Origin of the sequence: Pyxidicoccus trucidator, assembly GCF_010894435.1 — a bacterium.
Taxonomy (GTDB): Bacteria; Myxococcota; Myxococcia; order Myxococcales; family Myxococcaceae; genus Myxococcus; species Myxococcus trucidator.
Genome location: NZ_JAAIXZ010000008.1, coordinates 287,735 through 343,024 on the forward strand (window position 1 = coordinate 287,735; position 55,290 = coordinate 343,024).

56 protein-coding genes (1 of these 56 running past the window's edge) are annotated in these 55,290 nt (G+C 70.9%); 39 read left to right on the top strand and 17 right to left on the bottom strand.

All coding sequences use genetic code 11. From position 1 onward, the window contains the following. Nucleotides 1-504, top strand: partial view of a GNAT family N-acetyltransferase gene (locus G4D85_RS23535; protein WP_164015730.1) — the 3' portion only. 60 nt of this gene lie to the left of the window's left edge; only the last 504 of its 564 coding nucleotides appear in the window; the start codon falls outside the window, past its left edge; the stop codon is at nt 502-504. Between the two features lie 30 nt (nt 505-534). On the opposite strand, the gene G4D85_RS23540 is transcribed toward G4D85_RS23535, so the two are convergent. Beyond that, nucleotides 535-1,149 (bottom strand): glutathione S-transferase family protein, encoded by a 615-nt coding sequence (locus G4D85_RS23540; RefSeq protein WP_164015732.1) that lies wholly within the window; start codon nt 1,147-1,149, stop codon nt 535-537. A 103-nt stretch (nt 1,150-1,252) separates the two neighbouring features. Between G4D85_RS23540 and G4D85_RS23545 the strand changes: the two genes are divergently transcribed. Continuing rightward, nucleotides 1,253-2,167 (top strand): LysR family transcriptional regulator, encoded by a 915-nt coding sequence (locus G4D85_RS23545; protein ID WP_164015735.1) that lies wholly within the window; start codon nt 1,253-1,255, stop codon nt 2,165-2,167. An 87-nt stretch (nt 2,168-2,254) separates the two neighbouring features. On the opposite strand, the gene G4D85_RS23550 is transcribed toward G4D85_RS23545, so the two are convergent. Next, nucleotides 2,255-3,703: a TIGR02996 domain-containing protein gene (locus G4D85_RS23550; RefSeq protein ID WP_164015737.1), complete on the bottom strand. Its 1,449-nt coding sequence runs from the start codon at nt 3,701-3,703 to the stop codon at nt 2,255-2,257. 365 nt (nt 3,704-4,068) lie between these two features. On the opposite strand from G4D85_RS23550, the gene G4D85_RS23555 reads away from it, so the two are divergent. Beyond that, nucleotides 4,069-4,419, top strand: coding sequence for a hypothetical protein (locus G4D85_RS23555; protein ID WP_164015740.1), 351 nt, complete (start codon nt 4,069-4,071; stop codon nt 4,417-4,419). Nucleotides 4,420-4,501: 82 nt separating this feature from the next. Here the strand turns inward: G4D85_RS23555 and G4D85_RS23560 are convergent, their stop codons facing one another. Both G4D85_RS23560 and G4D85_RS23565 read right to left on the bottom strand, forming a co-directional pair. Next, nucleotides 4,502-6,145 (bottom strand): long-chain-fatty-acid--CoA ligase, encoded by a 1,644-nt coding sequence (locus tag G4D85_RS23560; protein ID WP_164016098.1) that lies wholly within the window; start codon nt 6,143-6,145, stop codon nt 4,502-4,504. A gap of 92 nt (nt 6,146-6,237) precedes the next feature. Further along, a complete protein-coding gene (locus G4D85_RS23565; RefSeq protein WP_164015743.1) occupies nt 6,238-7,275 on the bottom strand; it encodes a 6-phosphofructokinase in 1,038 nt (345 codons plus the stop codon). 367 nt (nt 7,276-7,642) lie between these two features. On the opposite strand from G4D85_RS23565, the gene nagB reads away from it, so the two are divergent. From nagB to G4D85_RS23640, 15 genes are read left to right on the top strand one after another with little or no spacing between them, the layout of a single operon-like run. Continuing rightward, nucleotides 7,643-8,374, top strand: coding sequence for a glucosamine-6-phosphate deaminase (gene nagB / locus G4D85_RS23570; protein WP_164015746.1), 732 nt, complete (start codon nt 7,643-7,645; stop codon nt 8,372-8,374). 48 nt (nt 8,375-8,422) lie between these two features. Continuing rightward, nucleotides 8,423-9,382 carry a hypothetical protein gene (locus tag G4D85_RS23575; protein WP_164015748.1) on the top strand — a complete coding sequence of 320 codons (960 nt, stop codon included), beginning with the start codon at nt 8,423-8,425 and terminating at the stop codon, nt 9,380-9,382. 17 nt (nt 9,383-9,399) lie between these two features. Then, on the top strand, nt 9,400-10,545 hold the full coding sequence (locus tag G4D85_RS23580) for a hypothetical protein (RefSeq protein WP_164015751.1): 1,146 nt from the start codon (nt 9,400-9,402) through the stop codon (nt 10,543-10,545). Between the two features lie 37 nt (nt 10,546-10,582). Further along, nucleotides 10,583-11,026, top strand: a complete 444-nt coding sequence (locus tag G4D85_RS23585) for a hypothetical protein (protein WP_205525668.1) — start codon at nt 10,583-10,585, stop codon at nt 11,024-11,026. 11 nt (nt 11,027-11,037) lie between these two features. Next, nucleotides 11,038-11,268, top strand: coding sequence for a hypothetical protein (locus G4D85_RS23590; protein ID WP_164015753.1), 231 nt, complete (start codon nt 11,038-11,040; stop codon nt 11,266-11,268). A gap of 2 nt (nt 11,269-11,270) precedes the next feature. After that, nucleotides 11,271-11,768, top strand: coding sequence for a hypothetical protein (locus G4D85_RS23595; RefSeq protein WP_164015756.1), 498 nt, complete (start codon nt 11,271-11,273; stop codon nt 11,766-11,768). Between the two features lie 4 nt (nt 11,769-11,772). Continuing rightward, entirely contained in the window at nt 11,773-12,390 is a 618-nt protein-coding gene (locus G4D85_RS23600) for a hypothetical protein (protein WP_164015759.1), read from the top strand. Beyond that, a complete protein-coding gene (locus G4D85_RS23605; protein ID WP_164015762.1) occupies nt 12,387-14,348 on the top strand; it encodes a hypothetical protein in 1,962 nt (653 codons plus the stop codon). The genes G4D85_RS23600 and G4D85_RS23605 overlap by 4 nt, the downstream gene beginning before the upstream one ends. Further along, a complete protein-coding gene (locus G4D85_RS23610) occupies nt 14,345-14,686 on the top strand; it encodes a hypothetical protein (protein WP_164015765.1) in 342 nt (113 codons plus the stop codon). Before G4D85_RS23605 ends, G4D85_RS23610 begins: the two co-directional genes overlap by 4 nt. Before the next feature lie 18 nt (nt 14,687-14,704). Next, the gene (locus G4D85_RS23615) at nt 14,705-15,187 is read left to right on the top strand and encodes a GPW/gp25 family protein (protein WP_164015768.1); all 483 of its coding nucleotides are present in this window, start codon (nt 14,705-14,707) and stop codon (nt 15,185-15,187) included. Further along, complete coding sequence (locus tag G4D85_RS23620; protein ID WP_164015771.1) at nt 15,180-16,634, top strand: baseplate J/gp47 family protein; 1,455 nt, start codon at nt 15,180-15,182, stop codon at nt 16,632-16,634. The genes G4D85_RS23615 and G4D85_RS23620 overlap by 8 nt, the downstream gene beginning before the upstream one ends. A 7-nt stretch (nt 16,635-16,641) precedes the next feature. Then, nucleotides 16,642-18,960 carry a hypothetical protein gene (locus tag G4D85_RS23625; protein WP_164015773.1) on the top strand — a complete coding sequence of 773 codons (2,319 nt, stop codon included), beginning with the start codon at nt 16,642-16,644 and terminating at the stop codon, nt 18,958-18,960. Nucleotides 18,961-18,971: 11 nt separating this feature from the next. Further along, a complete protein-coding gene (locus G4D85_RS48925; RefSeq protein WP_205525669.1) occupies nt 18,972-19,790 on the top strand; it encodes a hypothetical protein in 819 nt (272 codons plus the stop codon). Beyond that, nucleotides 19,790-20,467, top strand: a complete 678-nt coding sequence (locus tag G4D85_RS23635; protein ID WP_164015775.1) for a hypothetical protein — start codon at nt 19,790-19,792, stop codon at nt 20,465-20,467. Before G4D85_RS48925 ends, G4D85_RS23635 begins: the two co-directional genes overlap by 1 nt. Further along, a complete protein-coding gene (locus tag G4D85_RS23640; RefSeq protein WP_164015777.1) occupies nt 20,464-21,381 on the top strand; it encodes an ATP-grasp domain-containing protein in 918 nt (305 codons plus the stop codon). Before G4D85_RS23635 ends, G4D85_RS23640 begins: the two co-directional genes overlap by 4 nt. Here the strand turns inward: G4D85_RS23640 and G4D85_RS23645 are convergent. Next, a complete protein-coding gene (locus G4D85_RS23645) occupies nt 21,372-22,082 on the bottom strand; it encodes a hypothetical protein (protein ID WP_164015778.1) in 711 nt (236 codons plus the stop codon). The genes G4D85_RS23640 and G4D85_RS23645 overlap by 10 nt on opposite strands. A gap of 17 nt (nt 22,083-22,099) precedes the next feature. Between G4D85_RS23645 and G4D85_RS23650 the strand changes: the two genes are divergently transcribed. Continuing rightward, nucleotides 22,100-22,909: a phytanoyl-CoA dioxygenase family protein gene (locus G4D85_RS23650; RefSeq protein ID WP_164015781.1), complete on the top strand. Its 810-nt coding sequence runs from the start codon at nt 22,100-22,102 to the stop codon at nt 22,907-22,909. Between the two features lie 75 nt (nt 22,910-22,984). On the opposite strand, the gene G4D85_RS23655 is transcribed toward G4D85_RS23650, so the two are convergent. Next, nucleotides 22,985-23,563, bottom strand: a complete 579-nt coding sequence (locus G4D85_RS23655) for an imm11 family protein (RefSeq protein WP_164015783.1) — start codon at nt 23,561-23,563, stop codon at nt 22,985-22,987. A 403-nt stretch (nt 23,564-23,966) separates the two neighbouring features. On the opposite strand from G4D85_RS23655, the gene G4D85_RS23660 reads away from it, so the two are divergent. Continuing rightward, a complete protein-coding gene (locus tag G4D85_RS23660; protein ID WP_164015785.1) occupies nt 23,967-25,919 on the top strand; it encodes a serine/threonine protein kinase in 1,953 nt (650 codons plus the stop codon). 93 nt (nt 25,920-26,012) lie between these two features. Further along, a complete protein-coding gene (locus G4D85_RS23665; protein ID WP_164015787.1) occupies nt 26,013-26,933 on the top strand; it encodes a DUF2381 family protein in 921 nt (306 codons plus the stop codon). 15 nt (nt 26,934-26,948) lie between these two features. Here G4D85_RS23665 and G4D85_RS23670 read toward each other — a convergent pair whose 3' ends face one another. The 5 genes from G4D85_RS23670 to G4D85_RS23690 form a co-directional block, all read right to left on the bottom strand. Next, complete coding sequence (locus G4D85_RS23670; RefSeq protein ID WP_164015790.1) at nt 26,949-27,527, bottom strand: imm11 family protein; 579 nt, start codon at nt 27,525-27,527, stop codon at nt 26,949-26,951. 5 nt (nt 27,528-27,532) lie between these two features. Then, nucleotides 27,533-28,663, bottom strand: coding sequence for a PAAR-like domain-containing protein (locus tag G4D85_RS50345; RefSeq protein ID WP_164015792.1), 1,131 nt, complete (start codon nt 28,661-28,663; stop codon nt 27,533-27,535). Nucleotides 28,664-28,829: 166 nt separating this feature from the next. Next, nucleotides 28,830-30,428: a vWA domain-containing protein gene (locus G4D85_RS23680; protein ID WP_164015794.1), complete on the bottom strand. Its 1,599-nt coding sequence runs from the start codon at nt 30,426-30,428 to the stop codon at nt 28,830-28,832. Nucleotides 30,429-30,614: 186 nt separating this feature from the next. Next, nucleotides 30,615-31,400 carry a lytic transglycosylase domain-containing protein gene (locus G4D85_RS23685; protein WP_164015796.1) on the bottom strand — a complete coding sequence of 262 codons (786 nt, stop codon included), beginning with the start codon at nt 31,398-31,400 and terminating at the stop codon, nt 30,615-30,617. 9 nt (nt 31,401-31,409) lie between these two features. Then, entirely contained in the window at nt 31,410-32,150 is a 741-nt protein-coding gene (locus G4D85_RS23690; RefSeq protein WP_164015797.1) for a TetR/AcrR family transcriptional regulator, read from the bottom strand. Nucleotides 32,151-32,247: 97 nt separating this feature from the next. On the opposite strand from G4D85_RS23690, the gene G4D85_RS23695 reads away from it, so the two are divergent. Beyond that, nucleotides 32,248-32,793, top strand: a complete 546-nt coding sequence (locus tag G4D85_RS23695; protein ID WP_164015800.1) for a hypothetical protein — start codon at nt 32,248-32,250, stop codon at nt 32,791-32,793. 98 nt (nt 32,794-32,891) lie between these two features. On the opposite strand, the gene G4D85_RS23700 is transcribed toward G4D85_RS23695, so the two are convergent. Further along, nucleotides 32,892-33,437 carry a hypothetical protein gene (locus tag G4D85_RS23700; RefSeq protein WP_164015802.1) on the bottom strand — a complete coding sequence of 182 codons (546 nt, stop codon included), beginning with the start codon at nt 33,435-33,437 and terminating at the stop codon, nt 32,892-32,894. 17 nt (nt 33,438-33,454) lie between these two features. Next, nucleotides 33,455-34,093 carry a hypothetical protein gene (locus G4D85_RS23705; RefSeq protein ID WP_164015804.1) on the bottom strand — a complete coding sequence of 213 codons (639 nt, stop codon included), beginning with the start codon at nt 34,091-34,093 and terminating at the stop codon, nt 33,455-33,457. Nucleotides 34,094-34,499: 406 nt separating this feature from the next. On the opposite strand from G4D85_RS23705, the gene G4D85_RS50350 reads away from it, so the two are divergent. The 17 genes from G4D85_RS50350 (at nt 34,500) to G4D85_RS23790 (ending at nt 51,265) form a co-directional block, all read left to right on the top strand. Beyond that, the gene (locus G4D85_RS50350) at nt 34,500-35,846 is read left to right on the top strand and encodes a Tox-REase-5 domain-containing protein (RefSeq protein ID WP_275900311.1); all 1,347 of its coding nucleotides are present in this window, start codon (nt 34,500-34,502) and stop codon (nt 35,844-35,846) included. Between the two features lie 17 nt (nt 35,847-35,863). Continuing rightward, nucleotides 35,864-36,595: an immunity 52 family protein gene (locus G4D85_RS23715; protein ID WP_164015808.1), complete on the top strand. Its 732-nt coding sequence runs from the start codon at nt 35,864-35,866 to the stop codon at nt 36,593-36,595. Between the two features lie 348 nt (nt 36,596-36,943). Continuing rightward, on the top strand, nt 36,944-37,669 hold the full coding sequence (locus G4D85_RS23720) for a hypothetical protein (RefSeq protein ID WP_164015809.1): 726 nt from the start codon (nt 36,944-36,946) through the stop codon (nt 37,667-37,669). 40 nt (nt 37,670-37,709) lie between these two features. Further along, nucleotides 37,710-38,384, top strand: coding sequence for a hypothetical protein (locus G4D85_RS23725; RefSeq protein ID WP_164015811.1), 675 nt, complete (start codon nt 37,710-37,712; stop codon nt 38,382-38,384). Continuing rightward, nucleotides 38,381-39,694, top strand: a complete 1,314-nt coding sequence (locus tag G4D85_RS23730; RefSeq protein WP_164015813.1) for a nitrilase-related carbon-nitrogen hydrolase — start codon at nt 38,381-38,383, stop codon at nt 39,692-39,694. Before G4D85_RS23725 ends, G4D85_RS23730 begins: the two co-directional genes overlap by 4 nt. Nucleotides 39,695-39,923: 229 nt before the next feature. Continuing rightward, on the top strand, nt 39,924-40,607 hold the full coding sequence (locus tag G4D85_RS23735) for a carboxypeptidase-like regulatory domain-containing protein (RefSeq protein WP_240359453.1): 684 nt from the start codon (nt 39,924-39,926) through the stop codon (nt 40,605-40,607). 1 nt (nt 40,608) lies between these two features. Beyond that, a complete protein-coding gene (locus tag G4D85_RS23740) occupies nt 40,609-41,790 on the top strand; it encodes a phage tail sheath family protein (RefSeq protein ID WP_164015815.1) in 1,182 nt (393 codons plus the stop codon). Then, on the top strand, nt 41,783-42,271 hold the full coding sequence (locus G4D85_RS23745) for a phage tail protein (RefSeq protein WP_164015817.1): 489 nt from the start codon (nt 41,783-41,785) through the stop codon (nt 42,269-42,271). Before G4D85_RS23740 ends, G4D85_RS23745 begins: the two co-directional genes overlap by 8 nt. Next, nucleotides 42,264-43,547, top strand: a complete 1,284-nt coding sequence (locus G4D85_RS23750) for a hypothetical protein (protein WP_164015819.1) — start codon at nt 42,264-42,266, stop codon at nt 43,545-43,547. The genes G4D85_RS23745 and G4D85_RS23750 overlap by 8 nt, the downstream gene beginning before the upstream one ends. Then, entirely contained in the window at nt 43,547-44,290 is a 744-nt protein-coding gene (locus tag G4D85_RS50355) for a CIS tube protein (protein WP_164015821.1), read from the top strand. Before G4D85_RS23750 ends, G4D85_RS50355 begins: the two co-directional genes overlap by 1 nt. 5 nt (nt 44,291-44,295) lie before the next feature. After that, nucleotides 44,296-45,804 carry a phage baseplate assembly protein V gene (locus G4D85_RS23760; protein ID WP_205525670.1) on the top strand — a complete coding sequence of 503 codons (1,509 nt, stop codon included), beginning with the start codon at nt 44,296-44,298 and terminating at the stop codon, nt 45,802-45,804. After that, a complete protein-coding gene (locus G4D85_RS23765; protein ID WP_164015825.1) occupies nt 45,805-46,146 on the top strand; it encodes a hypothetical protein in 342 nt (113 codons plus the stop codon). Next, on the top strand, nt 46,143-46,571 hold the full coding sequence (locus tag G4D85_RS23770; RefSeq protein WP_164015827.1) for a GPW/gp25 family protein: 429 nt from the start codon (nt 46,143-46,145) through the stop codon (nt 46,569-46,571). The genes G4D85_RS23765 and G4D85_RS23770 overlap by 4 nt, the downstream gene beginning before the upstream one ends. Then, a complete protein-coding gene (locus tag G4D85_RS23775; protein ID WP_164015829.1) occupies nt 46,568-49,159 on the top strand; it encodes a putative baseplate assembly protein in 2,592 nt (863 codons plus the stop codon). The genes G4D85_RS23770 and G4D85_RS23775 overlap by 4 nt, the downstream gene beginning before the upstream one ends. Beyond that, nucleotides 49,146-49,661, top strand: coding sequence for a phage tail protein (locus G4D85_RS23780; RefSeq protein WP_164015833.1), 516 nt, complete (start codon nt 49,146-49,148; stop codon nt 49,659-49,661). Before G4D85_RS23775 ends, G4D85_RS23780 begins: the two co-directional genes overlap by 14 nt. Then, nucleotides 49,661-50,764, top strand: coding sequence for a COG1361 family protein (locus G4D85_RS23785; protein ID WP_164015835.1), 1,104 nt, complete (start codon nt 49,661-49,663; stop codon nt 50,762-50,764). The genes G4D85_RS23780 and G4D85_RS23785 overlap by 1 nt, the downstream gene beginning before the upstream one ends. 9 nt (nt 50,765-50,773) lie before the next feature. Further along, nucleotides 50,774-51,265 (top strand): hypothetical protein, encoded by a 492-nt coding sequence (locus tag G4D85_RS23790; protein ID WP_164015837.1) that lies wholly within the window; start codon nt 50,774-50,776, stop codon nt 51,263-51,265. Nucleotides 51,266-51,286: 21 nt separating this feature from the next. Here G4D85_RS23790 and G4D85_RS23795 read toward each other — a convergent pair whose 3' ends face one another. The 4 genes from G4D85_RS23795 to G4D85_RS23810 all read right to left on the bottom strand — a co-directional run bounded on the left by G4D85_RS23795 (nt 51,287) and on the right by G4D85_RS23810 (nt 55,223). After that, nucleotides 51,287-51,775, bottom strand: coding sequence for an STAS/SEC14 domain-containing protein (locus G4D85_RS23795; RefSeq protein WP_164015839.1), 489 nt, complete (start codon nt 51,773-51,775; stop codon nt 51,287-51,289). Between the two features lie 105 nt (nt 51,776-51,880). Next, complete coding sequence (locus G4D85_RS23800) at nt 51,881-52,522, bottom strand: M23 family metallopeptidase (RefSeq protein WP_240359454.1); 642 nt, start codon at nt 52,520-52,522, stop codon at nt 51,881-51,883. A gap of 8 nt (nt 52,523-52,530) precedes the next feature. After that, entirely contained in the window at nt 52,531-53,397 is an 867-nt protein-coding gene (locus tag G4D85_RS23805) for a TolB family protein (RefSeq protein WP_164015842.1), read from the bottom strand. A 176-nt stretch (nt 53,398-53,573) separates the two neighbouring features. Further along, nucleotides 53,574-55,223: a cell wall anchor protein gene (locus G4D85_RS23810; protein WP_240359455.1), complete on the bottom strand. Its 1,650-nt coding sequence runs from the start codon at nt 55,221-55,223 to the stop codon at nt 53,574-53,576. Between the last annotated feature and the right edge of the window lie 67 nt (nt 55,224-55,290).

A 55,290-nucleotide genomic window follows, 5' to 3' on the forward strand; every position in this document is an offset into this window, starting at 1 on the left:
GCGGAGGACCTGGACGCGCTGGTGGCCTACCGCGGTGACCCCGAGGTGGCGCGGTATCAGAGCTGGAGCGACTACGACGCGCAGCGCGGACGCCAGCTCATCGAGATGATGCAGGGCCGCCAGCCCGGCGAGGTGGGCTGGTTCCAGTTCGCCATCGCGCTGAAGGACACGGACGCGCTGGTGGGGGACTGCGCGCTGCGGGTGGACGAGTACGACACGCGCCTGGGCGAGATTGGCTTCACGCTGTCCCGGAAGTACCAGGGACAGGGCCTGGGCACGGAGGCCGTGCGGGCGTTGCTGGGCTATGCGTTTGGCACGCTGCGCATGCACCGGGTCATCGGCGTGACGGACGCGAAGAACACCGCCGCCGCCAGGGTGCTGGAGCACGTGGGCATGCGGCGCGAGGGGCACTTCATCGAGAACGTCTTCTTCAAGGGCGCGTGGGGCGATGAGTTCCAGTACGCGCTGCTCGGCCGGGAGTGGGCGCGAGCCGCTCAGCGGTGACTCAGGTCGGGGGCCTGCCGCCCCCGGGCCTCACCCCGAGACGGCCTTCCGCACAGCCGGACGTTGAGTGTGGCGCTTGACGTACTCCACCAGCCTGGGCTGCCCGTCGAGCAGCCTGAGCGTGTTTGCCAGGTGGAGGATGGACGCCATCACCACATCGGCGGCGGTGAACGCCCCTCCAACGAGGAACTCTCGACCGCTGAGGCCCTCGTTGATGACGTCGAGCACGGCCCCGAGGCGGGTCCTGTGCTTCGCGAGCGCTTCCTCCGAGTGCGCGTCGGCCTTCTTCTCCTCGGACAACTGCGCGTGCCGGTAGAACTCCATCACCACGGGTTCGAGGCTCATCTCGGCGAAGGTCATCCATTGGTAATACGGGCCGCGCTCCGCGGAGCCTGGCAGCGGCGCCAGGTGCTTTTCCGGGAACCGGTCGGCCAGATGGAGGCAGATGGCCAGGGACTCGAGCAGCGTGACGTCCCCATCCACCAGGGCGGGGACTTCGCCCAGCGGATGCACCGCCAGGTAGGCAGGGGTGCTGTTCTCCTGCCGAGCAAGGTCGAGCTTGACCAGCTCGTAGGGCACTCCGAGCTCCTCCAGCAGCCATCGGGCACGGGTCGCTCGGGTTCGAGGGGCAAAGTAGAGCTTCATGTGTGCGCTCCTGAGGGTGGCGGGAGGCGGCACCATGCGGCGGCCAGGGGGCCCGGACAATCCGGCTCCAGGCGAACTCATTGTCAGGCTATGCTTGACGGTCATGATTTCCCCCGCCGACATGATGCTCTTCGCCGCCGTCGTTCGTGAGGAGAGCTTCACCCGGGCAGCGCGCCAGCTCGGCATCACCAAGCAGACCATCAGCGAGCGCATCAGCAAGCTGGAGGAGCGGCTCGGGGTGCGGCTCCTGGAGCGAACGACGCGGCGCCTGCGGGTCACCGGGCCCGGGGCGACGTACTACGAGCGCTGCGCCGCCATCGCCGCGCAGATCGACGAGGCGAACAGTGAAGTGCAGCAGCGGCAGGCGGAGCCAGTCGGCCTGCTGCGGGTCTCCTCGCCGGTGCTCTACGGGCGGCGCTACCTGACACCCGTGATTTCGGAGTACCTCGCCCGCCATCCCCGGGCGCGGGTGGAGCTGGTGCTGGCAGACCGCCATGTCCACCTCCTCGAAGAGGGGCTGGATGTCGCGATTCACATCGGCCCGCTCGATGACTCATCGCTCGTGGCGCGAAAGCTCGGCGAGGGTCCGGTCCATTTCGTGGCGAGCCCCCGCTTCCTGTCGAAGTACGGCACGCCGAGCGCCAGGGAGCTCCGCTCCGCGCGCTGCATTGGCTTCAGTGCGTTCGAGCTGTGGAAGGCGGAGGGGGTGACGTCTCGAATCGAGCCGGTCCTGACCGTGAATGACCTCGAGCTCGCATGCGAGGCGGCAATCGCCGGGGTCGGCATTGCACGCGTCCCGGCCATCCTCTGCCGGGACGCAGTCCGTGATGGCCGACTGAAGGTCCTCTTCGGGCCCCGGCCCGCGATGCTGCGGGCCATCCACGTCGTCTACCCGAGCCGGCTGAATCTTCCGGCAAAGGTCCGGCTCTTCGTGGATGCACTGGCAACGCTGTCCGAGCCGATGTTGCCGCTGCACAGCGGCTCGCGGCGAAAGCGGCGGAGCGAGTCCACGACGTAGCTGGGTGCAACACCTGCTTCAAGGGCGCCTGGGGCGATGGGTTCCAGTACGCGCTGCTCGGACGGGAATGGGCTCGGGATGGCGGCGTCAGCCAGGGGGCATGTTCCACTCGACGCGCTCGTAGGCGAGCGTGGCCCCCCTCATCTGGCGCACGAGGTCCTCGTCGAGGCGGTACCGCGAGTGGATGCGGAGCGCCCGGGTGCCGAAGCACGTCATCTGGCTCAAGACCCGCATGAGGCGCACCGCACCCGTATCGTTCACCACGGTGGCCTCGACAGGCACTTCCGCCGAGGGCACCGCCGTGAGCGACCAGCTATCCGGGCTCAAGACATCGAAACGCTCCAGGCGCGGGGCCAGCGGAGAGTCTGCGCACAGCAGCACTTCATCCCCCCGCTGGCTGCACACGAGCTCGAGGTGGACCAGGTGCGGCAACGAAGCCAGTGAGCGGAACAGCCCCTCCGGCTCGCGATGGGGGCCGACGCACAGCTCGAGCCTGCGCACCGGCAGCGGATATTGGCCCAGTCTGCTGGCCATGTCGGGAGGCACCTGCCACAGCACCGTGACGCCGCTCAGGTGTGGGTGCGCGAGCCAGTCCGCGGCCTCGTCGGCCCCCGTCCAGCACCAATCCATCTCCCGCATGGTGCGCCAGAAGGGCCCGGGTGGCGGCAGGCGCTGCCAGGGCTGCACCATCATCCGGACGGCATGCGGGAAGCCGCGCTCGAACCAGGTATCCCCCGGCACGACGCCGGGGCCCAGCATGCCCTCCCACGTGGCCCGGTGCTCCTTGAGCACCTCTTCGATACGCGTTTCGTCAGGCCGAGGAGCGCACTGCAGGGAGATGAGCTCTCCCTGCGGGTCCCCCAGCTCGAGCAGGTGGTCCGCCAGCACCAGCCGTGCACCGTCATCGTCCGGGGAGTCGAGGACGCGGGCCAGGAGTGCCTCCCGAAGCCCTCTGCTCCAGGCCAGGATTTCCGCACGCCTCGCGATGGCCTCCTCCAACTCCCCACACAGGGCGGAGGCCTCCGCCTCCAGCGTCGGTACAGGCTGCTCGGCGAGGAACTCGATGACGGTTTCGAGCTTGAACTCAAGCGGGCTTCCACGAGGCAAGCTCGCGTGCACCGCACGCAGTGGGTCGAGGGTGCGCGGGTCCTTCACATGGCCCAGGACATTGAGGAGCCGGCGGCCGACCCCCGGCACCTGGGCGATGGGCAGTGCCGCGAGCTGCAGCAGCGCGGGGATGAGCCGGGGGTCGGCGGGCCCGCCCAGGAGCGCGTCGAGCGCGCGGGCCACGCTCCGTGCGTCCTCGGGGCCCGCATTCTTCGCGAGCGCTTCGAATTTTCGCGACTGGCCGAGCCGGCCCACGTGCGGGGCGTCTCCGGCGTCGGCCAGCTCGGATAGCTGCTCGGCGAGTAGGGCGATACGCTCGGCGTGCGTCTTCTCCCAGGCCTCCAGTAGCCGCTGGAGCACCTCCGCGTACGCATGGCGCTCGAAGGCCTCCCTCGCGCGCTCAAGCAGCCCGGCCACGGTGTCGCTCACGCCCGGCAGTCTACCCTGAGAGCCACTCCACCTTCTCGTAGGCGAACGCCCTCCGCGTCTGACGCCGCTCCGGTTGCAGTCAGAGTTCCTGGCCGCCTCGTTGAAGCCTGCTCGGCCGGGAGTGGGCGAAACGCTGAGCATTCAACGATTCACCTTCCGGGAGCATCCGTGGGCCATGGAAGGTTTCAGCGTCGGCGGTGACATGCCGATGTGGCCGTATCGATACTGAGATGCTGTAACAACTGACCACACAACCGTATAGCCACAATCCACGAAGTGGCTCTCCACGATAGCGAAGGCCCCGCGAATGGTTGCACATAGGCTGCGGAGTCCGGCCGGTGGGCTCCATCACCCTGGAGAACAACATGAAGACGCTATCGTTGGTTGTGGCGGCGGGGCTGGCGCTGGGGCTGCTCGCGGGTTGCGGTCCGGAGGACGCCCAGCCCGTCGAGGCGGAGGCAACGCAGGGGCCTCGTTACGTCGCCACCCGTGCGGACGGGAGCCTCGTGACGATTCGGGATGCCACGGGAGAGAACCTGGTGAGCGCCCAGGCCATCGACGGTGAGCGGACCGTCAACGCCGACGGCTGCTGGGTGACGCTCCAGTGGTGCTCGGAGCCGGGCACCGGGGATGCCGTCTGCACCCAGAATGGCCAGTGCACGCTCCAGCAGTTCGTCAGCGCCTGCCTGTCGCTGATTGACGACATCTGCGGGTAGCCGTCACCGCCGCCACTGAGCGGGAGGCTCACGCAGTGGAGCCCGGCCCCGGGAGTTTCGAGGGCCGGGCTCGGAGACGGCGCTACCCCGCCGAGCTCGCCACGGGGTTCTTCACCAGGTGCTCGCCGTGCTCCTCGCGGAGCTTCGTCTTGAGGAACTTGCCCGTGGACGTGCGCGGAATCTGCTGCAGGAACAGGTAGTCATCCGGCATCCAGAACTTCGTGAATTGCTTCGCCAGGTGGGCCGCCAGCTCCTCCTTCGTGGCCGTCTGCCCCGGCTTCAGCACCACCGCCGCCAGCGGGCGCTCGTCCCACTTCGGGTGCCTGCCGGCGAACACCGCCGCCTCCAGCACCGCCGGGTGCGCCATCAGCGCGTTCTCCAGCGCCACCGACGAAATCCACTCGCCGCCCGACTTGATGACGTCCTTGCTCCGGTCGCAGATGCGCACGTAGCCGTCCTTGTCGAGCGTCACCACGTCGCCCGTCTTGAACCAGCCGTCCGCCGTGAAGCGGTCCGGGCCCTCGCCGCCGAAGTACGAGGCCGCCACCCACGGCCCCCGCACCTCCAGCTCGCCCATCGTCTCCCCGTCCCACGGGAGCTGCTTCCCCTCGTCGCTCGTCACCCGCGTCTCCACGAAGGGCAGCGCGAAGCCCTGCGACGCCCGCGCTCCGAGCTGCGCGTCCGGGCTCGCGCTCCTCAGCTCGCCCTTCAGCTTCGCCATCGTCCCCACGGGGCTCATCTCCGTCATGCCCCAGGCGTGCACCACCTCCAGCCCGTGCCGCTGCTTGAAGCCGTCAATCAGCGACGGCGGCGCCGCCGAGCCTCCAATCAACATGGAGCGGATGGAACTCAAGTCCCACTGCTTCGGCGCCGCGTCCAGCATCGCCAGGATGCCCAGCCAGATGGTGGGCACGCCGCCCGCCACCGTCACCTTCGTCTCCGCCATCAGCTCCACCAGCGACTGCGGGTCCAGGTGCGGCCCCGGAAACACCAGCTTCGCCCCCGTGAGGATGGCGTCGAAGGGCAGGCCCCACGCCGCCGCGTGGAACATGGGCACCACCGGCAGCACCGTGTCCGCCTCGCGCATGCCCGTCGCATCCGGCAGACAACACACCAGCGTGTGCGTGACGATGGAGCGGTGGCTGTACAGCACGCCCTTCGGGTTGCCCGTCGTCCCCGACGTGTAGCAGAGCATCGCCGCCGTGTTCTCATCCAGCTTCGGAAAGTCGAACGCGTCCGACTCCGCCGCCAGCAGCTTCTCGTAGTCCAGCTTCCCCTCCGGCGCCGGCCCGGCGTCCGGCACCACGATGACGTGGCGGATTCCGGGCACCGCGTCCGCGAACTTCTCGAACAGCGGCAGCAGCGAGCGGTCCACCACCAGCACCGTGTCCTCCGCGTGCCGGGCGATGTAGCCCAAATCGTTCGGGTGCAGGCGCAGGTTCAGCGTGTGCACCACCGCGCCCATGGCGGGCACGCCGAAGTACAGCTCCAGGTGCCGGTAGTGGTTCCAGCTCAGCGTGGCCACCCTGTCGTCAGCCTTCACCCCCAGCCGCGTCAGCGCGTTCGCCAGCCGGCACGTGCGCTTGTAGAAGTCCGCGTACGTGTAGCGGTGCAGCGACTTGTCGGGGTTGCGGCTGACAATCTCCGAGCGCGGGTAGTACGTGCGCGCGCGCTCGAGCAGGTGGGTCAGCGTGAGCGGGAAGTCCATCATCCGTCCGGCGAGCATCGGCACCATCCCTGTGTCGTGAGGGGAAGGGCACCGATGCTACCGGAACGACGGGCCCCTGTTTCAGGGGCGCCGCCTCATACCGCGCGGCGTCAGCCGAAGAACACCTGCGCCACCTCGAAGAACTCCTTGGGCACCTTCTTCAGCTCGCGGGTGGCGTCCGCCAGGTCCACGGAGATGATGTCGTTGCCCTTGAGCGCGGCCATCTTCCCGAACTCGCCCCGGGCCACCATGTCGCAGGCGTGGACGCCGTAGCGCGTGGCCAGCACCCGGTCATGCGGCGTGGGCGCGCCGCCGCGCTGGATGTGGCCCAGCACCGACACGCGCGTCTCGAAGCCGGTGCGCCGCTCGATTTCCTGCGCGACGATGTTGCCCACGCCGCCCAGGCGCGGCCGGCCCGCCTCGTCCAGCGCCCCGGTGGTGACCAGGTGCTCGCTCTGGTCCGGGGACGTCTTGATGCGCGTGCCCTCCGCCACCACGACGATGGAGAAGGTGCGCCCACCCGCGTGGCGGCGCTGGATGTGCTCGGCCACGTTCGGCAGGTCCGCCGGAATCTCCGGCACCAGGATGACGTCCGCGCCGCCGGCGATGCCCGCGTAGGTGGCAATCCAGCCCACGTGCCGCCCCATCACCTCGCAGACGATGACGCGCTTGTGGGACTCGGCGGTGGAGTGCAGCCGGTCGATGGCCTCCGTCGCGATTTCCACCGCCGTGTCGAACCCGAAGGTGAAGTCCGTGGCGTTGATGTCGTTGTCGATGGTCTTCGGCACGCCGACGATGCGCAGCCCCTCCTGGGACATGCGCGTGGCGGCGGACAGCGTGCCCTCGCCGCCGATGGCGATGATGGCGTGGATGCCGTTGCGCTCCACGGCGCGCTTCACGCGCTCCAGCCCGTTCTCCACCTTGAAGGGGTTGACGCGCGAGGTACCAAGGATGGTGCCTCCGCGGTGGAGGATGCCCGAGGTTGTTTCACGCGTGAGGCGGAAGTGGTTGTCCTCCAGCAACCCCTTCCAGCCATCCCGGAGGCCCATCATCTCGAAGCCGTGCTCGGCGGCACGGCGGACGACGGCGCGGATGACGGCGTTGAGACCGGGGCAGTCACCCCCACCAGTGAGTACGGCGACTTTCATATGGGAATGTTCTATCGCGCCTCGGGCCGGACGGAACCCCTCATGTGAGCCCGGGCGCTCACCGGGGGACCTTTCGTCCCTCCCAGAACACGGCCGGACAGCCCGCCTGGAGAGGGTGGCCTCGTCTCGAAGCGGCCGATGAACCGCCCGCCCACTTCGCCCGGGCCAGCAGGGAGGCCGACAGCCCCCTGGCCCGGGCCGGACGGGGACACCGCCCGGGGAATGGGCTCGAAGCGGGTCAACCCTCCGCTCCTGGACGTGGGAGCGCTTCCGCCGCCTTGAAGTGAACGGCGCGGCCACTCCGGGCTCGCGTGCCCGCCGGGCCTCCCTATGCTCGCGCGCCCTCTCTTCGCATGGGCCCTCTTCCTTGAAACTCCGCGTCTTCGACTCCGAGCAGGATGCCGCCTCCGCCTGCGCGGCCCACCTCGCCGAGGCCGTGAGGGCGCGGCCCTCAGCCGTGCTGGGACTGCCCACGGGCCGCACGCCGCTCAACGTCTACCGGGAGCTGGTGGCCCTGGCCTCGCGCGGCGCGCTGGACCTGTCGCGCGCCAGCACCTTCAACCTGGACGAGTTCTTCGGAATCCCACCCGACGACGCGGGCAGCTTCCGCTCGTACATGGAGCGGCACTTCTTCCAGCACGTCAACCTGCCGCGCGAGCACATCCACTTCCTCGACGGCAGCGCGCAGGACGCGGACGCTGAGTGCGCCCGCTACGACGCGGAGCTGGCCGCCGCGGGAGGGCTGGACCTCGTACTGCTGGGCATCGGCGGCAATGGACACATCGCCTTCAACGAGCCCGGAGACAGCCTGCTGGCGCCCTGCCACCGCGTGCGGCTGGGACGCGAGACGCGACAGGCCAATGCCGCCCTCTTCGGAGATGACGCGACACGGGTGCCCCTGGAGGCCCTCACCCTGGGCATGGCCGCCATCCTCCAGGCGCGGCGCGTGGTGCTGCTCGCGTTCGGTGAAGGTAAGGCGGGGGCGGTGTCCGCCATGGTGCGCGGGCCCGTGACACCGCGCTGCCCCGCGTCCTTCCTGCAGCTCCACCGTGACGTGGAAGTCTGGTTGGACCCGATGGCCAGTCAACAAACGCAATGATTGGTTGACATTAGAAGGCATTCGGCGTGACGTCTTCACGGGGGGTGCGTGGTGGATTACGTCGACTACACGCTCGTACGTCTGGCGGCGGAGGCCTCTCGGGCCGCGCTGTTCGACCAGACGTCCCTCGAGCAGGTGCTCTTCGCCGCCTACGACGCGGAGGCGATGACGCTCGGCGGTCCCTACAGCCCTGTCTTCGAGCAGTTCTTCATCGGCCTGTCCGTGCCCCGCCGCGCCCTCGTGGAAGGCGCCTGGGGACCCTCCACGTACCTGGAGCGACACGAGGCGCGCTTCACGCTCGAAGGCCTGGGCGCGGACAGCGTGCGGGTGGATGCGCTCTGGCGTGGCGCCATCATCGCCCGGGCCTCGCTGGCCACGGCCACCCTCAACCACGTCGTCAGCCGCTGGCCCGACACCGAGGGCATCGACGCCGCGATTGTCGCCGCGCTCGGCGCGCTGCCGGAGTCTCCGGCGGTGCTGGAGGCGGAGCGCCGCTCGCGGTTCCTCGCCCGCCTGCGCGCCGGCTTCCGCCAGCCCGAGGCGCTCTCCGAAGCCTGGCTGGACGAGTGGCTCGCGCGGACGGGCACCGCGTCCGTGGGCGAGCTGCTGGCGCGCATGCGGGGGCAGACGGCCACGGGGACCTTCCAGCTGGGCTTCTCCGCGCCCGGCGCCGAGACGGCCTCGCCCCGGGCCCTGTCCGTGGCCGCGGCGCTCCTCATCCGGGGCGCGCCGCTGTCCGTGGCGCAGTTGCTCGCCGACAGCAAGCGGGTGCGCGAGCACCTGGAGCAGCTCGGGGTGGAGCGGCCGAAGACTCCCAGGTCCGAGGAGCGCCACGCGCTGGTCGTCATCTGGGTGGTGCCGGACACGACGTTCGATGACGCGGGCTGGCCCGGGGGCGAGGACCCCGGCCTGGACACCGCGACCCGCCGCCAGCGCCGCCGCACCACCGCGGGCGTGTGGCTGGCACGTGAGGGAATCGGGCTGGTCGTCACGCCCGCCAACAGCTAACGCGAGAGGAGGGATGTATGCCCCCAGTGGTCGCAGCCTATCCATTCATCGACGTGGTCATCGACACGTCGGCGCTCCAGCCCGTGGCGCAGCGCTCACCCGGAGTCATCGCCGTGGTGGGCATCGCCGCCACGGGCACCGCGGCGGCAAACTCCCCCCGGCAGGTGGACACGCTGGCCGATGCCACGGCCCTGTTCGGCGCCGGCACCCCGCTGACGAAGTCGCTCACGCTGGCGCTCCTGCAGGACCCCAAGCCGTCCCGCATCTACGGCGTCAAGGTGGGCGGCACCGGCACCGACGCGGAGTACCAGGCGGCGCTGGACAGCCTCAACGGCGCGGATGACGTCAACTTCGTGTCGCTGGCGAGCGTCACCGCCGTCGCCACCCTGGGGCTGCTGAAGACGCACGCGGAGAACAACTCGGCCGCCGGGCAGAAGCGCATCGGCGTGGCCATGGTGGACCCCCTCACCGCGCGCACGCCCACCTACGTGGCCGACGTGACGACGCCCCGCGAGCCCCTGCGCTCCAGCAGCAGCCGCATGGTGCTGGTGGCGGCCCGTGGCGCGGTGGCGGACGGCAGCGGCCCGGCGGACGTGGCCACCGCGGCCATGGCGGCCATGGCGGGCTTCGCGCCCTCCACCTCCATCCTCCTCAAGCGGGTGCGCGGCATCTCCATCCCCGTGGAGGCGCAGTTCAGCTCCACCGAAATCAAGGGCCTGTCCGAGAAGGAAATCATCCCCATCATCCAGCCGGCGCTCATCGTCGGCGGGGGCTTCTACTTCGGCGAGGGCCGCACCTTCACCAGCGACGCCACCCAGCTCTACGTGGACCTGGTGCGCACGCTGGACGACATCGACTTCCGGCTCAAGGCCGGGCTGGTGGGGCTGGTGGGCGAGGCGCGCATCAGCCGCGCGGGCCTCACCCTCATCAAGTCCACCGTGGAGGGCATCCTCGGGCCGCTCAAGCGCGGGGCCGTCATCGACGAGTTCAGCGTCTCCATCCCCGTGCTGGACGTGCTCGCGATTCCGGAGAGCGCGCGCACGTCCGCGGACAACAACATCGTCACCACCGCGCGCGCCAACCGCAGCGTGGACATGGTGGTGAGCGTCACCTACGGCCCGGCCGTGCACCGGCTGCGCGTGACGCTCCAGCCCAAGTTCTGAAAGTGCCCCACGAGATTGAGAAGAGAGGAACGAGCCGATGGAAAAGCCCGTGGACTGGAGGACGCGCCTCGCCGTCACCTACGTGGACGAGGACGGCAAGCGCGTGGACATCACCCCGATTGACTCCTTCACGCCGACGTTCAGCCTGAATGCGGAGGTACACCACTCCATCGAGCGCACCCACGTGGGGGCCATCTTCACGCCCAGCGGGATTACGTTCTCCATGAACGTGAAGGCCATTGGAGACGTGGCCGCGCAGCTCACCGCGCTGGCCATGTCGGGCAAGCGCTTCGACATCACCCTGCACGAGCACTCGGGCACGGACTGGTCCTTCAAGCGGGTGGTGCTGCGCGAGTGCCTCATCACCAGCGCGTCGCCGTCCAACGCCACCGTCTCCGGCGCTCCGGCGGCCACGTTCTCCGGCTTCAGCCTCCAGGCGAGCATGGAGCCGAAGCAGGGTGCCGGGGTGGAAATCCCCTAGGGAGGTCGTGAATGGCTCCAGTACCCGGGCAGCCCGCCCTCGCTCCGACGCCCGTCACCGCGGAAGCGGAGCAGCCCCCGCTCGTCCAGCAACTGGCGGACGGGGTGCACTACCACTTCCCGGTGGAGATCAACGTGGTGCAGCGCGTGGGCACCGTGGACGTCAATGCCATCTCGGAGCTGGTGATGGAGAAGCTGGCCCGGCAGCTGGAGCAGCTCGTGCGTGAGCGGACAGGGAGGTGAGCATGAGCGGCACGAGCTTCATCCATGATGACGTTCCACCGTCCGCCATCCTGTCCGATGGGCTCGTCACCCTGCCGCTCTACGCGGTGAGCACGGTGACGCTCAGCCAGTCGTACCACCTGCCGCCGCTGGCCTCGTCGGGGCTGCGCACCGCCGTGGGCACCCACGACGACACCCTCACGCTGTCCGGCCTGCTGGTGGGCCCCGAGCGCTTCCGCCAGAAGTTCGAGCTGGAGCTGCTCGCCGAGTCCAGCCGCCGGGGCTCGCTGGTGGAGAGCCTCACCGGCGGCGCCGCGGGGGGCCTGGTCCTCATCACCAGCATGACGGTGCGCACGGACCTGCAGGTCCAGTCGCTCAGCTTCACCTCCTCCGCGAGCCGGCGGGACGTCATCGACGTGTCCATGACGCTCGTCCACATGCCCCGGCCCGGCATCACCGGCCGGCTGCTGGAGGTCGCCAACCTCGGCGTGCGCGCGCTCGCCGACTTCGGAGGGCGCTGACGGCATGCCGCTGCCACCTCCCATCCCCGCCAGCCGCTACCTCGTGCCCGACGCGGCCCCGCGCCTGCCCGCGGACATGACGCGCGTGCGCGTGCCGCTCGTGCGAGGGCTGCCCCAGCCGCTGCCCCTGGATGGCGAGTTCGACCTGGTCCTCTACGCTCCGCTGGGCCAGGCCGTCCTGGTGCGCGACTCGGACTCCACGGCGCTGGTGGGCAGTGGCGCGCCGGAGCGAGCGCGCCACACGCCGGGGCCCGCCACCCGCCGCCTCATCGCCAGCGCCAGTCAGGCCCTGGCGCGCGCTCCGGCCCGGCTGGTGGTGCGCCGCGGGGGCGCCATCCTCGGTGCGCTGCCGCTGGCGGCGGGGCTGTGGCGCGCGGTGCCGGACCACGGCGGCGCGCCAGGCGCCCGGCTGGAGGTCGTGGTGCTGGACTGGGCGCTCCACGCGGGGACGCTGCGTGGCGCGGGGGACTACGGCTCGTTCGTGGAGCTGGCGTGGCGGCGCGCGGACGCGGGCTCCGAGCGCTTCGTCCTGTCGAGGTTGGATGCCCGCGTGGCGGCCCGCTTCCAGGGCCTCATCCAGTCCGAGCTGGGCGTGGATGCTCCCGAGGAGCCGGGGCCATGACGTTCCCCTCCCAGGGCGCGGTCGGCAACGAGGCCGGCTGGGACTTGAAGCTCTTCACCGAGGGCGTGGGCGCGAAGGCGCTGTGGCTCGGCTCCCGCGACTACCACGCGGAGGTGGAGGCCACGCTCCCGGGAGGGCTGGAGGGTGGCTCGTACTCCATGGCCATCGAAGGCATCTCCCAGGCGCACTACGAGCAGGTGGGCGCGCTGATGCGGAGCGGCCAGCCCGTCTACGCGAACCTGTACCTGTCCTGGCGCGACACCGGCTCGCCGCTGGGCATGGTGTCCAGCCTGGCGGGACTGACGGGCTCCTCGGCGACGGACCTCCTCTCGCCGGGGCAGGCGCCGGAGTCCCAGCGTCCCACCGCCGTGCTGCGCGTGACGCGCTTCAGCCGGCGCATGGGCGCCAGGCGCTACGAGGCGGTGCTGGAGGCGCACGAGCGCGTGTACGACGCGCTGCTGGCCCGGCTCCAGGAGTCCCAGAAGGGCGCCACCTGCCTGGACGTCGCCGAGAAGGTGGCGAAGGCGGCGGCGGGGAAGGGCGTGAAGGTGAAGGCCCACCCGCTCCCGGACGCGAGGGCCGTGGCGGGGACTCCGCCAGAGTGGCAGTCCCCCGAGGGCACGGGTGTGTCCGCCCTGCGCTGGCTGTCGGAGCGCCTGGAGGAGCAGTCCGGCCGCTACGGGCGCGGCATGTTGCTCATCCGCGAGGACACGCTGCACCTCGGCCCGGGGCGGCCCATTCCCCTGGAGGGCCCGGCCCCGCTGCTCGACTTCGCCAGCGGGCTGGTCCAGGTCGAGCCGAGCGGCTCACGCTCCACGGACCCGCAGGCGGTGTCGGACGGCCTCCCCGGCACGGCGCCGCCCGTGCGCGGCATGTACCAACTGCTGCTCAAGGGCCGCCCGGACCTCCGGCCCGGAGACGTGGTGCGGGTGTCGCTGCCCGGAGCGTCCGCGCTGCCGGCGTCGGGCTTCGGCGCGGCGGCGATGGACTTCTCCCGCGCGCTGGGCGTGGGGACGCCGGACCTCGCGCCGCCCGCGTCCCTCTACATCACCGGCGTCCAGCACCGCCTGTCGCGCACGGCGGGCTTCACCACCACGCTGGCGGGGGTGGACCTCATCGCCCCTGGCAGGGAGTGGGACTCGCCAACGCCGGTGCGCCGCCCCGTGGCCCACGGGGGAGACCCTCGCGCGTCGGCGGACGGGCGTGTCATGGGCGCGCTGCGGGAGGTGGTGCGCGACGGCGCGCGCGAGCCGCTGGGCGTGGCGGAGGTGCGCGAGTCCCACGTGGAGGGCACCACCGAGCCGCCCGCGCAGACGGTGTCCGTGTGGCGGGGCCTGACTCCGGCGGATGGGCATCCCCGCCAGGCGCGGCGACTGCCGGTGGACCGGAAGGAGCGGCCCCTGCTCACCGGCGTGCCCTACCTCACGCCCTTCGCCTGGGGCCGGTGCGGGCTGGTGCTGCCTCGCTACCCGGGCACGCGGGTGATGCTGGGACACCACCTGGGCCATGACGACGACCCCGTGGACCTGGGGGCGGTGTGGGAGTCGGGCCAGGCGCCGGACTCGCGGCCGGGGGACTGGTGGCTCATCCTCCCCGCCGAAGTGCCCGAGTCGCAGCGCCAGACGCTGACGGCCGGGCAGGTGCCGGAGGCGCCCACGGGGCTGGCCACCAATGACCTCATCGACGCGGACGGCAACCGCATCATCGAGGTGGGCAAGCTCACGGTGCGCATCGGCCCGGAGTTGCTCAACGCCGCCGGCCTGCGGCCGGAGTCCGAGACGGACGCCGTCACCATCGAGCACGAGAAGGGCTCGCGCATCGTCATCAAGCAGAACGGGGACATCGTCATCCACAGCGAGGGCGCGCTCAGCCTCGCCGCGAAGACGACGCTCACCCTGGAGGCGGATGACGTGCAGGTGAAGGTGAAGAACGCCATGGACGTGGGGGACCGCACATGAGCGCCGTGCTGACGAAGGACAGCTCGCTGAAGTGCAACCACCCCAAGCCGGGTGAGGTGACGCTCGGGCCGGGGGCGGGGAAGTTGCGCGTGAAGGGCAAGCCCGTGCTGCGCGCCCAGGACGTGGGGCCCGCCGTCTCCGGGTGCCTGTATCAGCACCCCACGCCCGCGGGGGCCGTGCCGTGCACGACTGTCACGCTCACCCCGGGCAACGCGGGGAAGCTCAAGGTGGGGGGCGTGCCGGTGCTGCTCGACACCACGACGGGAACCACCAACAGCACCCCGGCGCCGGGCACGCTGGTGGTGACGGCGAATCAACCCAAGCTGACGGCGAAGTAGCGACGCGAGGAGGAACCCATGGCACCGCGCGACGAACAGGACCTGCTGCGCACCCGGTTGCTGGGCCGCGCGCCCCGGTGCGCGCCCGTGGGTGATTTGACGCGCGACCTGGTGCTGGCGCGCGACGCCAGCGGCAAGGTGGACCTGGACTTCGTGGAGGGCATGGACGCGCTGGGGCAGTCGCTGAGCCTCGCCGTCACCACGCCCCTGGGAGGTGACGTGTTCAACACCGACTTCGGCTTCGACGGGCTCAACGCGCTGAGCGAGGCGACGACGCCCCTGCTGGTGCGCGAGCGGGTGCGCGTGGGCATCGTCTCGCTGCTGCGCAAGGAGCCGCGCGTCAGCCGCGTGGTGGACGTGAAGCTGGTGGACCAGCGGCTGGAGTCTCCCGACGCGGGCCCCGCCCGTCGGCTGGACGTCCGCGTGGTCTTCGAGACGGTGACGGGTGACAGGCTGTCCCTGAGCGCCGGCCCCAACGGGGCGAGGACGACGAATGGCTGACGACTCTTCCCGCATCGACTCCGTGGACGTGCTCGAGGTGGACGAGGCCGTGGCCCGCTCCAGCGGCGCGGCCGACTACGGCGTCACCGACGGCGGCTTCGTGCCCAAGCCCTTCGCCCGGCTGCTGGCGGAGAAGCTGGCGCTGGCGCGCTCGCTGTTCGGCAATGATTTGGACCTGGGCTCGGGCTCGGCCATCCGCAAGCTGCTGGAGGTGTCCGCGCTGGAGGACGCGCGGACGTGGGCGGCGATGGCGTCCCTGTATGACAACCAGTTCGTGGCCACCGCGCGCGGCGAGGCGCTGTCGCGGCTGGGCGAGGAGCTGGGCCTGCCCCGGCCCTTCCTGGAGGCGCGAGGCACGGTGAAGCTGACGGCGAACCTGCCCGCGGCCTTCAACTTCGTCACGATTCCCCAGGGCGCGCGCCTGCTCACCTCCGGCTTCCACCACGTGGTGGTGGAGGAGTCCGTGCTGCTGTCGCGCACCAACCCGGTGCGCGAGGTGCCGGTGGTGGCCTTCTACCCGGGGCCCGAGCACAACCTGAACCCCGCGCAGGAGACGCAGAAAATCCGCTTCTGGAACGCCCTGGACCCCAAGCTGTCCTGGAAGCCGGGAGACCTGCTGTCCATCGCCCGGGTGCAGGTGCCCAACATCACGCCGGAGCAGGTGGTCGTGATTGAGCACACCACGCCGCTGACGGGCGGCGAGCAGCAGTGGCCGGACATCCGCTACCGCGAGCTGCTGTTGCAGGCGCCGCGCTCGCTGTGGACGGTGGAGTCCATCCGCGTGGCGCTGTCACTGCTGCCCGGCATCCGCCAGGTGCAGGTGCGCGACAGGGTGGGCGGGGTGGACGTCAACCTGCCCATCTTCGGCAGCTTCAACTTCCTGGAGCGCCTCTTCGGCAGCGAGCGCGATCTGGCCTCGCCGTACTACTTCGACGTGGTGGCGGCCAGCACCGAGGCCGCCATCTGGGACGGCCCGGACGGGCTGGGCGCGGCGATTGCCTCCGCCATGGAGGACCTGCGGCCCATTGGCATCGGCGCGCGAATCCAGCAGGCGGACCGCGTCTTCGTCGGGCTGTCCGGGCGGCTGGTGGTGAAGGGCCTGCCGCTGCCACGCACGGGCCAGCTGGACGCCGTCAACACGTCCGCGGCGGCGCTGGCGCTCAAGCAGCGGCTGATGCAGCGGGTGCGCCGCTACGTGGACGGGCTGGGCTTCGGGGAGCCGGTGCGCGCCTCCGAGGTGATGTGGGCGATGATGAACGAGCCCGGCGTGGCCGACGTGCAGGAGCTGCAACTGCTGCGCTTCCCGCCCGAGTTCGGCGACAACAGCGTCGCGGAGCCTCCGGCCCTCGTGGACTTCTTCACCGCGCCCGTCGGGCAGAACATCCTGGTGCGCGCCAACCAGATTGCGTCCTTCGTGGACAGCGACTTGAAGCTGCGCATCGTCTGAGGACTCCATGCCCGAGCTCGACCTGGACCTGCTGAGGAGTGCCTCGCACCAGAGCATGGCCGGCCACCTGACGGGCCTCTTCGCCGCCGGGGTGCGGGAGCGCCCGCTGACGCTGGACGCGGCGGGCCGGGCGGTGGTGGACGCGGGCTCGCGGCAGCCGCTGCTCCTGGTGGCCCCGAGGGCGGACGTGGGGGCCACGGGCTACCAGCTGACGGTGAAGGTGTCCGTCGGAGCGACGGTGCGCGCGCAGGTGACGCTGCGCTTCGAGCCCTACTCCGAGGCGGGGGCCTTCCTGCCCGCCTTCCACCCCGACCCGCTGCTGCCCGAGTCGGCGGCGATGCCGGCGCTGACGGTGGAGGTAGCGAAGGGGACGGGCGCGCCGGCGGAGGTGCCGGTGGAGCAGCTGGTGGAGGCGCGGCTGGTGGAGGGGGTGATGGGGCGGCTGCTGTACGCCATGGGCGCGGAGAAGCAGCGCCTCCGCCGGCAGGCGCGGGAGCTGTTCGCCATGCGGCAGCTCGAGCATGCGGCGCGCAACGCGCTGGACCGGCTGGGCCTGGAGCTGGGCGTGCCGCGCTTCGAGGACCGGCTCACCTGGGACGTGGCCAAGACGCAGCCGAGCAGCGTGACGGAGCGCGAGGACGACGCCAGCTACCGCCGCAGGCTCGCGCTGTACCGGCCCTTCGTCATGGCCACCCCGAGGCTGGTGCTCGAGCGCCTCAATGGCCCGGGGGACAGCGCCGCCAACACCGGGCCGCTGGCCGCGCTCGGCATCACGAAGCGCTTCACGCTGTACGAGGCCAGCACCGAGTTCGCGGTGGGCATCCGGCTGATGGGGCCCCACAAGGCGCAGTTCCTCGCCCACGTGAAGCAGGTGTACCTGCTGGGGCCCGGCACGGCGTCGCCCGCGGTGCCGGCGAACCGGCTGCTGACGCAGCTGGAGCGGACGCGGCAGGAGGACATGCTCACGCGGCTGCGGACGAACTTCACCTTTCCGGCGGGGGCCCTGCTCGCCCCCGGGCTGGCCGGGGCGCTGGACCTGGTGGGGCGCTGCCGCATGGCGCTCGGGGCGGTCCGGAAGTGGTTTGTGTTCCGGGCGCAGTCCGACGTCGGCGGCAGTCGCTACGAGCTGGGACTGGGCGTCGAGGTGGAGACGCCCCCCGCCGTCGAGCTGACGCAGATGGTGGCGAACCTGCGGGCGGGGACCTTCGCCGCGGGGACGGACGTGCAGCTCCTCAGCCTGCTCAAGTCCCTCACGCCCGTGGCGCCCGCGGAGGACCCCGTGGGCCGCTGGCTGCTGGCGGGCTGCGGGCTGCGGACGGTGCACAGGACTCCGATGCTCCGGTACTACCTGTCCCACGTGCCCATCCACAGCCTGGTGGTGGGCGATGAGACGGGCCCGGCGGGCTCGCTGGGCGTGCGGCTGAACGCGCCCGAGGACACGGGCCTGGATACCCTCCTCCACCATGCGCTGAATGACGTGGAGGTGGACGCGGGAGGCGCGGCGACGGCATGGACCCGGCAGACGGCGGCGGCCGCGCCCGCGCTCTGGGACCAGGCCGCGTTGCTGGAGCCGCCCGTCGCGGCGCTGGCGGCCTTCACGTCCGCCGGACTGCGCCCCGCCCGGACGCTCGCCGAGGTGAAGCGCGCGGTGGCGGGCCTGAAGAAGGTCCCCCCGGAGCTGATGGTGACGCTCTCCCTGGAGGCGACGCTCGCCACCGGGGTGCTGGCGAACACCGCGACGGCGGTGGCCCGGTTGACGGCGCTGGTGGGCTTCATGAAGAAGCGCGAGCTGGTGTCGGTGCTACCTCTCGTCACCAGCGCGAACGGGGTGGCGAATGGCGTGCTGCTGGTGGTGGGCGTCATCCCGCTGCCCGCGCGCGCCATCCTGCTCAACCCCCGGCGCGAAGACTTCCGCTGGTATGTACTGCCCCTGTCCGGCAAGCCCGGCACGCTGGAGAAGCAGGCCGGCTCTCGCAACCGCTATGTCGCGCCCGCGCAGAACGCAGGGCTGGACGCGGTGGTGACGGTGACGCTCGCGCGGCGCAACCGGGCGGACCCTCGCGGGGGCGTCCGTCCCTTCGAGACGAAGGTGGTGATGGACCCGGGCGCCCGGCTGAACATCACCCAGTACGAGTACCTGATGAACCTGCTGGAGCGCCTGACGCCGCTGGGCGTCTTCATGGATACCCGCCCCCTGCGCGAGGAGCAGGTGGACCCCGGCGGGCAGGGCCAGGCGGTGCCGATGACCGGGCTGCTCGCACGCAGCTTCCGCGCCTTCCAGCAGGGCTACCACCCGGGTGAGCGCGACACCCCCACCGTGAAGTAGCGAGGACCGACATGGCCTTCAACTACAGCTTCGAGTTCGTCAAGGAAGACCCCACCCTCAACAGCAACTTCCAGCGCTCGTTCGACCACGAGGACTGGGTGGATGGCCGGGACGTGGTGCAGGCGCAGACCACGTCGGGGGAGATGGGCTTCAACGAGCGGCTGCACCGCATCGAGACCGACCTGGACGCGCTCAACGGCAATGTGGTGCGCGCCTTCGAGGCCATCGCCAAGATGCGCCGCGAGCTGTTCACGCTCCTGGCGGACATCAAGACCGAGCTCAACAAGCCGCCCGCGAAGACGAGCAAGGAGACGAAGGACACCAAGGACACGAAAGACACCAAGGACACGAAGGACACCAAGGACGGCAAGGACGTCAAGGACACCAAGGACACGAAAGACACCAAGGACACGAAGGACACCAAGGACGGCAAGGACACCAAGGACACGAAGGACCACAAGGACACGAAGGACACCAAGGACACGAAGGACGGCAAGGACGACAAGGACACCAAGGAGGGAATGGGCGCCATCGAGAAGCGCCGGGAGGAGTTCTCCGAGATTCGCGCGGTGGACCCGCGCTCGGACTCGATGCTGTCGTTCCTCTTCGGCGCCTCCGCGGACGTGCCGGCGGTGACGCTGTCCGTCCAGGGGCGGGCCTTCATCCGCGTGGAGGAGCGGCCCGAGGTGGGGGCGCGCGTCCTGCGCGAGGCGGCGGCGGAGCGGCCGGTGCCGGAGCGCCTGGCTCCAGAGCGCCCCGGGGACAAGCCCGCGGACAAGGTGGGCGAGAAGGGCGCGGAGCGGCAGCCCGGGGAAAAGGACGTGCGCTGATGCTGGTCGTCCTGGCGCACCCTCGCGACGAGCAGGCGCGGGGACTGGTGGAGCGGTGGGCCGCCGAGGACGCGCGGCTGCTGTCGATGCGGGACTTGTCGTCGCCGGGCTGGCAGCACCGCGTGGGCGGCTCCGGGGCGGAAGTCGCCGTGGTGGGCGGCGAGCGGGTGCATGTGTCCGCCCTGCGGGGCGTGGTGACGCGCCTGCCGGGCTTCATCGACACGGACCTGGTGCACATCGCTCCGGAGGACCAGGGCTACGTGGCGGCGGAGATGAACGCCTTCCTCGCGTCGTGGCTGAGCCGGCTGCCGTGCCCGGTGCTCAATCGGCCCACTGCCTCGTCGCTGATGGGGCCGAGCCTGGGCCTGGAGCGGTGGCTGGCGCTGGCGGCCCGCTGTGGCCTGCCCCTGGCCGCGGCCCGGCGGGAGGTCGGCGTGAGCGACAGGCCCCCGTCGCGCGTGGCGGCCGTCACGGTGGTGGGCCAGCGCTGGCTGGGCGAGGTGGAGCCGGCCGTGGGAGCGCAGGCGGTGCGGCTGGCGGCGGCGGCCGGAGTGGAGCTGCTCACCGCCCGCTTCGAGGGCCCGGCTTTCGTGTCGGCGGAGCTGTCCATCGAAGTGGGAGAGCCTCGGGTGGCGGAGGCGCTGCTGGAGCGCCTCGGGAGCCGGGCGCGCGCATGATTCTGCTCTGGGGAATGCCGGGGGACGAGCCGTTCGACGCGGTGCGGGCGGCGCTGGAGTGGCGCAAGGCCCCCTACACGCTGCTGGACCAGCGGCGGGTGCTCCAGCAGCGGCTGGAATTGGAGGTGGGGCCCGTGCTGGGCGGCACGGTGTGGAGCGGCGAGGAGCGCGTGCCCCTGGACGAGGTGTCCGCCGTCTACACCCGCGTGTACGACGCGCGCCGGCTGCCCGGCGTGGAGGACGCGGGCGTGGCGGTGCACGAGCGCGTCCGCGAGGTGGAGACGGCGCTCTGGTCCTGGGTGGAGGAGGCGCCGGGCCGCGTCGTCAACCGGCCGGCGGCCATGGCCTCCAACGGCTCCAAGCCCTTCCAGGCGGCGCTCATCGAAGCGCAGGGCTTCCGCGTGCCGGAGACGCTCGTCACCACGGACCCGAGCGCGGCGCTCGAGTTCTGGGAGCGACATGGCTCCGTCATCTACAAGTCGGTGAGCGGGGTGCGCAGCATCGTGTCCCGGCTGGGGCCGGAGCACCGCGAGCGGCTGCGCGACGTGACGTGGTGCCCCACCCAGTTCCAGGCGTACGTGCCGGGCCAGGACGTGCGCGTCCACGTGGTGGGCGACGAGGTGTTCCCCGCCGAAATCGTCTCGGACGCGGTGGACTACCGGTACGCGCGCCGGAGCGGGAGCAGCGTGGAGCTGCGGGCGGGGCTGCTGGACATCGACGTGGCGGAGCGCTGCCGCGCCCTGGCTTCAGCCCTGGGGCTGCACCTGGCGGGGCTGGATTTACGGCGCACGCCGGAGGGGGAGTGGTTCTGCTTCGAGGTCAACCCCTCGCCGTGCTTCACGTACTACGAGCACCACACCGGCCACCCCATCGCCGCGACGCTGGCGGCCTTCCTGGCGGGCGCTCAGAAATAGAGCTGCCACACGCCACGCACCAGGATGCCATGGCCTTGCAGGGTGATGCGCTCGTCGCCGGGGAAGACCTGGTCCACCTCGCCCACCTGGTGGAGCAGGTGGCCGGAGTGCATGGCGATGGCGCCCACCGTGTACGGGTGGCGCAGGCGGGGCAGCAGCACCGTCACGTCCTTGGGCTGGATGCGGGTGTTGATGCGCTCGTAGAACTGGCGGTAGCGCTCGTAGGTGAACTCCCACAGGTTGAGCCCGCCGCCGCGGCGGGGCAGGCGCAGGCTGAGGGTGAAGGAGAGGGGCCGGTCGAAGTCCATGCCCGGCTGCGGCTCTGGGAAGGCGCGCAGGTACTGGAGGTCGAAGTGCACCGAGGCGTCGGGCGTGGTGAAGATGGCCGGCGTCAGCCAGACGTGGAAGCCGGGGTGGCCCAGGCCGGGGGCGAGCTCGACGGGGGCGCGGAGCTGGCGGGAGAGGAACTCCGTGAGTCGCTCATAGAGCCAGGCGAAGTGCTCGCGCAGCAGCGGGTTGTTGCGCTCGGCGACGGCGCGGTACTCGGACGGCTCGTCCAGGTAGATGGCGGCGCCCAGGGTGAAGAACGACGTGCTCTGGGGATTGTTGCCGCGTGGAATCCAATGCGCGCGCAGCTCCTTGATGTGGGCAACCAGCCGGGCGCACTCGTCAGGGGTGAGCAGCTCGAGCGAGGTAATCATTTCGGGAGGAAGCGTACATGGGCGTGCTGAGCCCGGACCAGTTGGATGGCTTCATCGAGCGGGGCTTCTGTGTCCTGGAGGGCGCCTTCACCGCCGCGCAGGCGGAGGCCGCGCGGGAGCGCGTGTGGGCCCGCATGGAGGCGAAGCGGGGCATCCGCCGGGACGCTCCGGAGACGTGGCCCCCCGCCTACGACATCGAGGAGCACCTGGAGGCGCCCGAGGTGCTGGAGACCTTCACGGACCGGCTGGCGGCGGGAGTCGAGGAGCTGCTGGGCCCGGGGCGCTGGCGGGGCGCTCGCAACTGGGGCTTCTGGCCGGTGAACTTCCACTTCGGAGCAGGGGAGCCGTACCGCATCCCCGACTTCAGCTGGCACGTGGACGGCAACTGGTTCCGCCACTCGCTGGACTGTCCGAAGCAGGGGCTGCTCGTCATCGGCCTGTTCACCGACATCGCTCCCCGGCACGGCGGCACCATCATCTCCCAGGGCTCGCACCGGCGGGCGGCGCGAGTGCTGGCGCGGCACCCCGAGGGGCTCACGCACACGGAGCTGTTCGAGCGCGTGCTGGCCGAGCCGCTGGGGGATTTCCTGGAGCTCACCGGCGCGGCGGGCGACGTGGTGCTGGGCCACCCCTTCCTGTTCCACACGCGTGGCTTCAAACACGGCGGGCCTCCGCGCGTCATCAGCAACACGGAGGCGGGGCTGAAGGAGCCGCTGGTGCTGGAGCGGGCGAATCCGGCGGACTACTCCGTGCTGGAGCGCTCCATCCGCTTCGCCCTGCGCGAGCCGCTCCCAGTGCCGAGCGAGCCGCAGCTGTGCCGCTTCTGAGGCGAGGTGTCGCGAGGGCGCTGGTGGACGTCCACCGCGGGGAGGCGCTCCGCCGGGACGTGAGGGAGGCCAACGTCAGGGCTTGAAGCCGCCGGAGTCGTTCCACTGGTCCACGCGGACGAAGCGCACGCCCTCCGGGTTGAGCGCCAGCACCTGCTCCACCACGGAGTGGTGGAAGAGGTGCGTGGAGATCGATTCGTCCAGACAGAAGACGCGCCGCCGCTCCAGGGGAATCTCCTGCAAGACCTTCTCATCCAGTACGAGCTTGTTGATGCTCAGCACGTCCCCGTCTGAGTAGAACGAGAGGGCTGAGCGTTGCCGGTCGATGCAGGCAATCCAGTTGAAGACGTGCAGCAACCAGTAGCGGCGCACGTCGTCCGGCTTCACCTTCACGTCGGCCGGGACGAGCTGCAGGCCGAAGAGGTCGAGCGCCGCCAGCGCGTCCTTGAGCCGCTCCGAGACGACCGGTTCGGACAGGCTGTGGTAGTCGACCATGACCGGGGCGCGAGGCACGGGTCGCCCCAGGCGCAACTGGATGGGCACCGTGGCGTCGACGGGCGCTGGCCTCGCGAAGCCCACGCGGTACTCATCCCACGCGAGCAAGGGGTAGGTGCTGGGGCCCGCGCGCATGATGACGAAGTAGTCGGTTTGCATGGAGGTCAACGTGCTTGTCGGACATGCACCTTCCGGCGCCGAGGTCCACACGTGGTTATGTCTGGCAGCACCCGGAGTCGTGTCGTGCTGGTCAGGATTCTACCGGGAGTCGGAGCGTCTTCGCTCACGCCACGAGCTCCCGATGGCTTGGCGGTGCGGTGTTGGACAGAGACGTGCGACTCCGGCCGCACCCGCTTCGACGCCCGCCTCTTCTCCTTCCTTCCACCTGCTCAAGAATGACGGGGTGAGAAGGCCGGATACCGCCCCTCGATGGTTCTGAAGGGTTGATTAAATTGATTAACTCGGGAGGTAGAGCCGCCCGCGTTCTCGGCGGGTGCTTCTGGTAGCGTTGGCCGCACACCTCATGAGACCACGCGCCAAGGCAGCATTGCCGGAACCCGGGATGGACGTGGGCGGGTACGTCCTGAAGGCCATCCTCGGGGGCGGTGGCTTCGGCACCGTGTTCCTGGGAGAGCGGGGCGGGCGTCCCTACGCGCTGAAGCTGGTTGCCCTGGAGGGGCTGGCCTTCTGGGGCGAGCGGGAACTGCTCATGCTGGCGAGGGTGAAGCACCCCAACGCCGTGCGCCTGCTGGGGCATTGGCACTGGCCGGACCAGGCGCCCCGCTTCCTGGTCGTCATCATGGAGTACGTGGAGGGACGCCAGTTGGACGTGTGGGCACGCACGGAGAACCCGTGTGCCCGGCAGGTGCTGCGTCTGGTGCGAGGTGTCGCGAGAGCGCTGGCGGCCGTCCACCGCGCGAAGGCGCTCCACCGCGACGTGAAGGAGGCCAACATCGTCGTGCGCGAGGCGGACGGCGAGGCGGTGCTGGTGGACTTCGGCGTGGGTACGTATGAAGGCACCTCACACATCGACGAAGGGGCGCTGCCTCCTGGCACGCACGCCTACCTGAGCCCCGAGGCGTGGCACTTCCACCGGGAGCATGCCCTCGACTCGGAGGCCCGCTGCGTCTCCACGCCCCTGGATGACCTCTACGCGCTGGGCGTCGTGCTTCATTGGCTGCTGACGGACAGGCGGCCCTTCCAGATGACGGACGAGGACGGCGTGGACGCGGTCATCTCCCAGTCCCCCGTGGCGCCTCACGTTCGCAACCCGCGCGTGCCACCGGAGCTGGGCGAGCTGTGCCTGCGCCTGCTGGAGAAGCGGCCCGAGGACCGGCCGGACGCGGAAGCGCTGTGCGCGGCACTGGAGGTGCTGCTGACGCGGGAGGGGGCGGAGTGGGACGTGCCATTGTGCGACGTCCACGGCGTGCACAACGTCACCACTCGGCCTGGCCCGGACGCGGACGAAGAGGCAGCGTGGCTCAACGAGGTGCGGGAGGACGTCCCACCGCGCCGGGGAAGGCGCCCGCCGCGCCAATGGGAGGACTCCGAGCCGCCCCCACCGCCACGACCGTCCGCCGAGGCGACGACCCCCGCACTCCTGCCCGCAATGGCCGTCGCGGCTCCCCTGGTACGGGTGCCCTTGGAGCTGGCTTCAGTGAGCACCGTGCCTTCAGACGCGGGCGTCGGCGCCCCGGGACGTAGGCGGTGGGGTGCCGCAGTGCTGGCCCTCCTGGCCCTGGGGCTGACCGTGGTGGGGCTGCGTGGAGCGGGGTTCTCCTCGCGCGTTGCCGGGTCCCGGGCTCCGCTCGCTGTCTCCAGTGCGGTGAGGACCCTGGAGCCCGTGCATGTCTTCCTGGGGGTGGAGGACGGCGCCGGGGGGAAACGGAAAGTGGCGCCTCCCTGGAAGGCGCCGGATGCTGACGAGGCTGCGGACAGGCTTGATTCGGCCCCCACCTCCGCGGCCACCGACTCCCGCGCGGTGACTCCCGAGGAACCGGCTTCCGTGAAGACTTCCGCCTCCAAGCAGCCCAAGCCATTCGCCACCGGGCATGGCGCCGCTCGAAAGGTGGTCGGCGTGGCGACGGTCTGCGCCGCGCTCTCCGGCTGCGCCAGCGCGCCGGTTCGCCCTCCACCGCCTCCCGAACCCTGCCCCGCTGGCGCTGCCGAGGCCATGGAGGCGCTGGGCATCGACGTGGGGGACACGGTGGGAGTGACCTTCAACCTGGAGGCCAAGAGCTCAAGCTACATCACCCGGCACGAGGGCTGGACCTCGGTTCGACTCATTGAGCCCATGGGCCAGTTGCCCCAGCCGACGGTGCTTTCGGGGCGCCTCATTCTGGGAGACCGCGTGTACGGCCGGTTCACCCAGGCGCAACTCCCGGGACAGAGCCGCCCGGTGCCCATCTGTATGGAGTTGTTCAACATCAAGGTGAAGTCCGAGCCCGGCGGTGACTCCAACGCCGTCAAAATCTGGGCCTCCCCGGACGTGAGGGCGGTGGACCACTTCGAGTAGCGCTCCGGTGGGGGGCCATCTGGGAACACGGGGCATGGTAGAGGCAATACGGTACGTCCCCGCGTCAGCCCTCTACCCGGGAGGTTCCGCTTCATGCCCGCCGCCCTGCCCGCCGTCCTCCTGGTGCCCTTGCTGCTGGCGGGCCCCGACCCCACCGGGTTGAAGTCCGCGCCCTGCCAGATGGGGGTCCGCCACGTCGAGCTGCCCGCGCTGCCCCTGGAGGCCCCCGTTCAGGTCTGCATCAGCTCCGGACAGCCCACCCTCATCAACTTCGATGGTGCGCTCGCGCCAGGGTCGGTGGGGCTGGAGGGCGAGGGGCGCTTCGCGCTCGTGGACGCCGCCCGGAGCACCCTCAAGCTGGTGCCCTCGGAGAAGATGGTGCCGGGAGAGCGGTTCCGGCTGACGGTGCGCTTCGACGACACCGCCGCCCCGGCGAGCGCCACCCTGCTGCTCGTGGTGCATGCCGCCCAGGCTGAGCCGCTGGTGAACGTGTACCGCCAGACGCGCACGGCGGAGTCCTTCCGACAGCAGCTCCAGGCGAAGGAGGAAGAGGTGCGGCGGTGCCAGGAGGACAACGCGCGGCTGCGCGCGGAGCGGCCCGGCCCGGGCGGGCTGGCGGGCCTGCTCGCCTTGGACCTCACGGGGGACACGGGCGTCGCCGCCGAGGACATCGGCGAGCGCATCACGCGGCATCCGTCGAGCGCGCTCGAATGGGCGCGCGTCCATTCCTACCGCGCCGCCACCCGTGTGGCGGTCCGGCTGCACCTGGCGAACCCGGCGGGCGCGGCGGCGTGGGCGGCTGAGGGCGCGAGCCTGGTGCTCGCGGGCAGGCAGGGGGTGGAGCTGAAGGTGCTGGCCGTATGGCAGCAGGCGCCCATCGCCGGAGGAGGAACCGACAAGGTGGTCGTGGAGGCGGAAGCCCCAGTCACGGAAATGCGGGGGCCGTTCATCCTCAAGCTGTGGGAGGCGGGCGGTACGCGGCCGGTGACGCTGGGCGGCGTGACGTTCCCATGAGCGGGCAGGGCGCCGTTACGGCTTGAAGCCGGCGGAGTCGTTCCACTGGTCCACGCGGACGAAGCGCACGCCCTCCGGGTTGAGTGCCAGCACCTGCTCCACCACGGAGTGGTGGAAGAGGTGCGTGGAGATGAACTCGTCCAGACAGAAGACGCGCCGACGCTCCAGGGGAATCTCCTGCAAGACCTTCTCATCCAGTACGAGCTTGTCGATGCCCAGCACCGTACCGCGTCGAGAGAGTGAGGTTGCGGAGGACTGCCGGTCGATGCAGGCAATCCAATTGAAGACGTGCAGCAGCCAGTAGCGGCGCACGTCGTCCGGCTTCACCTTCACGTCGGCCGGGACGAGCTGCAGTCCGAAGAGGTCGAGCGCCGCCAGCGCGTCCTTGAGGCGCTCCGAGACGACCGGCTCGGGCAGGCTGTGGTAGTCGACCATGACGGGGGCGCGAGGCACGGGTCTACCCAGGCGCAACTGGATGGGCACGGTGGCGTCGACGGGCGCGGGCCTCAAGAAGCCCAGGCGGTATTCATCCCATTCCAGCAAGGGGTAGGTGCTGGGGCCCGCGCGCATGATGACGAAGTAGTCGGTTTGCATGGAGGTCATTCACCTGGCTTGAGGGGGTGCCTGGCCAGCAGTCGCCCTGTCACCGCGTGCTTGAGTTGGTGGCGGCGGCCGTGGGGGCATGTGGCGTGGGTTGGCTTTTCGCGGATGCTCGTCAATCCCGCGCACCCCCTTCCTCCCAGGGCATAGTCCTCGCCGTCCCGGGTGAGTGTCCATAGGCCGGAGTCCACCTTGGCCAGAATCTCCGCGCTCAGGTCGTCCAGTTCCTCAAGCAGCGTCTCTGGGTTTGAGCAGTACTCGCCGCCCTCCAACTTCTTTGCCACGGTACGAAGCTTGCTCATGACGGCATCTGGATAGGCGAGGTGCAGGTCGAAGGCGAAGCCCTCGGCGTGGTGGCCGCGGTGTACGGCCACGAAGAGCTGGCAGGCCAACGCCAGCTTCATTGGCAGGAAGACGCCATTGGGCTTGCGGTCCGGGTGGTAGCCGAACCGCGGGCAGAACTCGGCCCATCTCGGAGTGTCCAGCGCTTCGAGGCAGATGAGGTGGTGAGCGGCGAGGGAGAAGGGCCCCGCGTACCAGGGGTGCGTTGCCAGTTCCCTTCCCTCCAGCATGTTGCGGCCGAGCACGGCGGAGCTGCCCAGGTTGCTGCCCACCCGCCCCTTCCTGTCGAAGTCGTGCTTCTGCTTGCCGCACCAGTCGCACTTCTCCATCGGGCGCTCGAGCTTCACCTCCTCCACCCGCCCGGCCACGGGCGGCGTGCCCTGGGGCTGGATGATGGGAAAGGGCGGCGCGTTGTGGTCATTCAACGTGAAGAGGTCGAAGTTGCGCACCACCGGCTTGCCTTCAATCTTCACGTCGAAGGAGTAGTTGACCGGGTGCGCGCGCCCCTTCGTCTTGCCGGAGGCGGCGCCACCTCCCGCGGTGCCGGCCTCGTTGCCGGTGGAGGTGCCGAGGTACGAATCCCTCAAGGCCACCGGAGTGCCGTTGATGCTCACCCGCTTCGAGCCGTTCTCCAGGTCCTTGCTCTGGGCGAGGTTGGGGTAGGGAATGGGAACGGGCCCGCCCGGTGACGGTGTCTTGCAGACATCAGGGAAGCCCACGACCTTGCCTTCGCTCTCGGAGGTGACAGGCGTCATCCCGTTGACGAAGACGTGGTGCTTGTCGGACATGCACCCTCCGGCGCCGAGGTCCGCACGAGGCTTTGTCTGGCAGCACCCGGAGTCGTGTCGTGCTTGTCAGCATTCTACCGGGAGTCGGAGCGTCTTCGCGCACGCCACGGCCTCCCGAGGCCTTGGCGTGCGGTGTTGGACAGAGACGTGCGACTCCAATCGCACCCTAATATTCGTTGGAGCGTGACGAGCTGACGGGCGCGCGGAGCTCGCGCACGCGGCGCAGCAGTGAGAGGAACTCCTCGCGATCGGGGCGGTCGTCCAGTGCGCCTTCCGCGAGCGACTCCGCCCGGGCCAGGTTCCAGTCCGCCGCCTGGCGCGCGCCGCGCAGGACGTCCGCCGTGCCCGCCACCGCCGTGGCGAAGCGCAGGTCCGCCGACGCGTCCGCCAGGGACTCGTGCACGCTGTGGCGCTCCAGCGGGAAGCGCTGCTCGGCCGCCTCGGTACCGCCCGGCCGCTTCGCGCGGACCCGCACCGTGGCCAGTCGCGTTCCCTCGCCCGTCAGCTCCACCTCGTACAGCGCGGTGACGGAGTGGCCCGCGCCCACCTCGCCGCCGTCAACCGTGTCGTTGCGGAAGTCCTGGTCCGCCACGTCGCGATTCTCGTAGCCCACCAGCCGGTAGCCGCGCACGGCGTCCGGCTCGAAGTCCACCTGCACCTTCACGTCCTGCGCGATGACCTCCAGCGTGCCCGCCAGCTGCTCCTGGAAGACGCGCCGGGCCTCGCGCTCCGAGTCGATGTAGAAGCAGTTGCCGTTGCCCCGGTTCGCCAGCCGCTCCATCAGGTCATCGCGGTAGTTGCCCATGCCGAAGCCGATGGTGGACAGCGTCACGCCTTCCTTCACCGCGCCGCGGATGCTCTCCAGCATCGAGTCCGCCGTCTGGTTGTGCCCGAGGTTGGTGTCCCCGTCGGTGAGCACCACCACGCGCGACACCACGCCGGTGCCCGCGTTGCGCGCCGCCTGGCGGTAGGCCAGCTCCAGGCCGTCTCCCATGGAGGTGCCTCCCCCCGTGGAGAGCGAGTCGATGGCCTCCTCGATGTCCTCGCGCTGCCCCGCGGGCGTGGGCTCCAGCACCGTGCGCACGTTCCCCGCATAGGTGGTGATGGCCACCGTGTCCTGCTCGTTGAGCCCTCCCACCGCCAGCTTCATCGAGGTCTTCGCCAGCTCCAGCCTGTCCCGGCCGCTCATGGAGCCGCTGGTGTCCACCAGGAAGACCAGGTGCGTGGGCTTGCGCTCGCTCTTCGCCACCCGCCGGCCCTGGAGCCCCACCTTCACCAGATACCGGTCGGGCGTGAAGGGCGAGGGGGCGGCCTCCAGGTCCACGTGGAAGTCGCCGGTGCCGGGCTGGGGCTCGGGCAGCTCATAGCGGAAGTAGTTCACCCACTCCTCCACCCGCACCGAGTCCGGGTGGGGCAGCATGTCCGTCTGCACCGTGCGGCGGAACAGCGCATAGGACGCGGTGTCCACGTCCACCGCGAAGGTGGAGAGCCTGTCATCCCGCGTGAGGGTGAAGGGGTTGGGCGCGTGCCGCGTGTGCCTGTTGCCGGAGGTGTAGGGCGCCTGCGCGCCCGTGCCCGTGCTCTGCCCGAAGCTGGTGAGCGTCTTCCTTTGAAGGGAAGGGACGCTCGCGGAGGGGTGGCCGGCCAGGGAGCCGGCGGAGGCGCCGAACAGCTTGCGGATGTTGTCGCCGAACAGCGTCACCCCGCCGAGGAAGCCAAGGAGGGTCAGCAGGGAGACGCCAGCAACGGTGAACCTTCTGCTCATGAAGTGCCTCGGGAGCGGCGGGGAGATGCCGTGGTGGTCCCCTTCGTCTCACGGAGGTTCAGGCCCGCGCGTCCGTCATCCGCCCGAGGTCGGTCAACGGGAGGAGGTCCGTCAATGGGAGGATGGCCGTGGGCGGCGGAGGCATGCCGTGACGCCCGCAACGTCCCAGGGGGCGGCAGGGCCCGCTCAGCCGCGTCGCGCGGGCTCCACGACGGCGGGCTTCGACCGCGTGTTCGCGGACGTGGAGGCCGGTGGCTTCGCGCGGGCCGGAGCGGCTTGCTTCGTCCGGGCCACGGGCTTCGTCACAGGGGCAGGCTTCGCGGTGGCCCGGGCCACTGTCTTCGTGCCTGGCGAGCGCTTCGCCACGGCCGCTGGCGGTGCGGACGGCCGCGTGTGCTTCCACGCCGCGAGCACCTTGGGCACGTAGTGCTCCGTCTCGCCATTGCGCGGCACGCGGCCGTCCACCGCGCCCGGGCCCGCGTTGTACGCGGCCACCGCGAGCCGCACGTCGCCGAAGCGCCGGAGCTGCTCGGCCAGGTATCGCGCGCTCGCGTCGACGGCCGGCGCCGGGTCGAACGGGTCCTCCACGCCCAGCATCTCCGCCGTGCCAGGCATGAGCTGCCCGGGGCCCATGGCGCCCGCCGGGGAGATGCGGTGCACCCGCGTCTCCGACTCCACCTGCACCAGCGCCCGCAGCAGCCCCGGGGGCAGCCGGTGCCGGCGCTCGGCGGCGGTGATGAGGGGCTCCAGCTCCGGATGCCCCTCCAGCAGACACGCGGGCCGGTGCTCCGCGTACGCGCGCAGCGCGTCGGCCTTGGCGTCCAGGAAGCGGAACGACAGCGGCGAGACGCTCGTCTCTCCGAGCCAGGAGATGCCCACGTTGAGCAGCACCACGGGCACGAGCGCACACGGCACCAGCCACGCCCACCCGGGTACGTCGAATCCGCCGCCCTTCGCCCGCTTGCGTCCCACGTCCCACCCTTAAGGGCGCTTGGGGCCTCCGTCCAGCTTCCGGCGGCCGGGCTTGTTGGCTCCCGGAGGCAGCCGCAGTCCGTCCAGCACCAGCGTGGTGAGCGCGTCGGGCAGCTCCAGCGGATTGCCCAGGTCCTCCTCGCTCAGCACCGCCAGCAGCAGCCGCTCCACCGCGCCCACCACCGCGAGCCCGCTCACCGCCGGGCGGATGGGCCTCAGCAGCCCGTGCGTGTGCGCCTTCTCCGTGATTTCCACCGCGTGCCGCGCCACCAGCTTCGACAGCTCCGCCACCTTGGTGCGCGCGCCCACCGCCGGCCCGCGGCTCTCCTGGAGGTACAGCCGCACCACGCCGGGGTACTGCAGGAGCGCCCCGACGATGACGGCCGCCACCGCGCGGTAGGCGTCGAACATGGCCTCCACGTCGCGCGCCTGCGCGAGCGACCGGCCGCACGCCTCCATCCCCGCGAGCAGCTCCCGGCGCACCGGCTCCAGCAGCGCGTCCACCAGGGCGGCCTTGTCGTCGAAGTACCGGTAGAACGTCCCCTTGGCCACCCCGGCCGCCTGGGTGATGTCGTCGATGGTGACGGCGTCCAGCCCCCGCTCCAGGAACAGCCTCAGCGCCGCGTCCTCCAGCTCCTTCGTCCGCTCACGCCGGTGGGCCTCCCTCCGCCCGCCCGGACGCCCGGGCCTGCTTCCCGCCTCCGGGGCGGTGCCCGCTCCCGTGCCCCGCGTGCCGTCCCGGCTCACCATTGGCGTGCACTCCGACTTCTTGCGTTGTAGAAAAAGAGTGACCAAATAGTCATTATTCGCACCGTGGCGTCGGCCGGGCGCCCGCCGGAGAGCAACCATGATCGGCATTCCACTGGGCTGGGCGTACTCCAATTTCGGGGAATGGGTGCTGCACCGCTACGTACTGCACGGCCTGGGCAAGCACCGGGACAGCGTCTGGAGCTTCCACTGGCACGAGCACCACCAGAAGTCGCGGCGGCACGACATGGTGGACGACCAGTACATGCGCTCGCTGTGGACCTGGTCGGCGAAGACGAAGGAGCTGCTGGGGCTGGCGGCGCTGGCGGTGGCACACGCGCCGCTGTTCCCCGTGGCGCCCTTCTTCGTGAGCACGGTGTGGGCCAGCGCGGTGAACTACTACCTCGTGCACCGGCGCGCGCACCTGGACCCGGCCTGGGCACGCCAGCACGTGCCCTGGCACTACGACCACCACATGGGGCGGAACCAGAACGCGAACTGGTGCGTGACGCACCCGTTCTTCGACAACCTGATGGGCACGCGGCGGGAGTTCCTCGGCGTGCAGCCGCCGGCACCCGTCGAGGACCTGGCTGCCGCCGAGCCCGTTCCCCTGGCCGTGGCGGCGACTCCGCTCAGCGTGGCCTGAGGAAAGGCTCAGCGCGTGCGCCGGCTCGGGGCCTTCGTCCCCGACACGCAGCCGCTGCGTGCCGGGAGGGCGGGGGCGCAAGGGCTGCGCCCCGGAACTCAGAACACCAGGTCGAAGTAGCTCGCCTTGGCGCGGATGCCGGCGCACGCCCGGAGGGTGGCCGTCCACGACTCCGTGGGCAGCGAGCCCCGGGCGTCGAAGACGAAGTCCAGCTCCTCCTGGCGGGCCAGGTCCAGCAGGTCCACACCCCCGGTGCCGGTGATGCGGAGGGTCTGCGTGGGGGCGGTGCCGGTGCGTCGGTACTCGCCGATGAGGATGGTGTCCTCGGTGCCCGGCGTGCGCACGGACACGGTGGCGCGTTCGATTCCGCTGAGGTCCGTGTCGGCCGTCACCTCGAAGAGCTTGAGGCGCAGCTCGGTCTCCACGTCGGCCTCCTCGGGCAGCGGGTCCGAGAAGTCGCCCAGCGGGAAGGTGAGGGTCTGCTGGACGCTCGCGGTGCCGGGGAAGGCGGCGGGGAACTCGAGGCCCGGCTCGGACTTGCAGATCTCCTCGGCCTCGGCCTCGATGAAGAAGAGCGAGTCACAGCCGGTGGCGAGGAGCGCGACGGAGGAGAGCAGCAGGGCGCGGAAGGATGTCGTTCGCATGTTCGTCGTGCTCCTGCTCAGTAGAAGTAGAAGAGGAAGCCCACCTTCACGGAGGGGATGGTGGCGCGCACGGAGAGGTTGCGGGCGGTGACGCTCGGGTCGTCCGTGGCGTCCTGGAGCAGGGCGCTCGCGTCGTCCACGCCGAGCGCCACGTAGCTGAGCCCCAGGTGGAGGAAGAAATTGAAGCGGCTGGCCGAGCCCACCTCCAGGCCGACGCTGCCGCTGACGTAGTCATAGGTGACGTCGCGGATGGCGGCGGAGGTGCGGCTGGGGCTGGCGCCCAGCCAGTCGACGACCTCGCTGTATTCGGAGCCGAAGTAGTGCCCCGCCTCGGCGTTGAAGGAGGGGGCGATGAAGGTCTGCAAGGGGAGGATGCTGACGCCGCCGCGCAGGCCGAAGCTGAGCGTGTTGGTGGTGGGGCCCGCCTGGAGCCGCAGCCAGGGCAGCGGCCGGAGCACGGCGGACACTCCCACGCCGTGCGGAGCGCCCGCGTCCAGCAGGAGGCCGAAGCGGTGGAGCTCGGACCCGCCCGCGCCGTCATCCTGGGCCAGGGCCGGTGTCGCGGCCGTGAGCGCCAGGAGGCAGGCGAGGGCCGCGCCTCGCTGTCGTAGGGGGAGTGCCGTGCGTCTTCTCGTCGAGGATGTCGCCATCGTCATAGGGATGTTCCAGCGTGGTTCCGGCCCGGTGGCCATCATTTGCGCGACGGGCCGGAAAGAGAAGTCACGTCGAGGGAAATGACCCGCGAGGGGTGGTGCGCGGACACGGATTCCGGACACCCGGGAGTGTCGCGGGAGACCTGTGCCGGAGGTGGGACGTGGAGTCCCGGGGTGGGTTTTCCGGGAGTGTCACGTAGGCTCGGGCTCCTACCGTGGAGCGGTGGAGACAGGGGCGTTCCGGATGTGGAGAGGGTGGAGCCTGCTGCTGGCGTGCGCCGTCGCCGGTTGCACCTCGGTACCTTCGACGCACGGGGCCCCTGGCCATGGCGCGGGAGCTTCGCGACGGCTCAAGTCGGAGGGCGCTCGTGCGGAGCGCCTGTCCCGCGAGGAAGGTGGACGGCGGGGCGTGGTGGTCGCGATGGCGAGCCCCGCGGACCTGGCCGTGCGCGCTGTCACCCAGGGCGCGGTGCGGCTGGACGCCTTCGAGCAGTTGCTGGTGGCCGCCGGGCTGGACAGCGCGGAGTTGCTGCCGCGTCGTGACGCCCTGTCACCGCGAGAGGCGGCACGGGTGCTGGCGTTGCTGATGGCGCGGCCGGTGACGCTGAGCAACTTCCCGCCGAGGCAGGCGGTGGGACACGTGCTGCGGGAGGTGCTGGAGGGCGGTGAGGTGTCCCGGGAGGAGCTGCTGCGCCGGGTGGAGCGCTTCTCCATGGTGGCCGTGCTGCGGCCGGATGGATACCTGGCCTGGACACGCAGCGGGCGGACGCAGCAGCGCGTGGGGCCGGTGCAGTGGAATGACGGTTCCTTCCGCTCGGGCCCGTTCGAGCTGGGGCGCTTCTACTCGGGGAAGGGTGGGGCGTTCCGCGTCCTGGACGACGGGCTGCGGGACGCCGGCGGAGGTGTGCTGGCCGAGGTGTATGACGACGCTGACTACGTGGGGCGCACGCTGGACGGGGCGGAGGAGGCTTTCGTCGAGCTGGTCATGGCAATGGGGCAGTTGCTGACATCCCCGGCGGACAGCCTCGCGGCGTTGCGGCACTTGCCCTCGGGACTCGCCGCGCTGGTGGCGTCCTCGCCCGAGTACCTGGAGCGCTTCCGTCACATGAGTCGTGGCGAGCAGGTGAAGGCGCTCTCCAAGCTGACCACGAACCTCATTGCCACCTGGGGCGCAGCTTCGGGGGTGACACGCACCGTGACGGGAGCGCTGCGTGGCGCGGAGGCCACCGTGCCGGTGCTGTCCCTGTCCGCGGAGGGTGCGCTGGTGATGGAGCGCGTCGCGGTGCCGGTGGGGCAGGCGGCCACGGTGCTGGGCGGTGGGCCCGGTGCGGCCATCATCCTTCAGCGGGCGCGCTCTGGCGGTGGAGCGCAGCCCCCCGCCGATGGGCCGGGGCGGTGGGAGCCCGCGAACGAGAGCATGAGCCATGCCTCGCGCGAGTATCAGGCTCAGGTCACCGGGGCCCCCGAAGGGCTGGCCTACAAGGTCCGGGATGTGAAGTTCGATGGCTACAGGAGTGGTGTCCTACTGGAGACCAAGGGGCTGGGTTACGCAAAGTTCCTCAAGAATGGCAGCTTCAGGTCATGGTTCCGAGGTGCGGACGGAATGCTTCAGCAGGCAGAGCGGCAACTCAAAGCGGCCATGGGCACACCCATTGAGTGGCACTTCGCGGAGCGCGACGTTGCTGACGCGGTGAGGGCCATGCTGCATGAGAGCGAGCTCGGCGACATCAAAGTGGTCTTCACGCCAGTCAGATGACAGGGACAGTCCCCAGCATGATCGAGTCCTACTATGCCGGCGCGTACTGGCCCGGACGGGTCGAAACGCTCGAGTCCTATGCTCGGCGCGCTGAGTCCTTCTTCCACCTGCTTTCCGCTGCCGACGTGACGTTTACCCGGTGGTTCGAGAAGGCAGCCGGCCGCTCCGAGGCTCTCAAGCTCCAGTTCACGCCAGATGCGGAGACGCTGCTCGGGTTGTTCAAGAAGAAGAAGTATCGGCGCGACGAGGCGGGCATCGCCTTCTCCGCCTGGAATGGAGAGCGAGATGGAGCCAGCAGCGGAGTCCGGTTTGCTTGCGGCTCCACTTCCGCGTTGCTGGGAGACCTCTGCACGCTGAGCCTCCCCACGGAGGGGGCCGTCAGGGAGCGTGTCCTGTCAGCATCCACCCTCGTGCAGGTCCTGCGCGCCATGGCCCTGGCCTGGGAGCCGGAGTGGAGCATCGCCACGTCGCAGGTGCATCGGGATGAGGTGCTGAAGCTCTCCAGGGCGGGGACGTTTGTCGGGTGGGTCATGTACTTCGCGCGCAGCCGGGGGGAACTGCCCCCGTTACCCGCGCCTGTTCGCACCGAGCCTGTGGGTGACAAGGGCACGCTGGTAATCCTCACTCCCGAGCGCTTCACGGCCAGCAATCCGGAGCATGTCGCGCTAGCGGCTCGTGTGCAGGAGTTGCTGGCACAAGCTGGATTGCTCACGCCGCTCAGGACACCATCGACTCCACGGATGGACTGAGCCTCCACAACCTCACCTGGGCGGTGCGGCGTTACTGTGGCGGGAGGCAGGTCCGCGGCGCACTGGATGCGGCTGAACTTCAGCAACTGCGAGCCGGCGCGGATTGAAGAGGCTGTGGCCCGGCTGGGGCGGGTGCTGGGGTCGGCGCGAGGGTAGGGTTTGTAGCGCCGGATGTCACGGAGAGTGCGTGTTTGTAGCGGCGGACGTAACAACAGCACCGGGGTGGCGACACCGCTTCGAGGGAGGCCAGAGATGGCCCACTTTCTGCATTTCATGGAAATGCCGAAATCCTTGCACCCGGCCTCGAGCCGGGTGCGGGTTCCCCGCAGCAAGAGGAGTGTCCCCCACATGTCTCATCCGGCTGAGTCACACCCTGGTTCTTCCAACGGCCTGCGCGCGGTAACGCTCGCGATGCTCGCGGTCTTCACCGTTCAGATTGGCTGCAGCCGTGCTCCCGAGGCCAACCCGATGGCCAAGGCGCGCGAGGCCCTGGCCGCGCACATCGTCGTCAGCGACGTGGAGCCCTCGCAAGTCGTCGACGGGAGCCTGGAGCGGTTTGGCCGGCTTGGCATTGCGCTGCATGACGAGGCGCCCCGATTCATGAACTTCGTCCTGCGGCAGACGCTCGTCCGCGGCACGGAGGACGCCGTCCTCGAGGTGTATGACGAGAAGACCGGGGAGCGCACCCTCTACACGGTGAACAACGAGACGGGCGACGCCTGGGTCCACCATGAAGGCGGCGAGCTGCACATGGTCTTCAACGCGGACAAGACCATCAAGGTGGGTGACAAGCTGGCCGCCAACGAGGATGAAGCGGCCAAGATCCTCCTCGAGACCGGGGCGCTGGACGGCGTCTCCGATTACTCCCTGTTCACGATGATCGAGGTGGTCAGCAAGTACCTCCCCGAGGACAAGACGGGGAAGGCAGCCGTCGTCGTCCTCGTCGCGGTGGGCGTCTGGTACGTGGGCTCCACCGTCGGTTGCTCCCAGCAGTACAGGCGGAACGGCTGCAGGCTCACCGGGCTGAGCAACTACTGCCGCTCGTGGTGCGCCTCGTTCTGGTGCCGCTGCTAGCAGGCCTGCCGGTGTTTCGGACCAGGAACTGGAGCCGTCCATGACTGTGTTGGTAAGGCACTGGCTCCTGGCCCTGCTTCTGGGGGCCTGCGCGTGTCAGCAGGCCCCCGGTGTGCAGGAGCGCGTCGTGGCGCTCTACTCGCGAGCGGATGTCGCCGAGCTGCAGCAGTCGCCGTGCTCCGATGGCCGCTGCCCGCATGTGGCCCTCGAGGACTTCTCCTGTCCCTCGGGAGTGAGGGCCGAGGTGCTCGTGCTCAGCGGACACAGCATGCCTCCGAGCTATCTCAACGCGTCCCCGGAGGACCTCGCGCGGGTGGCTCGGTGCTACCGCCCGGACCTCATCGTCCTGGATACCTGCTACGGCTTCTCCACGCCGCTGCTCACGGCGCTCGCGGAAGAGGCGCCGGGGGCCTGGGTGCTGGGCTCCACGTACAAGCTGCCCCTCGATGGACTGCTCTATGACGAGGGCTTCTTCCAGGCCGGGAGCCCCGAGCAGCGCGCCCGCTTCGTCCGGACGCGCTCTGGCAAGGCGCTCGCGTTGTGGCGGTTGGATGCGAAGGCCATGGACACGGCCCTCGAAGAGGTGTCGCGCTGGGAGCCCGCGGTGCTGGAGGCCCGGTTGGCGCGCAAGCACCCCAACCTCGTGAAGGTGGCGCTCCCGGGGGAAGTCACGGCGCTGGTCCCCGTTCCGCCCGAGAGGTTCCGGAAGCGATGAGCCTGCTGCTGGCCCTGGGCTCGGGTGTCGCGCTGGGCGTCGCCTTCCTGTGGACGTGGGCGCAGCCGCTGGCCTGGGTGGGCATCGCCTTGCTGGGGTGGGCGCTCCACCGCGCCAACGGCTGGCGCCAGGCCGCCGCGGTGCTGCTGCTGGCTGCGCTGGTGCGCCAGGGCGTGGCCCTGCACTGGTGGGTGGGGACGGCGGGGTTCTACACGGCCCCCTGGCTTCCTCCTCCGTTCATCGTGGCGTTGCTGGGCTGGGCGGCCACGGGGGCGCTGTCCCAGGTGCCGCTGCTGGCGCTGGCGGCGCTGCCCGTGAAGCGGGTGCCTCCAAGGTACTGGTTGCCGGTGGGATGGGTGCTGGGCGAGGCGGCGCTGGAGGCGTGGAGCGGCTTCTCCATGACGCACGTGCTGCATTCCCAGTGGATGCAGCCGCCAATCCTGAGGGCCGTGGGCTTCGTGGGGTGGGTGCCCACACTGGTGCTCTGCCTGCTCGCCGCCGTATGCGTTGGAGAGGCCGTGGCCCTGCGCTCGCGCCGCCTGTTGCTGCCGGCCGTGGGCGTCCTGGTGGCCCTGGCCGCGCTGCCCCGGCTGCCCGTGGCGGACGATGCGCTCCAGGGGACGGGCGTGGTCCACATGGCCTCGTCCGTGCGGGTGCCGGAGTCGGTGCCCGAGGCCACGGAGCGGCTCATCTGGCCGGAGTCCACGGTGCGGGGGCTCCAGCGGGGGACCGAGGGACGGGTGTCACGGCCGGAGGTCATCGAGGCCTTCGATGCGCGCCTGCCGGTCCCCGCCATCGCGGGGCTGATGCTCCGGACGCCCGAGGGGTTCTTCAATGCCGCCGCCGCCTTTGACGCGGACGGGCGGCTGCAGGAGACCCGAGGGAAGTCCATTCTCGTCCCCATCGGGGAGCGCTCCATCTTCGGGCTTCAGGGAAGAGGGGAGCCGCTGGTCGCAAGCCAGGCGCGACCGCTGCTGTCCCTCGCGGGGCGGAAGGTGATTCCGCTCATCTGCTACGAGGCCTTCAGCCGCGCCACCGCCTTGCGTGGACGGGAGGCGGGAGGAGCGCTGCTCGCGGTCCTGGCCAGTGATTTGCCCCTGGCTGGAAGTCGCTTCGCCATGGACCAGGCCATCGGCGGCGTGGTGATGCGGGCGGTGGAGCTGCGCATGCCCGCGGTGCGGGCCTCGCTGGGAGGCGTCGCGGCGGTGGTGTCCTCCGACGGCCGCGTGCTGGCGCGGAGCGCACCGGGGGAGAGCGGCATCCTCACGGTGTCCCCGCCTCCGCGGATGGTGGAGGCGACGCGGGAGTAGGCACGGTCCCCTTGGGCATGCGCCAGCCCTCGGGATTGGGTGCGCCGCAAGCCTCCGGTCCTGCCCAGGTCGGAGCCGTTGGTGGACCCGCCTGTTGAGCGCCCGACGTCCACGCCTCCCCGCGGGTCACTACCTCCTGCGTGGGGCCGGTGCGACCTTGCCATCCCGGAAAGCACCGGCAGCGAGGCGCTGCGGGTGAGCTCCGGCCCAGGACCCTGGGGGGGACCGGATGATCGACGAAGTCGATCAACGACTGAAGGCGTGGGTGGGCCGCATTGCCGGCGACGTGCCCGTATTCCTGGGCGTGCCGGACCGTGACTCCTTGGAGCGCGGCGTGTGCCTATACCTCCTGGAGCTCGGCCCCGCGCCTCCCGCACGCGGTACAGGCCGCGTGCCCCTTCAAATCTCCGTCTGCTACCTCGTCACCGCCGGCGCCGAGTCACCCGAGCGCGCGCACCGCCTCCTTGGCGAGCTGGTCTTCTCCGCCATGGAGGAAGCCGACTTCGACGTGGAGCTCACCCCCGTGCCCACCACCATCTGGGCCGGGCTGAGGACCGCGCCGCGTCCCGGCTTCCGCCTGCGCGTCCCCGTGCGCCGCGAGCGCCCCCAGCCCGTCGTCCACCGCGTGCGCTTCCCCGTCGTCACCCAGTCCGTTCCGGCCGAGATGCTGCTCGGCTGCGTGGTGGGCCCCGGCGACATCCCCATTCCGGGCGCACTCGTGGAGCTGCCGACGCTGAACCTCACCACGCGCACGGACGCCAAGGGCTGCTTTCGTTTTCCCCGCGTGCCGCCAGTGGCCACGCTGGGGCGGTTGGAGGTGCGGGCGAAGGGGGAGGTGCTCGCGCTCGGTCCGGAGGCGCTTGCCGCCGAGCCACAGCCGCTGCTCATCCGCCTGCCGCTGAAGGAGGAATGACGTGCCGAATTACCTGACGCCAGGCGTCTATGTGGAGGAGGTCTCCAGTGGAACCCGCTCCATCCAGGGCGTGGGCACCACCACAGCCGCCTTCGTCGGCCGCGCACCCGCGGTGGACGCCCGCCTCCACGAAGCCGTGCCCGTCAATGGCTGGGCCCAGTTCGTGAAGGAGTTCGCTCCACCCGGGACTCCGGGCACCGCGCTCGCGCGCGCCGTGTATGGCTTCTTCGAGAACGGCGGCCGGCGCTGCTTCATCGTCAACATCGGTGACAGCGAGAGCCTGGTGGGCGATGCCCGCAAGCGCCAGGGCGTGGCCGTGCTCGAAGAAGTCAGCGAGGTGGCCATGGTCGCCGCCCCCGGCTTCGCCGACGCCGCGGCCTGGGACGCGCTGCTGACCCACTGCGAGAAGATGAGGGACCGCTTCGCCATCCTCGACGCACCCGAGGACGTGGATGACGTGGGCCGCCTCACCAAGGTGGCCACGGGCGACAAGGGCGGCGGCATGCACCCGCGTGCCTCGGACCAGGGCTACGGCGCCTTCTACTACCCGTGGTTCTCCACGCCGGACCCCCTGGGCGACGGGAAGACGCTCGTGAATGTGCCGCCGTCCGGCCACATGGCGGGCATCTACGCGCGCACCGATGTCACGCGCGGCGTCCACAAGGCGCCCGCCAACGAAGTCGTGCGCGGGGCCATGCGGCTGGTGCGCGACGTGACGCCGGAGGAGCAGGGCGAGCTCAACCAGGTGGGCGTCAACTGCATCCGCTACTTCCCACGCAGCGGCATCCGCGTGTGGGGCGCGCGCACGGTGGCCCCCGCCGACAACAGCGAGTGGCGCTACATCAACGTGCGCCGGCTCTTCAACTTCGTGGAGGAGTCCATCGCCCTGGGCACGAACTGGACGGTGTTCGAGCCCAACGACCTCAAGCTGTGGAACTCCCTCAAGCGCGACGCGAACGCCTTCCTGCTGCGGCTGTGGCGAGACGGAGCGCTGATGGGCCGCACGCCGGAGGAGGCCTTCTTCGTGCAGTGCGACGAGCAGACGAACACGCCGGAGACCATCGACGCCGGACAGGTGTTCGCGCTCATCGGCCTGGCACCGGTGAAGCCCGCGGAGTTCATCATCTTCCGCATCGGCCAGCACGCGGGTGGCGCGGAAGTGGAGGAGGTGTCGAATGGCTGAGGCAAAGGCTCCCGAGGCGCCGCCGCCGGCGCAGGATGCGGGCGCGCAGCCCGGCGCGCTGGTGAACCCGCTCCGCGGCTACAACTTCACGCTGCTCATCGACGGGGTGAACGAGGGGCACTTCCTGTTCTGCTCCGAGCTGCATGTGAAGGTGGAGGCGCTGCGCTACCGGGAGGGCGGCGCAGGGCCCGTGGTGCGCCGGCTGCCGGGCCCCATCTCCCACGGAGATGTCGTCCTTCGCTGCGGCTTCACCCAGTCACCGGAGCTGTGGACCTGGTTCCTCGCCACCATGAGCGGGGTGCCGCTGCGCAAGAACGTCTCCATCCTCATGCTCGACGACGATGGGTTGACGGAGCGGCTGCGCTGGAACCTCAACGAGTGCTGGCCGTCGGAGTGGAAGGTGCATCCGCTGGATGCGCTCGGTCAGGACATCGCCATCGCCTCGCTCACGCTCGTCTACGAGTCCCTCTCCCGTGGCTGAGCGCCTCCAGACAGCCTCGCGCGGGGCCTGGGTGCGCACCGTGGCCCGGTGGATGAAGTCGTGGGCGGAGTCCGTCCTCGCCGAGGAGGCGGAGCCCACCTCCTCGGCCGCGCCGCGTCCGGAGTCCACGGGTGCTGGCTCGCGAGGTGCCGGAGGTGCGGCGGCTCCTGCAGCGAGCAGCCCTCCGGCCGCCGCTGCCTCGGCGGCCACGCCCGAAGCCAGCGTGGAGTCCCTGGAGGCGCGCTGGCTCCGGGACATCGAGGCGCGTCGCAGCATCCCCATGGGGGACTGGGTGGCTCGCGTGACGAAGGGCGCGTACTCCCTGCCGGAGGGAGACGGCCTGCAGCGCGAGCACCGTGTGGCGCCCACGCCTTCGCCCCTGACGGAGCAGGTGGGCATCCCTCGAGGACCGCCGCCGCCGATGAGCCGGCCGCCGGTGCGAGAGGCCCGTCCCCCGGCCCGGCCCATGGCTCCGACTCCGGGCCGTTTGCCGACGCGGGCTCGGGACGGCGAGGCGGGTGCGCCGTCGGCGGTGCCTCGGAACTCCCTCGTTCCGGAGCCCCCGCCCGCTCTTGCGCCTGCGTCCAGGCAGGCCCGGTTCGCAACCCCGGCGCCGGAGCCGGAACAGTCGGCGCAGCGTGACTCGTGGGGACTCGGACCGGAGGTGGCTTCCTCCTTCCGGGCGCCACCGGCGATTCCGGCACGGCCTTTCGCGCGCTCGGCGCCCCGACCGCCTGTCGCGCCACCCGCGTCACCCGAGCGCGAGGCCGCCGACACGGGCCTCCCGGAGCGGCGCCTGCCGTGGAGTGAGGCTTCCCCCTTCGCGGACAGGGCCTCTACGCGGCCTCCGCCGCCCCCGCTCCACGTCGTGCCTCCCCAGCCTCGCGAGGCACCCGGAGCCCCGGTGACCGAGCGGACGCTGCCCTCCTCCGGCCTCCCCCGGTTCCGGCTGCTCTTCCTCGACGGTGACCCCGTCTCCGCGCAGGAACCTCGCCGCAACCGGGTCGCCCTGACGGAGGATGACGGCGGCTGGGACGGCGCCCAGTCCCCGCTGGCCTGGCGCCGGACCGAGCCGGAGCCACCTCTCTCCACACGCAACGTCTTCCCGTCCCTGGAGGGCGAGCCCCGCTGCTCCGACGGCGCGCCCGCGGCGAGCGTCGCGAGCCCCTGGCCCGAGCTGCCTCCGGCGCCGACTCCGGATAGCGCGGAGGCAGTGGTGGAGCTTCGTCAGTGGGAGCGGCGCCGCCGGCTGGACCGTGAACAGCGAGGCGAGTGATGGAGCGTGTGGCCTTCCTCATCGAGCCCGGCGGCGAGCGCATCGAGTGTCTGCTCAATCCCGAGACGCTCGTCGTGCGCCGGGTGGCGGGCCTGCAGCCGAGGCGCGCGCTGGGAGGCTCGCTGCCGTGGGGGGGCCCCGGGGACGACCCGCTCCTCTTCACCGGCGGAGGCAGCACGGAGCTGACGCTGGACCTGCTCTTCGACGTGTCGCTCTCCGGCTCCACGCTCCAGACGGAGGACGTGCGCGAGCTCACCGAGCCGCTGTGGCGGCTGGCGGAGAACGGCCTGCGCGAGGACGGCAGCATGCGGCCGTCGCTGGCGCGAATCGTCTGGAGCAAGTGGTTGAACTACCTCGGCGTGGTGGCCGCCGTGGCCGAGCGCCTGGAGCACTTCACCCCCAGCGGCGCCCCCCGGCGCTCGTGGCTGCGCATGCGCCTGCTGCGCGTGGAGGACGAGACCGGCCCCCGGGAGCCCACGCTGGAGCAGGAGCCGCCGGACCCGGACGCGGTGGCGGCGGCGCTGGCTCCGGAGGACTACGAGGCGCACACGGTGCTCGGCGCGAGCGAGGAGGAGGGCGCGCCCGGCGGGCAGCGCCTGGATGAAATCGCGTACCAGCGCTACGGCGACCCGTCGCTGTGGCGCCTCATCGCCGCGCTCAACGGCGTGGCCGACCCCAACAGCATTCCGGCGGGGCAGGTGCTGCGGCTGCCCACCGCCGAGGCGCTCCGGAGGGTGATGTGAGCCGGATGCGCGGACTGCCCGAGCTGCGAATCGAGGCAGGAGGCTCGCCCCTGACGGTGGCGGACCTGCGCAGCCTGTCCTCGGTGCACGTGCAGCAGCGGCTGGCGGCGCCCGCGCAGTGCGAGCTGACCTTCACCGACCCGCGCGGCACCCTGGCCTCCTCGGGCATTCCTCCGGGCACGTCCCTGCGCGTGGCCGCGGCCTCGGGAACGGACGCCCTCTTCACGGGCGAGGTGACGGCCGTGGAGTACGTGCACGCCACCGGCGGCGCGCGCGAGGTGCGGGTGCGCGGCTATGACGTGCTCCACCGCCTGCGCAAGCGCCAGCCGGTGCGCGCGCACGTGCAGGTGACGCTGGAGGACCTGGCGCGCGAGCTGGCCTCGGGCCTGGGCGTCTCCGTCCAGGCGGCGGCCCCCGGGCCGCTGTGGCGCCACCTCATCCAGCACGGCCAGTCCGACTTCGACTTCCTGGTGGAGCGCGCGGACCGCTGCGGCCTCTACCCCGTGCTGCATGGGGACACGCTGCGGCTGGTGACGCTGGAGGGCGAGGGCACGCCGGTGTCACTGCTGCTGGGCGAGACGCTGCTGGAGGCCACCGTGGAGGTGAACGGCGACGCCTCGTGCCGCGAGGTGGCCGCCGAGGGCTGGGACGCACTGCGCGCGGAGTCCCATGCCGGCCATGCGGGCTCGCCGCGCGTGGGGCGCCGCGTGGACGCGGAGGTGTCTCCGGAGCGCGTGGGCGGAGAGACGCGGCGCTCGCTGGTGGACGAGGCGGCGGAGGGCATTCCCCACGTCGAGGCCGCCGCCCAGGCGGAGCTGGACTACCGCGCCGCCCGCGAGGTGGTGCTCACCGCCGTGGCCGAGGGCGACGCGCGGCTGCGGCCGGGGGCTCGCGTGGAGGTGGCCGGAGTGGCCGCCGCCGTGGCGGGCCGCTACGTGCTCACCGCCGTCACCCACCGGGTGGATGGACGCCACGGCTTCATCTCCGAGCTGTCCTCCGCGCCGCCGCCGCGACGCGCGCGAGTCCGGGCCTCGGCGGTGACGCTGGGCGTGGTCAGCCGCGTGGACGACCCGGACGGAAAGGGCCGCGTGCGCGCCACGCTGCCGGCCTACGGCGGCGTGGAGACGGACTGGATGCAGGTGCTGGCGGCGGGCGGCGGGGCCGGCAAGGGGCTGATGCTGCTGCCCGACGTGGGCGACACTGTGCTGCTCGCGCTGGGCGGAGAGGACCCGGCGCGCGGCGTGGTGGTGGGCGGCCTGTACGGAGGAGGAGGGCCCCCGGACGCGGGCGTGGAGGGCGGCTCAGTGCGGCGCTACACGCTGCTGACGGCGGGCGGGCACAAGCTGCGGCTGGACGACGAGGGCCGCACGCTGCGGCTGGAGGACGGCACGGGCAGCTACCTCGAGCTGGCGCCGAAGGGCGTGCGCCTGCACTCGGAGGTGGCGCTCGACATCGAGGCGCCCGGCCAGGACGTGGTCATCCGTGGGCGCTCCATCGACTTCCGGAGAGGGTGAATGCGGGTCCTGACGGTGGATGCGCTGGTGGTGTGTGCCCATGAGCTGGGACGGGTGGGGCTCATCCACTCGCAGCCCTTCGTCACGGTGGAGGGCCGGCCCGTGCTGGTGCGCGCGGACCCGGAGGGCCGTCCCATCGGCGGGTGTCCCAACATCGGCCCCACCATCAAACCGTGCACCAGCACGCTCGCGGTGCAGAAGGGCTACTCCACGCTGGTGACGATTGACGGCCGGCCCGTGTGCCTGGACTCGCTGACGGGGCTGACCGACGGCACCCCGCCCGGCACGGTGAAGTACAAGGTCAACGCCCCCGGGCAGACGCTGGTGACGGAGGCCGGATGAGTGCACCCCGCTACCGCACCTGGCGCTTCCTGCACCCGGACTTCGAGATGGTGGAGCACTCCGGCCTGCGCCTGGCTCCCACCGGCAAGGCGGAGATGGTGGAGGAGCACGCCTCCATCCGCCAGGCGGTGCTGCTGCTGCTCACCACCACGCCCGGCGAGCGCGTCATGCGCCCGGACTACGGCTGCGAGCTGCACCGGCTGCTGTTCGCCAACAACGACGACACCACCGCCGGCCTCGCCATCCACTACGTGCGCCGCGCGCTGGAGCGCTGGGAGCCGCGCATCAACGTCCTCCACCTGGATGCCACGCGCAGCCCCGAGGACCCGCACCGCCTGGACGTCATGCTGGAGTACCGCGTGCGCATCACCGGCCGCACCGAGCGGCTGGCCTATCCCTTCTCGCTGGCGGGAGGCCCGTCATGACGTCGCTCCCGTCGCCCCGCCTGGATGACCGGAGCTTCGCGCAGCTCGTGGAGCAGGCGCGCACCCGCATCCAGGCCTCGTGTCCCGACTGGACGGACCTCACCCCGCATGACCCGGGGATGGTGCTGGTGGAGGTGTTCGCCCACCTCACCGAGACGATGCTGTACCGGCTCAACCGGCTGCCGGAGAAGGCGTACGTGGAGTTCCTCCGCCTGCTGGGGGTGCGCCTCCAGCCGCCCGCCGCCGCGTCGGTGCGCCTGCGCTTCACGCTGGTGCGCCCGGCCGAGCGGCCGGTGGAGGTGCCACGCAGCACGGCCGTCACCCTGGCGCGGGCCGGCGCGGGCGCGGAGCCCGTCGTCTTCCGCACCGCGGACACGGTGACGATTCCCGTGGGCGGCACGGAGGTGGAGGTGCTCGCCTACCACTGCGAGCAGGTGGACGCGGAGCTGGCGGGGCAGGGCACCGGCCAGCCGGGCCTCACCGTGCAGGCGAAGCGGCCCCCGATTGTCGCGCCCACCGGCGACTCCCTGGATTTGGTGGTGGGCGTGGAGGCCGCGGCCGGGGAGCTGGATGCGCGCGCTCCGGCCCGCCGCCATGACGGGCGCACGTACCGCATCTGGCGCGAGGTGGAGAACTTCGCCGCGCTGGGGCCGGACGAGCCCGCCTACCTCGTGGACCGGATGACGGGGGTGATTACCTTCGCCCCTTCCGCGCGGCTGGCGAGCGAGGCCGGGACGCTGGGCGAGCTCCGCGCGCTGGCCGCGGTGCCGGGCGAGGGACGCAGAATCCTCCTCTGGTACCGGTGCGGCGGAGGCGCGACGGGCAACGTGGCCGCGGGCACGCTGGAGCTGCTCAAGGTGCCGCTTCCGGGCATGAAGGTGACGAACCCCCGCCCGGCCACGGGCGGGCGGCCCGCGGAGACGCTGGAGAACGCGCTGCTGCGCGGGCCCCAGGAGCTGCACTCGCTGCGGCGGGCCGTCACCGCCGGGGACTTCGAGCTGCTGGCGCTGCGCAGCTCCGGCGCGGTGGCACGCGCGAAGGCCGTCACGCTGGCGCAGCTGTGGGCCCACGCGCCCGCCGGCACGGTGGAGGTGCTGCTGGTGCCGCACCTGCCGCCCGACGTGCAGGGCCCCGCGGGCGAGGGCATCACCGAGGCCACCCTGCGCACGCACGAGACGGAGGAGGCGCGCGCCCGCATCCACGCCGAGCTGGACGTGCGCCGGCCGCTGGGCACCACCTGCGTGGTGGAGTGGGCGCGCTACAAGACGGTGCGCGTGCAGGCGCGCGTGGTGGCGCACCGCGAGGAGGACACCGCCGCCCTGCGCACGCGCCTCACCGAGCGGCTCCACCGCATCCTCACCCCGCTGCCCTCGCCCTTGCAGCCCGAGGGCTGGCGCTTCGGCCAGGCCCTGCGCGCCTCGCACGTGTACGACGCGCTGCTGGCCGAGCCGGGCGTCAGCTACCTCGACAAGGTGCGCCTCATGGTGGACGAGGTGCCGCGAGAGGTGCGCACGCTCGCCGCGGACACCTTCCAGCCCGGCACCTTCTACGCAGGGGGCGGGGAGACGCTGTTCCGCACGGTGAACGACGCGGACGGCTGGGAGAAGGCGGGCCTGTTCCCCGGCGAGGACGTGGACGCGGTGGAGGCGCATCCCCGGCGGGCGGGCCTCGTGGCGGTGGCGGCGCGGCTGGCGAGCGACGCGAAGCGCTCCCGCATCCACCTCTCCTTCGACTGCGGCGAGACGTGGGAGTCCGCCACGCACACCCTGGACGCGGTGGAGGACCTGGCCTGGGCGGACCGGGACGGCGTGCCCGTGCTGCTGCTGGCCACGCGCGTCGGCCTCTTCGAGCTGATGGCCCGCCCCGGCGCCACGCCGATTCAGGTGCTGGTGGACCCGGCGAGTCAGGACCTGGGCTTCTTCGCGGTGGCGGCCACCACGGACGTGCGCGGCGCCGTCAACGTGGCGGTGGCGGCCATGGGCACGCGCGGCGTCTTCCTCTCCGCGGGTGGCGGGCGCAGCGGCACCTTCCGCCCCATTGGCCCGCGCGGCGCGGACGTGCGTGTGCTGGAGGTGCAGAAGGACGGCCCGCGCTCGTTCCTGTGGGCGGGGCTCGCCGCCGCCAGCGGCGCGGACCCGGGCAAGGGCTGTCTGTGCTGGGAGCTGATGGGCACCGCGGACCCGCCGGACGGGTGGCGGCCCTTCGACAAGGGGTGGGACGGCGGTAGCTGCCTCGCGCTGGCCTTCAGCGGCTCCACCGTGTACGCGGGCAGCCACCGCGTGGGCGTGCTGTGGCTGGACGCCAGCCGCCCGGGCGCGACATGGAAGCGGCCCGAGGTGGGCAGTGGCCTGCCGCTGCGCGAGGCCGAGCGCCTCTTCCAGCCCGTGTACGCGCTGGCCACGTCACCCAAGGGCGCGCCGCTGCTGGCCGGTGGCCCCGAGGGCGTGTTCCGCCGGCCCCAGGGCAGCGAGCGCTACGAGCCCGTGTCCACGCGCGAGTTCACGGAGAAGGTGACGCTGCCTCCCACCTGGCTCCTCTGCTCCGGTGCCCATGCGCTGGAGGTGGTGACGGACCATGCGGAGCCCTGACATCCAGCGCCTGCTGCCGGGCGTCTTCCAGCGCACCGCTCAGCCCGCCTCACCGCTGGCCGCGCTGCTGGAGGTGATGGAGGTGCTGCACGCGCCCAGCGAGGGCGTGCTCTCGGGATTGGAGTCCCACTTCGACCCGCGCCGGGCACCGGACCGCTTCGTGCCGTTTCTGGCCCGCTGGGTGGGCATGGACCTGCCGGTGACGACGGGCCTGGGCCGCCTGCGGGAGTTGGTGGCCGCCGCGGTGGACATCTCGCGCTGGCGCGGCACGGCGCGCGGCCTGCTCCTGTTCCTGACCACCGCCACCGGCCGCACGGACTTCGAGGTGGACGAAGCGGTGCCCGGACCGGACGGACTCCCGCGTCCCTTCCATGTGCGGGTGCGCGCGCCCGCGGAGGTGGAGGCCCACCGGCTGCTGCTGGAGCGAATCATCGAGCGGGAGAAGCCCGCCTACGTCACCTACGAGCTGCTCTTCGTGCAGCCGCCCAAAGGAGCAGGTTGATGCCACGCGCCTTCGACATCACCGCCGTGACGGACTCCATCCGTCTGAGCCCGGCGGGACAGGGGGAGGTGGCCTTCACAATCTCCAACGCGCTGCGCGCGCCCGTGCGCGCCCGCGCGTCCGTGGTGCCGGGCCCCGGCGCGAGGGCCGAGTGGTTCAGCATTCAAGGTGAGACGGAGCGGGACTTCGCTCCGGATGGCACGCAGCAGCTCACCGTCCAGGTGCGGGTGCCTCCGGGCACGCCCCCGGGCCGTCTCACCTTCCACTTGCTGGTCGTGGACGTGCTCAACCCGGACGAGAGCTATGCCGAGGGGCCGTCCACGGGCTTCGACGTGCGGGCCGCGCCGCCTCCGAAGAAGCCCTTTCCCTGGATATGGGTGGCGCTGGCGGCGGGCATCGTCCTCATCCTCGGGACGGTGATTGGCATCGTCTCCTCGCGCGGCGGAGACCCGGAGTTGCGCGAGCCGTGCCCGGATGGCTCCTGCGACAAGGGGCTGGCCTGCACGGGCCAGGACGGCGGCGTGTGCCTGCTGGCGGCGGGGCAGGCGTGCGACGGGGGCGCGCTCTGCTACACGGGCTTCTGCAACCGGGGCGGCTTGTGCGAGCTGCCGCTGGGTGAGTCGTGTACGAGCCAGGCGGACTGCAAGGGGCCGCTGAAGTGCACCGAGGTGCTGGGCAACAGGCTCTGCATGCTCAAGCCGGACGCCGCTTGCGAGCGGGACAGCGACTGCTCCAGCTTCTTCTGCCGGCCGGACAACAAGTGCAACCGGGATGACGGCCGCTGCGACGCCAACGAGGAGTGCCGCTCGCCGTCCACATGCAGCCCCACCAAGCTCTGCCAGCTCCCCAACGGGGCGCAGTGCACCCGGAACGAGGCGTGTCTCTCCAGCTTCTGCTCGACGACTTGCCAGCCGGCGCCCATCAACTTCCAGTGCCCGGCCGGGTGCCCGCCGTTCTCCGCGTGCAGCTTCGGCAGGTGCATCCCTGTCTCAGGCGCGACCCTCAACCAGGACGCCCTCATCGGCGCGCCGAGGACGCGGGAGAACATCCAGCAGCAGCAACAACTCCAGCTCCAGCTTCAGCAGCAGCAACTCCAGCGGTAGCCGCGCGCCATGCCCGAGCTGAAGCCCATCCACGCCGTGCTCATCCTCGCCATCGTCGCGATTGTCGCCCTGTACGTCCTGGGTGTGGGGCTGGGGGCGACGGGGGACTCGCCGCGCCAGGCGAATCCGTCGGAGACGGCCGCGAAGCTGAGGGAGCGTTTCCTCAAGCCGCGCGCGGTGACGGCGGAGGAGCTGGGCGTGGGCTCGGGCTGCACCCTCACGAAGGGCATCCTGAGCCTGCGCGGTGGAGCGGTCTGCGAGGTCGACGTGAAGGCGTCGGACACGCGGGTGCGCTCGCTGCTGCTGGAGCTGATTCCCGAAGTGGGGGCGCCGATGGAGGTGGAGGTGACGCCGCGGGGCAAGCCCTCGGTGCCGGCCACGTTCGACCCGCTGAAGGAGTCGAAGAAGCTGGACGTCATGGAGGAGGGGGCCGCGCTGAAGCTGACGTGCAAGGCCCCGCTCCAGCAGACTCCCGGCTGCGCGCTGCGACTGGTGCAGTGAGGTTTCGCGGGCGGGCAGCGGCTACGGCTCCGGAGGCAGCAGCGCGTGGGCGACATCCACCACGTGCCGAAGCTGCTCCTCGCTCAGCTTCAGGTGCACGGCCGCGGCGAGCAGGTCCCCGGGCGGGAAGGCACGCATGGCGCGGGGGGTGAACCAGTTGAAGAGGGTGACGACTCCGCGCACCATGGCCGAGCGGGTGAAGACGGCCGTTGGAGGGATGGTGTAGCCCCTGGGGACCTGGTTGAGCGCCTGCTGACGCTGGGCTGCATTGGGGCCAGGCCCCTCCGCCAGCACCACCTGCGCGGTGCCGATGTGCTGGTTGGCGGCGATGAGCTCGCAGTAGCGCAGCCACTCGTCCTGCGCGGGAGGCTGGGAGTTGTGCACCACCACCAGCACGGTGCCCACCATGGCCACGCTCACGGTGCGGCCCTTGAACACGTCCCGGACGTCGGGCGCGCTGAGCTTCGCCGCTGCCGCCGAGGAGTCATCAAGCCCAGGAGATGCACTCATTCCGGAATGCTCACTCGAAGCCGTGAGCACCGCAACCCACCACCGGTGCGCCCCCGACCTGAGGTCGGGGGCACCCCACTTCAATGGTGGCGGCTCATTCCTCCGCTACTGGCAGGTGATTCCGGGCAGGCCCCGGTACGCGCCCTGCGCGGTCCACCGCGTGTACGGCGTCCCGCAGGAGCCCGCGTACGGGTCATCCGTGCCGTAGCCGGGGACCCAGTACTCGAAGTGCAGGTGCGGCCCCGTGGAAGCACCGGACGAGCCCACGCGCGCAATCCAGTTGCCGCAGGTGAGGGTGGTGCCCCGGGCGAACTGCTGCGTATAGGCCTTCAGGTGCCAGTACCAGGTCTGGGTGTTATCCGGGTGCCGCATGATGATGTAGTTGGCCGTGTAGAGGCCGCAGGCGGCGTACGGGTTGGACTGGTTCCAGTAGTTGCACCGGTCGTAGTACCCATCCACCGCGGCCTCGACGTAGCCCCGGGCCGCGTTCATGGCCCAGACGCCGTAGTCCATCTTGCTGAACCCGCCGACCAGCGCGTAGTCCGTGCCCGTGTGGCCGCTGTAGCGCACGCCACCGCAGGCGTAGTCCCGGCCGCCGTAGTCCTTGTACGCGCTCACGGTGCAGCCGCCGTTGCCGCACTGGTCCGCGAGCTGCGACGCGGGGAAGCGGAACATCGTCTGCGCGGAGGACACTGCCGGAAGGGACAGCAGCGCGAAGGTCAGCGCCACCGTGAGCTTCGTCATCATCGCGCGCATCACTTCTCACCTCCCACGTCCGCGAAGGCTTCGCCGGTGCGCACGTTCAGCTTCCAGAACTCACCGCCGCCCGCGTTGTAGCGGAGCACGTCCGCGCCCACCCACTCCATGTGGTGGCTGGAGACGGGCGGGGGCACGAAGCCCTTCGGAGGGCCGCCGAACAGCATGTAGTTCTCCAGGCCGACGTTGGTGAGCTGCTTCGGCTCCGCGCCGTCCACGTCCGTCACGTAGAACGAGGCCACGGAGGTCCGGCCGGACACGAAGACGACCGTCGTCCCATCCGGAGAGATGCTGGGCGTCGCATCCACGCCGGGCCCGTCCGCCAGCACCTTCACGCGGCCCTTCAGGTCGATGATGCCCACGGACGTCTCGTGCTTGTGGTCGGCGCTCATGACGAGCGTGGCCACCAGCGCGTCACCCTTTGCCGTGGGGAACAGGTCTCCGCCCACGCCCTGGGCCAGCAGCCGCTCACGGCCGTTGGCCTCACGCAGGCGGAGGTTGCCCTCGCCATCCAGCAGCGCCACGCTCGGCCCCACCGTGCGCGCCTCGCGGTACTTGAACTCCCGGTCCACCACGCGGACCGCGCCCGTCGCCTCGTCGTACTGGACGATGGCGAGCAGCGGCACGTCGTCCGTGCCCAACGCCTGCTCCGGAATCTCCGCGACGACGCCCGCCAGCATTCCCCGGCCCTGGCCGAAGAGGTGGACGAACCGGGCCTTGGCGCCGAACTCCTTCGCGACGGCTGGGACGAGGTGCTCGCGCGCCTTCGTCACACGGCGCAGGTCCGCCGGATTCATGCGGTCTTCCGCCGCGGCGCCGGTGGCTGCCAGCGTCAGCGCGGTGAGGGCCAGGAATCGGATTTTCATTCGTGCTCCAGGAGAGGGGAAACAATGCGGGGGGAATGTGGCGAGAGGGTTTTCTCGCAATCTCTCAATGAGTTGCTTGGAAAGTAATTATTCCTGGTTTGATGAAAAAATGAAGGCCGGGCGGGTGCCCGGCCTTCCGTGGACGTCGAGTGTCTGTCTTTGCTCAGTCGCGCTGGCTACTGCCGGGTGACGCGCTTCAGCCTGAAGGGCGAGGGGCTCTCGCTCATCGTGAAGTAGCTGGCGCCGTTGGCCTCGTACTCAATCGCCTCACCCTGACCTTCCACGGTGTCCGTCAGCGTCACCGGGGTGGCGGCGAAGGCCGTCTCGAAGGCGCCGCCCGTGGGCGCGCGGAATTCGTAGACGACGCGGTACGTGCGCAGCAGGAAGCGGTTGGCGCAGGGGTGGATGGCGCCGGACGTCGCGTAGGAGAAGTTGGGGTCCGTCGTCGTGGGCAGCTGGAGGTTCGACACGAAGACGAGCGTGGACAGGGTGTCCGGTGCCGGCAGCGGCGTGGGGAACTTGTAGACCTTGCTCGCCCCCGTGCTCGACTTGGTGATGACGTAGATGTCACCGGTGGTGGGGTGCACCATGATGGTCTCCGCGTCCTTCGGCGAGTCCGGGTACTGGAAGGGGAACTTCTCCGCCGTCAGGCTGCCGCTCGTCTGGCCGGCGCCGATGTTCGGCTCGGGGATGCGGTAGACGGCGAAGGTGGAAGGAGGCGTGGGGAAGTTCGCGCTGTTCCGGCCGATGTCACCCATGAAGATGCACTTCCCGGCGGGGCACGGGCCGGTGGCGACGTCCTCCCAGTCCGCGGGCGTCACCCCGGCCACGTTGAAGGTGCCCAGCGTGCTCGCGTTGGTGGTGCTGATGGCGACCACGGCGGTGGTGTCCTCGTTGTGCACGTAGATGACGCCCGGCGTGAGGCGGCTGGCGGCCAGGCCGGACGGCTCGACGATGGCGGTGGACGCCACGGTGCCCACCGTCGTGTACGTGCTGGAGTACGTGTCGCCCACGGTGCAGGTGGGCGCGTTCGCCGGACGCAGCGCGACGACCTGGGCGGTGTTCGTCTCGGCGTAGGGAGAGCTGCCGTTGAACGCGGGCTGCGCCCCCGCGGCGCCCAGGTCCATGTACGCCGCGTTGAAGATGACGCCCGTGGACGTGGAGAGGAGGCACGTCTCGAACGCCTCCGTGAAGCCCGTGGGGGGGACGATGGGGCTGGCCGGGCAGGCCGAGCCGGCCCAGATTTGCGAGCCGAACCAGACCGCCACGCCGTTGGCCGAGGTGGTGGTGATGGCGGGCGTGTTGAAGGCGGAGGTGAGCCCGTTCTTCTGGCCGCTCTGCGTGTCGATGGGATTGGTGGTGTCCACCCCGGAGAAGGCGGAGATGCTGCCCGCGATGTTGCTCGCGAGGTCGATGCCGAACGCGTAGCTCGCGGGCTCGGCGCTGCCGGCGACCTTGTAGAAGACCCAGGACTTGAGCTGCGAGGCACTCTGGTCCGAGCGCAGCAGTGTCCAGCCCGCGGGCGGCGTGGCCACGGCGGCGACGTTGTTCCGGTTGGTGATGCGCGCCAGCAGCACGTCACCCTGCACGCTCCCCGCCGGCTTCGTGATGCTCAGGGAGGTGATGGCCTTTCCGGTGGCGGTGCTGCTGCTCCGGTAGCTGATGGTCGACAGCGCCTGGCTCGTGGCGTTGGACTCGACGGAAGGCCCGCCCGCCTCCGGAGCCGGCGTGGGCTCGGCATCCAGCTGCCCGCAGCCGATGAGGGCGAACAGCGAGGCCGAAGAGAGGAAGCGCGATGCGCTCTGCTTGAAATCCTTCAAGATCATGACAGTCCCTGGTGAGCAGCCCGATACACAGGTGAGTTACCTGTTTGTATCGACATACCACTTTCAC

Coding starts and splice junctions, on each gene's coding strand:
- G4D85_RS23730 (WP_164015813.1), top strand. CDS start 38,381: ATGAGCCTGCTGCTGGCCCTGGGCTCGGGTGTCGCGCTGGGCGTCGCC.
- G4D85_RS23595 (WP_164015756.1), top strand. CDS start 11,271: ATGAGCGGCACGAGCTTCATCCATGATGACGTTCCACCGTCCGCCATC.
- G4D85_RS50355 (WP_164015821.1), top strand. CDS start 43,547: ATGGAGCGTGTGGCCTTCCTCATCGAGCCCGGCGGCGAGCGCATCGAG.
- G4D85_RS23545 (WP_164015735.1), top strand. CDS start 1,253: ATGATTTCCCCCGCCGACATGATGCTCTTCGCCGCCGTCGTTCGTGAG.
- G4D85_RS23665 (WP_164015787.1), top strand. CDS start 26,013: ATGCCCGCCGCCCTGCCCGCCGTCCTCCTGGTGCCCTTGCTGCTGGCG.
- G4D85_RS23555 (WP_164015740.1), top strand. CDS start 4,069: ATGAAGACGCTATCGTTGGTTGTGGCGGCGGGGCTGGCGCTGGGGCTG.
- G4D85_RS23720 (WP_164015809.1), top strand. CDS start 36,944: ATGTCTCATCCGGCTGAGTCACACCCTGGTTCTTCCAACGGCCTGCGC.
- G4D85_RS23765 (WP_164015825.1), top strand. CDS start 45,805: ATGCGGGTCCTGACGGTGGATGCGCTGGTGGTGTGTGCCCATGAGCTG.
- G4D85_RS23615 (WP_164015768.1), top strand. CDS start 14,705: ATGGCACCGCGCGACGAACAGGACCTGCTGCGCACCCGGTTGCTGGGC.
- G4D85_RS23700 (WP_164015802.1), bottom strand. CDS start 33,437: ATGCGAACGACATCCTTCCGCGCCCTGCTGCTCTCCTCCGTCGCGCTC.
- G4D85_RS48925 (WP_205525669.1), top strand. CDS start 18,972: ATGGCCTTCAACTACAGCTTCGAGTTCGTCAAGGAAGACCCCACCCTC.
- G4D85_RS23620 (WP_164015771.1), top strand. CDS start 15,180: ATGGCTGACGACTCTTCCCGCATCGACTCCGTGGACGTGCTCGAGGTG.
- G4D85_RS23580 (WP_164015751.1), top strand. CDS start 9,400: ATGCCCCCAGTGGTCGCAGCCTATCCATTCATCGACGTGGTCATCGAC.
- G4D85_RS23610 (WP_164015765.1), top strand. CDS start 14,345: ATGAGCGCCGTGCTGACGAAGGACAGCTCGCTGAAGTGCAACCACCCC.
- G4D85_RS23760 (WP_205525670.1), top strand. CDS start 44,296: ATGCGCGGACTGCCCGAGCTGCGAATCGAGGCAGGAGGCTCGCCCCTG.
- G4D85_RS23590 (WP_164015753.1), top strand. CDS start 11,038: ATGGCTCCAGTACCCGGGCAGCCCGCCCTCGCTCCGACGCCCGTCACC.
- G4D85_RS23565 (WP_164015743.1), bottom strand. CDS start 7,275: ATGAAAGTCGCCGTACTCACTGGTGGGGGTGACTGCCCCGGTCTCAAC.
- G4D85_RS23540 (WP_164015732.1), bottom strand. CDS start 1,149: ATGAAGCTCTACTTTGCCCCTCGAACCCGAGCGACCCGTGCCCGATGG.
- G4D85_RS23625 (WP_164015773.1), top strand. CDS start 16,642: ATGCCCGAGCTCGACCTGGACCTGCTGAGGAGTGCCTCGCACCAGAGC.
- G4D85_RS23585 (WP_205525668.1), top strand. CDS start 10,583: ATGGAAAAGCCCGTGGACTGGAGGACGCGCCTCGCCGTCACCTACGTG.
- G4D85_RS23800 (WP_240359454.1), bottom strand. CDS start 52,522: ATGATGACGAAGCTCACGGTGGCGCTGACCTTCGCGCTGCTGTCCCTT.
- G4D85_RS23780 (WP_164015833.1), top strand. CDS start 49,146: ATGCGGAGCCCTGACATCCAGCGCCTGCTGCCGGGCGTCTTCCAGCGC.
- G4D85_RS23735 (WP_240359453.1), top strand. CDS start 39,924: ATGATCGACGAAGTCGATCAACGACTGAAGGCGTGGGTGGGCCGCATT.
- G4D85_RS23745 (WP_164015817.1), top strand. CDS start 41,783: ATGGCTGAGGCAAAGGCTCCCGAGGCGCCGCCGCCGGCGCAGGATGCG.
- G4D85_RS23605 (WP_164015762.1), top strand. CDS start 12,387: ATGACGTTCCCCTCCCAGGGCGCGGTCGGCAACGAGGCCGGCTGGGAC.
- G4D85_RS23705 (WP_164015804.1), bottom strand. CDS start 34,093: ATGACGATGGCGACATCCTCGACGAGAAGACGCACGGCACTCCCCCTA.
- G4D85_RS23650 (WP_164015781.1), top strand. CDS start 22,100: ATGGGCGTGCTGAGCCCGGACCAGTTGGATGGCTTCATCGAGCGGGGC.
- G4D85_RS23680 (WP_164015794.1), bottom strand. CDS start 30,428: ATGAGCAGAAGGTTCACCGTTGCTGGCGTCTCCCTGCTGACCCTCCTT.
- G4D85_RS23810 (WP_240359455.1), bottom strand. CDS start 55,223: ATGATCTTGAAGGATTTCAAGCAGAGCGCATCGCGCTTCCTCTCTTCG.
- G4D85_RS23715 (WP_164015808.1), top strand. CDS start 35,864: ATGATCGAGTCCTACTATGCCGGCGCGTACTGGCCCGGACGGGTCGAA.
- G4D85_RS23600 (WP_164015759.1), top strand. CDS start 11,773: ATGCCGCTGCCACCTCCCATCCCCGCCAGCCGCTACCTCGTGCCCGAC.
- G4D85_RS23725 (WP_164015811.1), top strand. CDS start 37,710: ATGACTGTGTTGGTAAGGCACTGGCTCCTGGCCCTGCTTCTGGGGGCC.
- G4D85_RS23805 (WP_164015842.1), bottom strand. CDS start 53,397: ATGAAAATCCGATTCCTGGCCCTCACCGCGCTGACGCTGGCAGCCACC.
- G4D85_RS23635 (WP_164015775.1), top strand. CDS start 19,790: ATGCTGGTCGTCCTGGCGCACCCTCGCGACGAGCAGGCGCGGGGACTG.
- G4D85_RS23775 (WP_164015829.1), top strand. CDS start 46,568: ATGACGTCGCTCCCGTCGCCCCGCCTGGATGACCGGAGCTTCGCGCAG.
- G4D85_RS23640 (WP_164015777.1), top strand. CDS start 20,464: ATGATTCTGCTCTGGGGAATGCCGGGGGACGAGCCGTTCGACGCGGTG.
- G4D85_RS50345 (WP_164015792.1), bottom strand. CDS start 28,663: ATGTCCGACAAGCACCACGTCTTCGTCAACGGGATGACGCCTGTCACC.
- G4D85_RS23770 (WP_164015827.1), top strand. CDS start 46,143: ATGAGTGCACCCCGCTACCGCACCTGGCGCTTCCTGCACCCGGACTTC.
- G4D85_RS23695 (WP_164015800.1), top strand. CDS start 32,248: ATGATCGGCATTCCACTGGGCTGGGCGTACTCCAATTTCGGGGAATGG.
- G4D85_RS23655 (WP_164015783.1), bottom strand. CDS start 23,563: ATGCAAACCGACTACTTCGTCATCATGCGCGCGGGCCCCAGCACCTAC.
- G4D85_RS23660 (WP_164015785.1), top strand. CDS start 23,967: ATGGACGTGGGCGGGTACGTCCTGAAGGCCATCCTCGGGGGCGGTGGC.
- G4D85_RS23785 (WP_164015835.1), top strand. CDS start 49,661: ATGCCACGCGCCTTCGACATCACCGCCGTGACGGACTCCATCCGTCTG.
- G4D85_RS23795 (WP_164015839.1), bottom strand. CDS start 51,775: ATGAGTGCATCTCCTGGGCTTGATGACTCCTCGGCGGCAGCGGCGAAG.
- G4D85_RS23790 (WP_164015837.1), top strand. CDS start 50,774: ATGCCCGAGCTGAAGCCCATCCACGCCGTGCTCATCCTCGCCATCGTC.
- G4D85_RS23670 (WP_164015790.1), bottom strand. CDS start 27,527: ATGCAAACCGACTACTTCGTCATCATGCGCGCGGGCCCCAGCACCTAC.
- G4D85_RS23645 (WP_164015778.1), bottom strand. CDS start 22,082: ATGATTACCTCGCTCGAGCTGCTCACCCCTGACGAGTGCGCCCGGCTG.
- G4D85_RS23690 (WP_164015797.1), bottom strand. CDS start 32,150: ATGGTGAGCCGGGACGGCACGCGGGGCACGGGAGCGGGCACCGCCCCG.
- G4D85_RS23560 (WP_164016098.1), bottom strand. CDS start 6,145: ATGCTCGCCGGACGGATGATGGACTTCCCGCTCACGCTGACCCACCTG.